Annotated in this window: 52 protein-coding genes, 4 tRNA genes and 5 pseudogenes (2 of these 61 only partly in view); 30 read left to right on the top strand and 31 right to left on the bottom strand. The window is 68.0% G+C overall.

Going from position 1 to position 56,842, the window contains the following annotated elements; all coding sequences use genetic code 11:
* The 3 genes in view from ACQR3U_RS02180 to ACQR3U_RS02190 are tightly spaced (at most 4 nt apart) and all read right to left on the bottom strand, a layout consistent with a single transcriptional unit that may run on beyond the window.
* Positions 1-2,054: the 5' portion of an aerobic carbon-monoxide dehydrogenase large subunit gene (locus ACQR3U_RS02180; protein ID WP_006551114.1), read on the bottom strand. It extends 340 nt beyond the left edge of the window; 2,054 of the gene's 2,394 nt are visible here — the first part of the coding sequence; the start codon lies at positions 2,052-2,054; the stop codon falls past the left edge of the window.
* Positions 2,054-2,539: a (2Fe-2S)-binding protein gene (locus ACQR3U_RS02185; RefSeq protein ID WP_230809576.1), complete on the bottom strand. Its 486-nt coding sequence runs from the start codon at positions 2,537-2,539 to the stop codon at positions 2,054-2,056. Before ACQR3U_RS02185 ends, ACQR3U_RS02180 begins: the two co-directional genes overlap by 1 nt.
* A gap of 4 nt (positions 2,540-2,543) precedes the next feature.
* Positions 2,544-3,428, bottom strand: a complete 885-nt coding sequence (locus ACQR3U_RS02190) for an FAD binding domain-containing protein (RefSeq protein WP_230809577.1) — start codon at positions 3,426-3,428, stop codon at positions 2,544-2,546.
* Between the two features lie 249 nt (positions 3,429-3,677).
* On the opposite strand from ACQR3U_RS02190, the gene ACQR3U_RS02195 reads away from it, so the two are divergent.
* The 3 genes from ACQR3U_RS02195 (at position 3,678) to gdhA (ending at position 6,015) form a co-directional block, all read left to right on the top strand.
* On the top strand, positions 3,678-4,334 hold the full coding sequence (locus ACQR3U_RS02195; RefSeq protein ID WP_006551111.1) for a DedA family protein: 657 nt from the start codon (positions 3,678-3,680) through the stop codon (positions 4,332-4,334).
* Positions 4,335-4,396: 62 nt separating this feature from the next.
* Positions 4,397-4,470, top strand: a tRNA-Arg gene (locus ACQR3U_RS02200).
* Between the two features lie 201 nt (positions 4,471-4,671).
* The gene (gdhA, locus tag ACQR3U_RS02205; protein ID WP_019289021.1) at positions 4,672-6,015 is read left to right on the top strand and encodes an NADP-specific glutamate dehydrogenase; all 1,344 of its coding nucleotides are present in this window, start codon (positions 4,672-4,674) and stop codon (positions 6,013-6,015) included.
* Positions 6,016-6,174: 159 nt separating this feature from the next.
* Here gdhA and selB read toward each other — a convergent pair whose 3' ends face one another.
* The 3 genes from selB to ACQR3U_RS02220 form a co-directional block, all read right to left on the bottom strand.
* A complete protein-coding gene (selB, locus tag ACQR3U_RS02210) occupies positions 6,175-7,917 on the bottom strand; it encodes a selenocysteine-specific translation elongation factor (RefSeq protein ID WP_024100549.1) in 1,743 nt (580 codons plus the stop codon).
* Entirely contained in the window at positions 7,917-9,221 is a 1,305-nt protein-coding gene (gene selA / locus ACQR3U_RS02215; protein WP_071934748.1) for an L-seryl-tRNA(Sec) selenium transferase, read from the bottom strand. The genes selB and selA overlap by 1 nt, the downstream gene beginning before the upstream one ends.
* Before the next feature lie 32 nt (positions 9,222-9,253).
* A tRNA-Sec gene (locus ACQR3U_RS02220) sits at positions 9,254-9,348 on the bottom strand.
* Between the two features lie 58 nt (positions 9,349-9,406).
* Between ACQR3U_RS02220 and selD the strand changes: the two genes are divergently transcribed.
* The 5 genes from selD (at position 9,407) to ACQR3U_RS02245 (ending at position 17,121) form a co-directional block, all read left to right on the top strand.
* On the top strand, positions 9,407-10,429 hold the full coding sequence (gene selD, locus ACQR3U_RS02225; RefSeq protein WP_024100547.1) for a selenide, water dikinase SelD: 1,023 nt from the start codon (positions 9,407-9,409) through the stop codon (positions 10,427-10,429).
* 109 nt (positions 10,430-10,538) lie between these two features.
* Entirely contained in the window at positions 10,539-13,856 is a 3,318-nt protein-coding gene (fdh, locus tag ACQR3U_RS02230) for a formate dehydrogenase (RefSeq protein ID WP_230809578.1), read from the top strand.
* Positions 13,853-14,764, top strand: a complete 912-nt coding sequence (locus ACQR3U_RS02235) for a 4Fe-4S dicluster domain-containing protein (RefSeq protein WP_024100544.1) — start codon at positions 13,853-13,855, stop codon at positions 14,762-14,764. Before fdh ends, ACQR3U_RS02235 begins: the two co-directional genes overlap by 4 nt.
* Complete coding sequence (nrfD, locus tag ACQR3U_RS02240; RefSeq protein ID WP_230809579.1) at positions 14,764-15,783, top strand: NrfD/PsrC family molybdoenzyme membrane anchor subunit; 1,020 nt, start codon at positions 14,764-14,766, stop codon at positions 15,781-15,783. The genes ACQR3U_RS02235 and nrfD overlap by 1 nt, the downstream gene beginning before the upstream one ends.
* Before the next feature lie 33 nt (positions 15,784-15,816).
* The gene (locus ACQR3U_RS02245; protein WP_006554384.1) at positions 15,817-17,121 is read left to right on the top strand and encodes an L-lactate MFS transporter; all 1,305 of its coding nucleotides are present in this window, start codon (positions 15,817-15,819) and stop codon (positions 17,119-17,121) included.
* Between the two features lie 22 nt (positions 17,122-17,143).
* Here ACQR3U_RS02245 and ACQR3U_RS02250 read toward each other — a convergent pair whose 3' ends face one another.
* The 4 genes from ACQR3U_RS02250 to ACQR3U_RS02265 are packed head-to-tail and all read right to left on the bottom strand — an operon-like array spanning position 17,144 to position 20,260.
* Entirely contained in the window at positions 17,144-17,572 is a 429-nt protein-coding gene (locus tag ACQR3U_RS02250) for a hypothetical protein (RefSeq protein ID WP_230809580.1), read from the bottom strand.
* Positions 17,573-17,622: 50 nt separating this feature from the next.
* Positions 17,623-17,865: a hypothetical protein gene (locus ACQR3U_RS02255; RefSeq protein ID WP_006554382.1), complete on the bottom strand. Its 243-nt coding sequence runs from the start codon at positions 17,863-17,865 to the stop codon at positions 17,623-17,625.
* Entirely contained in the window at positions 17,843-19,099 is a 1,257-nt protein-coding gene (locus ACQR3U_RS02260) for a fatty acid desaturase family protein (protein ID WP_033096439.1), read from the bottom strand. Before ACQR3U_RS02260 ends, ACQR3U_RS02255 begins: the two co-directional genes overlap by 23 nt.
* Before the next feature lie 42 nt (positions 19,100-19,141).
* The gene (locus ACQR3U_RS02265) at positions 19,142-20,260 is read right to left on the bottom strand and encodes a ferredoxin reductase (protein WP_112319992.1); all 1,119 of its coding nucleotides are present in this window, start codon (positions 20,258-20,260) and stop codon (positions 19,142-19,144) included.
* Between the two features lie 154 nt (positions 20,261-20,414).
* Here ACQR3U_RS02265 and ACQR3U_RS02270 point away from each other — a divergent pair, with 154 nt between their 5' ends.
* Together ACQR3U_RS02270 and ACQR3U_RS02275 are read left to right on the top strand one after the other, a co-directional pair.
* Entirely contained in the window at positions 20,415-21,068 is a 654-nt protein-coding gene (locus ACQR3U_RS02270; RefSeq protein ID WP_006554379.1) for a TetR family transcriptional regulator, read from the top strand.
* 78 nt (positions 21,069-21,146) lie between these two features.
* Positions 21,147-21,980: an alpha/beta fold hydrolase gene (locus ACQR3U_RS02275; RefSeq protein WP_024100537.1), complete on the top strand. Its 834-nt coding sequence runs from the start codon at positions 21,147-21,149 to the stop codon at positions 21,978-21,980.
* A gap of 39 nt (positions 21,981-22,019) precedes the next feature.
* Here ACQR3U_RS02275 and ACQR3U_RS02280 read toward each other — a convergent pair whose 3' ends face one another.
* The gene (locus ACQR3U_RS02280; RefSeq protein WP_019289009.1) at positions 22,020-22,145 is read right to left on the bottom strand and encodes a hypothetical protein; all 126 of its coding nucleotides are present in this window, start codon (positions 22,143-22,145) and stop codon (positions 22,020-22,022) included.
* Between the two features lie 134 nt (positions 22,146-22,279).
* Positions 22,280-22,360, bottom strand: a pseudogene (locus ACQR3U_RS02285) (TetR/AcrR family transcriptional regulator); the annotation flags it as partial.
* 135 nt (positions 22,361-22,495) lie between these two features.
* Between ACQR3U_RS02285 and ACQR3U_RS02290 the strand changes: the two are divergent.
* Positions 22,496-23,317, top strand: coding sequence for an acyl-CoA thioesterase (locus ACQR3U_RS02290; protein ID WP_230809581.1), 822 nt, complete (start codon positions 22,496-22,498; stop codon positions 23,315-23,317).
* Positions 23,318-23,429: 112 nt separating this feature from the next.
* The gene (locus ACQR3U_RS02295; RefSeq protein WP_372477500.1) at positions 23,430-24,320 is read left to right on the top strand and encodes an SGNH/GDSL hydrolase family protein; all 891 of its coding nucleotides are present in this window, start codon (positions 23,430-23,432) and stop codon (positions 24,318-24,320) included.
* Between the two features lie 6 nt (positions 24,321-24,326).
* Here ACQR3U_RS02295 and ACQR3U_RS02300 read toward each other — a convergent pair whose 3' ends face one another.
* The gene (locus ACQR3U_RS02300; protein WP_019289006.1) at positions 24,327-25,658 is read right to left on the bottom strand and encodes an MFS transporter; all 1,332 of its coding nucleotides are present in this window, start codon (positions 25,656-25,658) and stop codon (positions 24,327-24,329) included.
* 130 nt (positions 25,659-25,788) lie between these two features.
* Between ACQR3U_RS02300 and cmrA the strand changes: the two genes are divergently transcribed.
* Entirely contained in the window at positions 25,789-26,595 is an 807-nt protein-coding gene (gene cmrA / locus ACQR3U_RS02305; RefSeq protein WP_230809583.1) for a mycolate reductase, read from the top strand.
* Between the two features lie 27 nt (positions 26,596-26,622).
* On the opposite strand, the gene ACQR3U_RS02310 is transcribed toward cmrA, so the two are convergent.
* The gene (locus tag ACQR3U_RS02310) at positions 26,623-28,164 is read right to left on the bottom strand and encodes a helicase HerA-like domain-containing protein (RefSeq protein ID WP_019289005.1); all 1,542 of its coding nucleotides are present in this window, start codon (positions 28,162-28,164) and stop codon (positions 26,623-26,625) included.
* Positions 28,165-28,440: 276 nt separating this feature from the next.
* Here ACQR3U_RS02310 and ACQR3U_RS02315 point away from each other — a divergent pair.
* Both ACQR3U_RS02315 and ACQR3U_RS02320 read left to right on the top strand, forming a co-directional pair.
* Positions 28,441-29,326, top strand: a protein-coding gene (locus ACQR3U_RS02315) for an IS5 family transposase (RefSeq protein WP_230809584.1) whose coding sequence is annotated in 2 segments (ribosomal slippage) — positions 28,441-28,775 and positions 28,774-29,326 — 888 coding nt in all. Because the reading frame shifts where the segments join, the coding sequence is not laid out codon by codon here.
* Positions 29,327-29,392: 66 nt separating this feature from the next.
* Positions 29,393-29,713 carry an MFS transporter gene (locus tag ACQR3U_RS02320; protein ID WP_230809585.1) on the top strand — a complete coding sequence of 107 codons (321 nt, stop codon included), beginning with the start codon at positions 29,393-29,395 and terminating at the stop codon, positions 29,711-29,713.
* A 106-nt stretch (positions 29,714-29,819) separates the two neighbouring features.
* Here the strand turns inward: ACQR3U_RS02320 and ACQR3U_RS02325 are convergent, their stop codons facing one another.
* Positions 29,820-30,404 (bottom strand): MarR family winged helix-turn-helix transcriptional regulator, encoded by a 585-nt coding sequence (locus ACQR3U_RS02325; protein WP_230809586.1) that lies wholly within the window; start codon positions 30,402-30,404, stop codon positions 29,820-29,822.
* Positions 30,405-30,509: 105 nt separating this feature from the next.
* Here ACQR3U_RS02325 and ACQR3U_RS02330 point away from each other — a divergent pair, with 105 nt between their 5' ends.
* The 3 genes from ACQR3U_RS02330 to poxB all read left to right on the top strand — a co-directional run bounded on the left by ACQR3U_RS02330 (position 30,510) and on the right by poxB (position 33,257).
* Complete coding sequence (locus tag ACQR3U_RS02330; protein ID WP_230809587.1) at positions 30,510-30,947, top strand: hypothetical protein; 438 nt, start codon at positions 30,510-30,512, stop codon at positions 30,945-30,947.
* A 131-nt stretch (positions 30,948-31,078) separates the two neighbouring features.
* Positions 31,079-31,444: a YchJ family protein gene (locus ACQR3U_RS02335; protein WP_230809588.1), complete on the top strand. Its 366-nt coding sequence runs from the start codon at positions 31,079-31,081 to the stop codon at positions 31,442-31,444.
* 88 nt (positions 31,445-31,532) lie between these two features.
* Complete coding sequence (gene poxB, locus ACQR3U_RS02340) at positions 31,533-33,257, top strand: ubiquinone-dependent pyruvate dehydrogenase (protein ID WP_230809589.1); 1,725 nt, start codon at positions 31,533-31,535, stop codon at positions 33,255-33,257.
* Between the two features lie 6 nt (positions 33,258-33,263).
* Here the strand turns inward: poxB and dcd are convergent, their stop codons facing one another.
* Both dcd and ACQR3U_RS02350 read right to left on the bottom strand, forming a co-directional pair.
* The gene (gene dcd, locus ACQR3U_RS02345; protein ID WP_230809590.1) at positions 33,264-33,857 is read right to left on the bottom strand and encodes a dCTP deaminase; all 594 of its coding nucleotides are present in this window, start codon (positions 33,855-33,857) and stop codon (positions 33,264-33,266) included.
* Between the two features lie 146 nt (positions 33,858-34,003).
* Positions 34,004-34,189 (bottom strand): annotated as a pseudogene (locus ACQR3U_RS02350) (transposase); the annotation flags it as partial.
* Positions 34,190-34,282: 93 nt separating this feature from the next.
* On the opposite strand from ACQR3U_RS02350, the gene ACQR3U_RS02355 reads away from it, so the two are divergent.
* The 4 genes from ACQR3U_RS02355 to ACQR3U_RS02370 all read left to right on the top strand — a co-directional run bounded on the left by ACQR3U_RS02355 (position 34,283) and on the right by ACQR3U_RS02370 (position 37,032).
* Complete coding sequence (locus ACQR3U_RS02355; RefSeq protein WP_019289004.1) at positions 34,283-35,740, top strand: flavin-containing monooxygenase; 1,458 nt, start codon at positions 34,283-34,285, stop codon at positions 35,738-35,740.
* A 72-nt stretch (positions 35,741-35,812) separates the two neighbouring features.
* Positions 35,813-36,412, top strand: a complete 600-nt coding sequence (orn, locus tag ACQR3U_RS02360; protein WP_024100533.1) for an oligoribonuclease — start codon at positions 35,813-35,815, stop codon at positions 36,410-36,412.
* Between the two features lie 86 nt (positions 36,413-36,498).
* A tRNA-His gene (locus ACQR3U_RS02365) sits at positions 36,499-36,574 on the top strand.
* 101 nt (positions 36,575-36,675) lie between these two features.
* Complete coding sequence (locus tag ACQR3U_RS02370; protein WP_230809591.1) at positions 36,676-37,032, top strand: hypothetical protein; 357 nt, start codon at positions 36,676-36,678, stop codon at positions 37,030-37,032.
* A gap of 120 nt (positions 37,033-37,152) precedes the next feature.
* On the opposite strand, the pseudogene ACQR3U_RS02375 reads toward ACQR3U_RS02370, so the two are convergent.
* The 6 genes and pseudogenes from ACQR3U_RS02375 to ACQR3U_RS02400 all read right to left on the bottom strand — a co-directional run.
* A pseudogene (locus ACQR3U_RS02375) lies at positions 37,153-38,247 on the bottom strand (recombinase family protein); the annotation flags it as partial.
* Positions 38,248-38,420: 173 nt separating this feature from the next.
* Positions 38,421-38,627 carry a hypothetical protein gene (locus ACQR3U_RS02380; protein WP_006554368.1) on the bottom strand — a complete coding sequence of 69 codons (207 nt, stop codon included), beginning with the start codon at positions 38,625-38,627 and terminating at the stop codon, positions 38,421-38,423.
* A 3-nt stretch (positions 38,628-38,630) separates the two neighbouring features.
* Positions 38,631-39,209, bottom strand: coding sequence for a hypothetical protein (locus tag ACQR3U_RS02385; protein ID WP_006554367.1), 579 nt, complete (start codon positions 39,207-39,209; stop codon positions 38,631-38,633).
* The gene (locus ACQR3U_RS02390) at positions 39,206-39,643 is read right to left on the bottom strand and encodes a single-stranded DNA-binding protein (RefSeq protein WP_006554366.1); all 438 of its coding nucleotides are present in this window, start codon (positions 39,641-39,643) and stop codon (positions 39,206-39,208) included. The genes ACQR3U_RS02385 and ACQR3U_RS02390 overlap by 4 nt, the downstream gene beginning before the upstream one ends.
* An 82-nt stretch (positions 39,644-39,725) precedes the next feature.
* The gene (locus tag ACQR3U_RS02395) at positions 39,726-40,073 is read right to left on the bottom strand and encodes a hypothetical protein (RefSeq protein WP_230809593.1); all 348 of its coding nucleotides are present in this window, start codon (positions 40,071-40,073) and stop codon (positions 39,726-39,728) included.
* A gap of 379 nt (positions 40,074-40,452) precedes the next feature.
* Positions 40,453-41,004 carry a hypothetical protein gene (locus ACQR3U_RS02400; protein WP_230809594.1) on the bottom strand — a complete coding sequence of 184 codons (552 nt, stop codon included), beginning with the start codon at positions 41,002-41,004 and terminating at the stop codon, positions 40,453-40,455.
* Positions 41,005-41,242: 238 nt separating this feature from the next.
* Between ACQR3U_RS02400 and ACQR3U_RS02405 the strand changes: the two are divergent.
* The 4 genes and pseudogenes from ACQR3U_RS02405 to ACQR3U_RS02420 all read left to right on the top strand — a co-directional run.
* A pseudogene (locus ACQR3U_RS02405) lies at positions 41,243-41,476 on the top strand (transposase); the annotation flags it as partial.
* A 98-nt stretch (positions 41,477-41,574) separates the two neighbouring features.
* Entirely contained in the window at positions 41,575-43,419 is a 1,845-nt protein-coding gene (nhaA, locus tag ACQR3U_RS02410) for a Na+/H+ antiporter NhaA (RefSeq protein ID WP_230809595.1), read from the top strand.
* A 32-nt stretch (positions 43,420-43,451) separates the two neighbouring features.
* Complete coding sequence (locus ACQR3U_RS02415) at positions 43,452-43,883, top strand: MFS transporter (protein WP_372477511.1); 432 nt, start codon at positions 43,452-43,454, stop codon at positions 43,881-43,883.
* 305 nt (positions 43,884-44,188) lie between these two features.
* A pseudogene (locus ACQR3U_RS02420) lies at positions 44,189-45,611 on the top strand (IS3 family transposase).
* Positions 45,612-45,761: 150 nt separating this feature from the next.
* Here ACQR3U_RS02420 and ACQR3U_RS02425 read toward each other — a convergent pair.
* Complete coding sequence (locus ACQR3U_RS02425) at positions 45,762-46,019, bottom strand: DUF488 family protein (protein ID WP_230809596.1); 258 nt, start codon at positions 46,017-46,019, stop codon at positions 45,762-45,764.
* A 47-nt stretch (positions 46,020-46,066) separates the two neighbouring features.
* Between ACQR3U_RS02425 and ACQR3U_RS02430 the strand changes: the two genes are divergently transcribed.
* A complete protein-coding gene (locus ACQR3U_RS02430) occupies positions 46,067-48,733 on the top strand; it encodes an excinuclease ABC subunit UvrA (RefSeq protein WP_094980648.1) in 2,667 nt (888 codons plus the stop codon).
* A 963-nt stretch (positions 48,734-49,696) separates the two neighbouring features.
* Here ACQR3U_RS02430 and ACQR3U_RS02435 read toward each other — a convergent pair.
* From ACQR3U_RS02435 to ACQR3U_RS02445, 3 genes are all read right to left on the bottom strand, one after another.
* Positions 49,697-50,149: an HIT family protein gene (locus ACQR3U_RS02435; protein WP_072740505.1), complete on the bottom strand. Its 453-nt coding sequence runs from the start codon at positions 50,147-50,149 to the stop codon at positions 49,697-49,699.
* A gap of 93 nt (positions 50,150-50,242) precedes the next feature.
* Entirely contained in the window at positions 50,243-51,388 is a 1,146-nt protein-coding gene (locus ACQR3U_RS02440) for a lipase family protein (RefSeq protein WP_230809597.1), read from the bottom strand.
* Positions 51,389-51,405: 17 nt separating this feature from the next.
* Complete coding sequence (locus ACQR3U_RS02445) at positions 51,406-52,626, bottom strand: L,D-transpeptidase (protein WP_183079146.1); 1,221 nt, start codon at positions 52,624-52,626, stop codon at positions 51,406-51,408.
* 257 nt (positions 52,627-52,883) lie between these two features.
* Between ACQR3U_RS02445 and ACQR3U_RS02450 the strand changes: the two genes are divergently transcribed.
* A tRNA-Lys gene (locus ACQR3U_RS02450) sits at positions 52,884-52,956 on the top strand.
* Positions 52,957-53,075: 119 nt separating this feature from the next.
* Here the strand turns inward: ACQR3U_RS02450 and ACQR3U_RS02455 are convergent.
* Positions 53,076-53,300: a DUF3618 domain-containing protein gene (locus ACQR3U_RS02455; protein ID WP_006554762.1), complete on the bottom strand. Its 225-nt coding sequence runs from the start codon at positions 53,298-53,300 to the stop codon at positions 53,076-53,078.
* Positions 53,301-53,389: 89 nt separating this feature from the next.
* Here ACQR3U_RS02455 and bcp point away from each other — a divergent pair, with 89 nt between their 5' ends.
* A complete protein-coding gene (gene bcp / locus ACQR3U_RS02460; RefSeq protein WP_230809598.1) occupies positions 53,390-53,863 on the top strand; it encodes a thioredoxin-dependent thiol peroxidase in 474 nt (157 codons plus the stop codon).
* 24 nt (positions 53,864-53,887) lie between these two features.
* Here bcp and ACQR3U_RS02465 read toward each other — a convergent pair whose 3' ends face one another.
* A complete protein-coding gene (locus ACQR3U_RS02465) occupies positions 53,888-55,258 on the bottom strand; it encodes a dipeptidase (protein ID WP_019289001.1) in 1,371 nt (456 codons plus the stop codon).
* Positions 55,255-55,929, bottom strand: coding sequence for a TetR/AcrR family transcriptional regulator (locus ACQR3U_RS02470; protein ID WP_230809599.1), 675 nt, complete (start codon positions 55,927-55,929; stop codon positions 55,255-55,257). Before ACQR3U_RS02470 ends, ACQR3U_RS02465 begins: the two co-directional genes overlap by 4 nt.
* Before the next feature lie 54 nt (positions 55,930-55,983).
* Between ACQR3U_RS02470 and ACQR3U_RS02475 the strand changes: the two genes are divergently transcribed.
* Complete coding sequence (locus ACQR3U_RS02475) at positions 55,984-56,784, top strand: TetR family transcriptional regulator (protein WP_006554758.1); 801 nt, start codon at positions 55,984-55,986, stop codon at positions 56,782-56,784.
* 10 nt (positions 56,785-56,794) lie between these two features.
* Here the strand turns inward: ACQR3U_RS02475 and acpS are convergent, their stop codons facing one another.
* Positions 56,795-56,842 carry the final stretch of a holo-ACP synthase AcpS gene (acpS, locus tag ACQR3U_RS02480; RefSeq protein ID WP_006554757.1) on the bottom strand. 360 nt of this gene lie beyond the right edge of the window, so the window shows 48 of its 408 coding nt (coding positions 361-408); its start codon lies beyond the right edge, outside the window; its stop codon occupies positions 56,795-56,797.

Consider the following 56,842-nt stretch of genomic DNA (forward strand, 5'->3'; position numbering starts at 1 on the left):
TGCCCTTCGATGATCATCGGGTTGATGCGGGTGCCGCAGTCGTCCACGGCCAGGAACCTGCGGATCTTCACCTCCGCGGTGCCGGGATCGACGTCGACGACACAGAAGTAGGCGCCATAGGGATAGGTGAGGTTCTCGGGGTTGTAGCAGATCTGCGCCTCGAGACCGCCTTCGAGACCTTCGGGCAGATCGCCGGCGCCGTGGGCCCGCATCGCGATGTCCTGGATCGTGACCGCCGCCGACGGGTCGCCCTTGACTCGGAAGGTGCCCTTCTCCCATTCGAGATCGGCGACGGAGACCTCGAGCATGCCCGATGCGATGATCTTCGCCTTGTCGCGCACCTTGCGGGCTACCAGCGCGGCGGCCGCGCCGGACACCGGTGTCGAGCGGCTTCCGTAGGTGCCGAGCCCGAAGGGGGTGTTGTCGGTGTCTCCGTGGACGACGTCGATGTCGTCGGGCGGGATGCCGATCTCCTCCGCGACGATCTGCGCGAAAGTCGTCTCGTGTCCTTGCCCCTGGGACTGCACCGACAATCTCACCACGGCCTTGCCGGTGGGATGGACACGCAGTTCGCAGCCGTCGGCCATGCCGAGACCGAGGATGTCCATGTCCTTGCGCGGACCGGCGCCGACGGCCTCGGTGAAGAACGACATGCCGATACCCATCAGCTCACCCCGTGCGCGGCGTTCGGCCTGCTCGCGGCGCAGCTCGTCGTAGCCGACGATGTCCATGGCCTTGCGCATGGTGGTCTCGTAGTCGCCCGAGTCGTACTTCCAGCCGGTCTTGCTCGTGTAGGGGAACTGATCAGGGCGCAGGAGGTTTTTCAGGCGCAGTTCCGCAGGGTCCATGTCGAGGTCGTAGGCGAGGCAGTCGACGAGCCGTTCGACGAAGTACACGGCCTCGGTGATGCGGAACGAGCAGGCGTAGGCGACGCCGCCGGGTGCCTTGTTGGTGTAGACCGCGGTCATGTGGGAGTAGGCGGCCTCGATGTCGTAACTGCCGGTGAACACACCGAAGAAGCCGGCCGGATATTTCACCGGGGCCGCGGTGGCGTTGAAGGCGCCGTGGTCGGCGAGGACACGGGACCTGATCGCGAGGATGCGACCTTCCTTCGTCGCCGCGATCTCCCCGACCATGATGTAGTCGCGTGCGAAGCCGGTGCTCATGAGGTTCTCGCTGCGGTCCTCCATCCACTTCACCGGATGACCGGTGACCAGCGACGCGACGATCGCTCCGACGTAGCCGGGGTAGATGGGGACCTTATTGCCGAATCCCCCGCCGATGTCGGGTGAGATGACGCGGATCTTGTGCTCGGGCAGACCCGCCACCAGCGCGTACAGCGTGCGATGGGCGTGCGGGGCCTGTGTGGTGGACCAGAGCGTCAGCTTCCCGGAGATCCGGTCGTAATCGGCGACCGCACCGCAGGTCTCCATCGGCGCGGGATGCACGCGTGGATAGACGATCTCCTGCCGGGTGACGACGTCGGCCTTCGCGAAGACCGCGTCGGTGGCCGCGGCATCGCCGGTTTCCCAGTCGAAGCAGTGGTTGTCGGTCTTGCCGTCGAGATCGGTCCGGATCACCGGTGCCTCGGGCGACAGGGCCGTGCGCACGTCGACGACCGGGTCGAGCATCTCGTAGTCGACGTCGATCAGTTCGAGGGCGTCGCGCGCCGAGTAGTGGTCGTCGGCGACGACGAAGGCGACCTCCTGACCGTGGAAGCGCACCTTGTCGGTGGCCAGCACGGCCTGTACGTCGTTCGACAGCGTCGGCATCCAGGCGAGCCCCTTCTCTGCCAGATCGGCGCCCGTGATCACCGCCCGCACCTTCGGGTGCGCGAGGGCGGCGGACGTATCGATGCCGTTGATGCGCGCATGCGCAACCGGCGATCGGAGCACAGCGAGATGCAGCATGCCGGGCAGCCGGACGTCGTCGACGTAGTTGCCGCGGCCCCGCACGAACCGCGGGTCCTCCTTGCGCAGCATCCGGCCGTGTCCGCACGGCTTGCCATCGTTGTCCTGTTCCTCCGGGCGTGTGTCCGGTTCGACCGCGGTCATCACAACACCTCCGTGGGTTGCGCCTTCGAGGAGTGTTCGGCGGCCCACCGGACCGACCGGACGATGGTGGTGTAGCCGGTGCAGCGGCAGATCTGCCCGGAGATCGCCTCGCGGATCGTCGCCTCGTCGGGGTCGGGATCGCGGTCGAGCAGGGACCGCGCGGTGATCATCATTCCCGGGGTGCAGAAGCCGCACTGCAGTCCGTGGCAGCGCACGAAGCCTTCCTGCACGGGGTCGAGGACACCGTCGCGTTCGAGTCCCTCGACGGTGAGCACCTCGTGGCCGGCGGCCATGACCGCCAGCGTGGTGCACGACTTCACCGGCTCGCCGTCCACGGCGACGACACACGTACCGCAGTTGCTCGTGTCGCAACCCCAGTGGGTTCCGGTCAGACCGAGGTAGTCGCGCAGGAAGTGCACGAGCAGCGTCCGGGGTTCGACGTCGGCGGTGACACTCTCGCCGTTGACCGTCATCGAGATCTGCATCGGTTCATACCCTTTCGGTGACGCCGAGACGTTCGGCGGATTGGCGCAGGGCCCGCACCGTCAACTCCGATGCGAGGTGACGCTTGTAGGCGGCGGTGCCGCGCTGATCGGTCTCGGGATCGCATGCCGACGCGGCCGCCGCTCCCGCCTCGCGGAAGAGTTCCTCCGAGGCCGGCGAGCCGCGCAACAGCTCGGACACCCTCGACAGCGCCGCCTCGTCGGCGCGCACCGCCGTCAGCCCGACACGCGCGTCGGTGATGCGTCCGTCGTCCGACATCCACAGCGCGGCGCCCGCGGCGGCCACCGCCCAGTCGCCGGTGCGACGCTCGACCTTCTCGTACGCACTGGCCCCGGTGCCCTTCCTCGGCAGCCGCACCTCGACGAGCAGTTCGTTCGGGGCGACCGCCGTCTCGTAGGGGCCGAGATGGAAGTCGTGGAAATCGAGCTCGCGCACCCCGCCCGGTCCGCGTACGACGCAGGTCGCGCCGAGCACTGCACACACGGTGGACAGATCCTCGGCAGGATCTGCCTGACACAACGACCCACCGAGCGTTCCACGATTGCGGACGACAGGATCGGCGATCACGCGCTCGGCATCGCGGAAGATCGGGAAGACCTCGGCGAGTTCGTCGGATTCGAGAAGCCGGCGGTGCCGGACCAGGGCACCGAGGCGCACGGACCCGGGTTCGAACACGATGTGATCGAGTTCGTCCGCGAGATCGTTGATGTCGATCAAGTACTCCGGATTCGCGAGCCGAAGTTTCATCATCGGCAGCAGACTGTGCCCGCCGGCGACGACCCGGGCCCCCTCTCCGTGCCGGTCGAGCAACTCGACGGCGTGATCCACTCCGGTGGCACGCTCGTACTCGAATGGGCCAGGAACCTGCATGAAGAACTCCCGCCATCAGGTGGCGCGGACCGGTTTCCCCCACCAGCCGCCCACGATTCCCCCTTGGTGCGCTCATAGTAGACCCGACTCGAGATCGATGCGACGAAACGGGCGAATCGGAATCGAATCGTTCCCTTGCGGTCGACGGTGTGTGCCGTAACGCCGCCGTCGTCCGGAGTCCTCGGCGGTGCGAGCGGATAGCGTGGAAGGAGCCGACCGGCGGACCCGACGGGAGCACCACACAGATCCATGGACGTGATCAACGAATTCATCATCGGCCAGGCCGCAGCCCTGTGGGTCTACCCGTTGCTCTTCGCCGTGTGCATCCTCGACGGCTTCTTCCCCCCGGTGCCCAGCGAGACCGTCCTGGTGACCCTGTCGTCCCTCTCCGGCTCGACCGGGCGTCCTTACCTGTGGATCGTCATCGTGCTCGCGGCGCTCGGCGCGATCATCGGTGACAACATCGCGTACGCGATCGGACGGAAGGTCGGTACCGAACGGTTCCGGTGGATGCGCCGCCCGAGGGCACGAGCCGCTTTCGCGTGGGCGCGGCGCGGACTCGACAAGCGCGGCGCCGCAGTGATCCTCACGGCGCGATACATCCCGATCGGCCGGATCGCTGTGAACATGACGGCCGGAGCGACCCGCTACCCGCGGCAGAAGTTCGTGCCGCTCACGATCCTCGGTGGCACGACCTGGGCGCTGTACTCGGCGTTCGTGGGGCGCCTCGTCGGCGGTTGGTTCGAATCGCAGCCGCTGTTCGGCGCCGCGGTCGCCATCTGCGTCGCGGTGGTCCTGGGTGTCGGAATCGACCATCTCATCCAACGGTTCAAGACCGGTCGAGTGGACGTTCCGCGGGGCGAATCGAGCCCCGATGACGAACGGGGCAGCACGCTCGAGCGCTGACCCCGGCGGGTACGAGGGTGTGTGCGGCGACCTCGGGGAGCACCCGCTAAGATTCTGGCCGCGCCTCCGTAGCTCAGCTGGATAGAGCAAGAGCCTTCTAATCTCTAGGTCGCAGGTTCGAGTCCTGCCGGGGGCACCTCGACCGCCGGCGGACCACCCGTCGCGGGGCCGCACATCATACCGGTGAACCGGGCATTTCGCCCGGCAGACAGGCCGTTCGGATCGTGTGTTTCTCATCCCACCTTGCCGCAGGGTTAACACATGCTAAGGGCCACGTCCTATAGTTCTCGTCGTAAATCCCGTGTTACAGAATCCTCACAGAGTCAGGTAGGTGGGCGTGTCGACATCGGACCGCATCGAAGAGATCTACGAGCAGGTCAAGGCCCGCAACGCAGGTGAACCCGAATTCCACCAGGCTGCGGCCGAAGTGTTCGAGTCTCTGCATGTCGTGCTCGAGCGGCACCCCGGATACTTCGAATCCGGTCTGATCGAGCGCCTGTGCGAGCCGGAGCGGCAGATCATCTTCCGCGTGCCGTGGATCGATGATCAGGGTAACGTCCACGTCAACCGTGGCTTCCGCGTGCAGTACAACAGCGTTCTCGGCCCCTATAAGGGCGGGCTGCGCTTCCACCCGAGCGTCAACCTCGGCATCGTCAAGTTCCTCGGCTTCGAGCAGATCTTCAAGAACGCCCTCACCGGCCTGCCCATCGGCGGCGGCAAGGGCGGCTCGGACTTCGACCCCAAGGGTCGCTCCGAGCAGGAGATCATGCGCTTCTGCCAGTCGTTCATGACCGAGCTGCACCGCCACATCGGTGAGTACACCGACGTCCCGGCCGGTGACATCGGCGTCGGCGGCCGCGAGATCGGGTACCTGTTCGGCCAGTACAAGCGCCTCACCAACTCCTACGAGTCCGGCGTCCTTACCGGCAAGGGCCTGACCTGGGGTGGTTCGCAGGTGCGCAAGGAGGCCACCGGTTACGGCGCGGCCTACTTCGTCAACGAGATGGCCAAGACCGCCGGCACCTCGCTCGACGGCCGCACCGCCGTCGTCTCGGGTTCGGGCAACGTCGCGATCTACGCCATCGAGAAGATCCACCAGCTCGGCGGCACCGCGATCGCGTGCTCCGACTCCTCCGGCTACATCGTCGACCGCAAGGGCCTCGACGTCGCTCTCCTCAAGGAGATCAAGGAGGTCCGCCGCGGACGCATCTCCGAGTACGTCGACGAGCGCGGCGACGCCGAGTTCTTCCCCGGCGGCAACATCTGGAACGTGCCGTGCGACGTCGCACTGCCGTGCGCCACGCAGAACGAACTCGACGAGGACTCGGCGAAGACCCTCGTCAACAACGGCGTGAAGATCGTCGCCGAGGGCGCCAACATGCCCACCACCCCGGGCGGCATCAGTGTCTTCCGTGACGCCGGAGTCGCCTTCGCGCCCGGCAAGGCCGCCAACGCCGGTGGTGTGGCGACCTCGGCGCTGGAGATGCAGCAGAACGCCTCGCGCGACTCGTGGCACTTCGACTACACCGACGAGCGTCTCGCCGGGATCATGGCGGACATCCACGGCCGCTGCGTCGAGACCGCCGCCGAGTACGGCAAGCCGGGCGACTACATCCACGGCGCCAACATCGCCGGCTTCGTGAAGGTCGCCGACGCCATGTTCGCACTGGGCGTCATCTGACGCTGTGTTCGCACCGGGCGTCATCTGACGCTGTGTTCGCACCGGGCGTCATCTGACGACTGACTCTTCATGCGAAGTGCGGGTACCGACGAGTTCGGTACCCGCACTTCGCGTTTCGGGTGAAGGGTCGTCCCGCCGGAGAGTGCGGGGACGGCGACTCTAGCGGACGATCTCGCGGCGGTCGTCGGGGAGCCGGCGTGTGCGACCCGCCTTGTCGAGCCGGTCGAGCAACGGCAGGACCACCCGCCGTGTCGTTCCCAGGCGTTCGCGCGCGGCACTGGTCGTGAAGGGCTGGTCCAATTCGCCCAGCAGCTCCACGGCCGTGTCGGCGGCGTCGGGGAGCAGGACGATGCCCGGGCCCGCCCGCCACAACCGTCCGCTGCGTTCGGCCGCGCCGAGGGCCCGGTCGTCGAGGCCGAGCTCGCGTAGGCGATCGGCGGTCGGGGCCGCGAACGGGGCGGCCGACAGGTCGCGGCGCACCTGCTCGACGGCTTTGCGGATCTTCGGCGGTAGACCGTCGGCGCCGGGAGCGATCACCCGCCCCCCGACCACTTCGAGCGGAGGTCGCACCAGCGCCCGGACGAGGTCCGGTGTGGGAAGACGCAGCTGCGACGCCAGCACCGTCAACGGCGCCGCCGGATCCAGTGGATGGGTGCGGGCATGGGCCTGCACGAGTGTGGGCAGCCGGTCGGCGACGGTCTTCGCGAGACCGGGTGCGACGAGCCAAGGCCCGACCGTCAGGTGCTCTCCCCGTGCGAGTGGGATGCCCAACTGTCGCAACCGTTGCCGGTGCAGGAGTCCGCGGCGGGCGAGTTCGTCGGCCAGGTGCGGCGTCCCGTCGGCCCCTGCCAGTTGCAGCGCGCGGCGTGCCGCCGCGCCGCGACGCCGGAATCGGGGTGGATCGGGGTCGAGAACGTCGGCTCGCCAGATCATCCGGCGGCCCGGGTCGCGCAGCAACGCGCGGTCGCCGATCCGCAGGGGCAGCGGGCGGTCGAGGGTGAGCCGGACGAGATCGTCTGCCAGCGGACGGCACCGGACACCGACGTCCGCGGCTCCGATGTGCAGCACCGGAGCGACGGGCGGCCGGTCGTCGCCGCTGATCCGAACGTCGACGACGGTGGTGTGGTGCCACGCGCCGGGCGTGACGAGCACACTGCCCCGTCCCAGATCGTCGACCCGGCCGGTGAGATTGAGGGCGACCCTGGCCACGCCGCTCACCGCGCTCCGGTCGCGACCGAGTGCCTGCACGCTGCGGACCCGCAGCGGCGTGTCCCCCAGCACGAGGGTGTCCCCCACGCGCACCGTGCCCGCGGGAAGGGTTCCGGTGACGACGGTTCCGGATCCACGCACGGTGAACCGGCGGTCCACCCAGAGCCGGACGTCGGCCTGCGGATCGGGGTCCGGAAGCGAGGCGACCATCGTCGTCAGTGCGCTCCGGAGGTCGTCGAGGCCCATCCCGGTGCGCCCGCTCACGGCGACGACGGGCGCCCCCGCCAGACTCGTGCGGGCGACCTCCGCCGCGGCCCGCGCGGCCGCGGGTCCCGGATCGGCGAGATCGGCCCGGGTAACGGCGACGACCGCGTGGCGCACGCGGAGCGCGTCGAGTGCTGCGAGGTGTTCGGCCGCCTGCGGCATCCACGGATCGTCGGCGGCCACCACGAACAGCGCGGCCGGGACCGATCCCACTCCGGAGAGCATCGTCGTCAGGAATCGCTCGTGCCCGGGGACGTCGACGAAGGCGACCTCCCCCACCTCTGGCCAGGACGTCCAGCAGTAGCCGAGCTCGATGGTCAGTCCTCGTCGCCGTTCCTCGGCGAGCCGATCCGGGTTCGCACCGGTGAGCGCCTCGACCAGCGTCGACTTGCCGTGATCGACGTGACCGGCGGTCGCGACGACCTGCATCAGGATCCTTCGCGAGCGGCCACGCGCGTCACGGCGTCGATCAGCTCGCCGTCCTCGGCGGGGTCGACCGCGAGCAGGTCGAGCAGCAACCGGCCGCGTTCGACGCGGCCGACGACGGGGTGCCCACCGAGCCGCAACGGGAGTGCGAGATGTTCGGGCAGGGCGATCGCGACGCTCGGCAGGACGACGTCCGGGGCGCCACCGCCCCCGACGACGCCGTCGGAGTCGACCACCTCGGGTTGGCACTCCGAGGGCAGCGCCACGCAGATCGCCTGTGCGCGGGCGCGGAGATCTTCCGGGCGGGAGGCCAGCGCCGACGCCACGGGTGGCATCGGTCCCGTCAGGGTCGCTTCGAGAGCGGCCAGGGTGAGCTTGTCGACGCGCAGCGCCCGCGCGAACGGGTCGCGCCGTAGGCGTTCCACGAGTTCGGCCCGTCCGAGCAGCAGGCCGGCCTGCGGACCGCCGAGGAGCTTGTCGCCCGAGGCAGTCACCAGGTCGGCGCCGGCACGCAGCGCGGTGGTGGCGTCGGGTTCGTTCGACAGCCGCGGATGCGGCGCGAGCAGACCCGATCCGATGTCGACCACGACGGGCGGTCCGAGTCCGGAGAGTTCCCGGACCGACACCGACGACGTGAAGCCGCTGACGGTGAAGTTCGAGGGATGCACCTTGAGGACGAAGGCGGTGTCGTCGTCGACGGCCGCGGCGTAGTCGCTCAGGCGCACGCGGTTGGTGGTGCCGACCTCACGCAGCGTCGCGCCCACGGATTCCAGCAGTTCCGGGATCCGGAAGCCGTCACCGATCTCGACCAGTTCGCCCCGTGCGATCACGATCGAGCGACCACCGCGTGTGAGCACCCGGGTGACCAGGGCGAGAGCCGCGGCACCGTTGTTGACGACGTGGATGCCGCCGGCGTCGGGTACCTGTTCGGCGAGTGCTTCGAGGGCGCCGCGTCCTCGCCGTCCGCGCCGACCGGTGGCCAGGTCGAGTTCGACGTCGGTGGCGCCCGCCGCGGTGGACACCGCCTCGACCGCCGCTCGGGACAGCGGGGCGCGACCGAGATTGGTGTGCACCACCACGCCGGTCGCGTTGACGACGCGGCGCAGGGTGGTCGCCTGCTGCGGCAGCGACGCGACCGCGACGTCGGCGACGGCATCGGGCCCGATCTCGCCGTCGCGGCACCGTTGCTGGGCCGCGACGACGGTCTGCTTGACCAGTCGGGCGCCGAGCCGGTCGACGGCCTCGCGCAGGCGCGGATCGGCCAGGACCTGGTCGGTGCGGGGAACGTCCCGCCTCGGATCCGGCACGCGCTCCTCATCCCACGGTCGGCGAAAACTTTTGGCGGAGGCGGACGGGAATCGAACCCGCCCAGCCCAGATACTGGGCCACAACGGTTTTGAAGACCGCGACCGTCACCAGACGAGAACCACCTCCGCGCTCACCCTAACCGAAGTCGGGCCCTCGGTTACGACTCGCCCGTATGTTTGGGTTCATGACCGCACACGTCGACTTTCCCGAGGGCGCCATCCGACTCACCCAGTACGCCGCCGGCGGCGGGTGCGCATGCAAGGTTCCGCCGGGTGAACTCGAGCGGGTGCTCGGCGGTCTGCAGGGTGGACGGGCCTCCGGCGAACTGTTGGTGGGTGTGGAGAACGGCGACGACGGAGCCGCGGTCCGGATCGATCCGGCGCCCGACGGGAGCGGCCGGGCCGTCATCGTGACGGCCGACTTCTTCACCCCGGTCGTCGACGACGCCTACGACTGGGGACGGATCGCCGCCACCAACGCCATGTCCGACGTCTACGCGATGGGTGGCACGCCGATCATCGCGGTCAACCTCCTGGGCTGGCCGCGCGAGCTCATCCCGTTCGAACTCGCCGCCGAAGTCATGCGCGGCGGCGCCGACGCGTGCGCCGAGGCGGGTGCCCATCTCGCCGGCGGGCACAGCATCGACGACCGGGAGCCGAAGTACGGACTGGCGGTCACCGGTCTGGGCGATCCGGATCGCCTGCTGCGCAACGACGCTGCCACGCCCGGCCTGCCGCTGACTCTCACCAAGCCGCTCGGTCTCGGCATCCTGAACAACCGTCACAAGGCCACCGGCGAGCGTTTCGAGGAAGCGGTCGCGGTGATGACGACACTCAACCGCGAGGCGGCACAACTTGCGCACGAGGCCGGTGTCCGCGCCGCCACCGACGTCACCGGTTTCGGTCTGCTCGGCCATCTGATGAAGATGATGCGGGCCAGCGGCACGACCGCCGTGATCGACTCCGCGGCCGTGCCGTACGTCGCGGGAGCGCGCGAGTCGCTCGCGGAGGGATTCGTGCCCGGCGGGAGCCGTCGCAATCTCGATTGGGTCCGCGAGCAGGTCGACTCCGAGGTGGACGACGACGAACTACTCCTGCTCGCCGACGCTCAGACGTCCGGCGGTCTCCTGGTCGTCGGGGAGCTCCCCGGCCATCCGGTCATCGGGGAGGTGGTCCCCGCGGGCGAACACGCGATCCGGGTGCGCTGACCCCGACGACCGACGGACATGCCGACACACCTGCACGGGATCCGGATTAACCGGCACGAAGCGCGGGTAGACGGTAACTTCGGAACGAGAGCGCAGGAAAGGAGCACCGATGGCGGAGAAAGACACGTCCCTCCCCTGGCCCGTCCTGCGCCAGTTCCTCGGTAAGGACCTGCTCGGACGCGGCAAGGCCGCACGGTCCCGTCGTACCGAGGAGATCGAACCGCGCACCTCCACCGCCGATCGTGTCGCCCGCAGCGTGTGCCCCTACTGCGCTGTCGGATGCGGACAGAAGATCTTCGTCAAGGACGAAAAGGTCGTCCAGATCGAAGGCGATTCCGACAGCCCCGTGAACCGCGGGCGCTTGTGCCCCAAGGGCTCGGCGAGCAAGAACCTCGTCACCAGCGAGCTGCGAGAGACCCGGGTCCGCTACCGCCGGCCCTACGGCACCGAATGGGAAGACCTCGATCTCGACACGGCCATGGAGATGGTCGTCGACCGCGTGCTGAAGACCCGCCGCGAGACCTGGCAGGAATTCGACGACAAGGGCCACCGTGTCCGGCGCACGATGGGCATCGCCAGCCTCGGCGGTGCCACGCTGGACAACGAGGAGAACTACCTCATCAAGAAGCTGTTCACAGCGATGGGGGCGGTCCAGATCGAGAACCAGGCCCGCATATGACACTCCGCCACCGTCCCCGGTCTGGGGACCAGCTTCGGGCGCGGCGGCGCCACCGGCTACACAGCCGACCTGGCCAACGCTGACTGCATCATCATCCAGGGTTCCAACATGGCCGAAGCCCACCCGGTGGGCTTCCAGTGGGTCGTGGAGGCCCAGAAACGCGGTGCCCGCGTCATCCACATCGACCCGCGCTTCACCCGTACCAGCGCGGTGGCGGACAAGCACGTCCCGATCCGGGTCGGCAGCGACATCGCCTTCCTCGGCGGCATCGTCAACTACATCCTGAGCAACGAGCTGGACTTCCGCGAGTACGTCGTCAACTACACGAACGCCGCGGTGCTCGTCAGCGACAAGTTCGAGGACACCGACGATCTCGACGGGCTCTTCTCGGGCTTCGACCCCGAGAAGCGGACCTACGATCCGACGAGCTGGCAGTACGACGTGGAGGACGAATCCGGCGACCTGCACAGGTCGCAGGCCAACGGCTCCGACGAGCACGCCGAGCATCGGGACACGGCCGCGGGCCTGCAGAACGAGTCGCACGGCATGCAGACGGCGAGCCACCCGAGGCGCGACGAGACCCTACAGCACCCGCGGTGCGTCTACCAGGTGCTCAAGCGGCACTTCGCCCGCTACACCCCCGAGGTGGTCGAGCAGGTGTGCGGCGTCTCGCAGGAGGACTTCCTCGACGTCTGCCGCGCGTGGACCGAGAACTCCGGTCGGGAGCGGACGACGGCGCTCGTCTACAGCGTGGGCTGGACCCAGCACAGTGTCGGTGTGCAGTACATCCGCACCGGCGCGATCCTGCAGCTGCTGCTCGGCAACATGGGCCGCCCCGGCGGAGGCATCATGGCGCTGCGCGGTCATGCCAGCATCCAGGGCTCGACCGACATCCCGACGTTGTTCAACCTGTTGCCCGGCTACCTGCCGATGCCCGACGCGAACAAGCACCACTCGTTCACGGACTGGGTCGACAGCGTGCGCAACCCGGGCAGCAAGGGTTTCTGGTCGAAGGCCGACGCCTACGCGGTGAACCTGCTCAAGGCCTACTGGGGCGACGCGGCGACCGCCGACAACGACTACTGCTTCGACTACATGCCGAAGATCACCGGCGACCACGGCACCTACCGTTCGGTGCTCGACATGATCGATGGAAAGGTCAAGGGCTACTTCCTCCTCGGGCAGAACCCGGCCGTCGGCTCCGCCCACGGGCGCGCGCAGAGGCTCGGGATGGCGAACCTCGACTGGCTCGTGGTGCGCGACCTGTTCGAGATCGAGAGCGCCAACTTCTGGAAGGACTCCCCGGAGATCGAGACCGGTGAGATCGTGACCGAGGAGTGCGCCACCGAAGTGTTCCTCTTCCCGGCGGCCTCCTACGCCGAGAAGGAAGGCACCTTCACGCAGACCCAGCGGATGCTGCAGTGGCGGGAGAAGGCCGTCGAGCCGCCCGAGGACTGCCGCTCGGAACTGTGGTTCTTCTACCACCTCGGCCGCATGATGCGGGAGCGTCTGGCCGAGTCGACCGACGAGCGCGACCGTCCGCTGCTCGACCTGGCATGGGACTACCCCGTGCACGGCGAGTACGACGAGCCGAGTGCCGACGCAGTGCTCATGGAGATCAACGGCTACGACGTCGCGACCCGTCGGCCACTGTCGTCGTTCACCGAGATGAAGAACGACGGCTCCACCCTCGGTGGCTGCTGGATCTACACCGGGGTCTACGCCGACGGCGTCAACCAGGCCAACCGGCGTAAGTCCCGGCACGAGCAGTCGTTCGTGGCTCCCGAGTGGGGCTGGGCGTGGCCGATGAACCGCCGCATCCTGTACAACCGGGCATCCGCCGACCCCGAGGGCAGGCCGTGGAGCGAACGCAAGGCCTACGTGTGGTGGGACGAGGACGCACAGCAGTGGACGGGTGCGGACGTGCCGGACTTCGAGAAGACGAAGCCGCCGAGCTACCGCTCCCCCGACGGCGCCGACGGTGTCGAGGCGCTCGAAGGGATCGATCCGTTCATCATGCAAGGCGACGGCAAGGGTGCCCTCTACGCCCCCCAGGGGCTCGTCGACGGTCCGATGCCGACGCACTACGAACCGGTGGAGTCGCCGTTCCGCAATCCGCTCTACGCGCAGCAGGCCAACCCGACGCGCATGGAGTACCGGCGTGACGACAATCCGATGAACCCCTCACCGCCGGAAGAACACAGCGACGTGTTCCCCTTCGTGTTCACGACGAGTCGTCTCACCGAACACCACACCGCCGGCGGCATGAGCCGCTATCTCGAACATCTCGCCGAACTGCAACCGGAGATGTTCGTGGAGGTCTCCCCCGCCCTAGCGGCCGAACGCGGACTCGAGCACATGGGCTGGTGCCACGTCGTCACCGCCCGCTCTGCGATCGAGGGCCGGGTCCTGGTGACCGAGCGGTTGCGTCCGCTGAAGGTGGAGGGACGGACCGTCCACCAGGTGTGGATGCCCTATCACTGGGGCAGCGGCGGCATGGTGACCGGCGACTCGACCAACGATCTGATCGGAATCACGCTGGACCCCAACGTACTCATCCAGGAGAGCAAGGTCGGCACGTGCGACGTCCGGGCCGGACGTCGTCCGTCCGGAGCGGCATTGCGGGAGTACGTCGAGGGATATGCACGGCGGGCCGGGGTAACCGATGACGTGTACCCACCCATCGTGACGGTCCCGGACGGCGATACGGCCTCGGACGATCCACGTGACCCGGAGGAGGACGAGTGACCGGTCCCAACAGCTTCTTCGGACCGATCGACCCGGCACCCGATGCCGGGTACGAGGATCCGCCGGCTCGCAAGGGCTTCTTCACCGACACCAGTGTGTGCATCGGGTGCAAGGCCTGCGAGGTGGCCTGCAAGGAGTGGAACGACGTCCCCGAGAACGCCTTCGCGATGCTCGGCACCTCGTACGACAACAGTCATTCGCTCAACGCCAATCAGTGGCGGCACGTCGCCTTCATCGAGCGCCCTGCGGAGTCGAAACCGCCGGTCTCGCTGGGGATGCCGACCGTCGGCGCGACCCCGACGGAGCTTCCGGAGGAGGAGAAGCCGGACTTCCGCTGGTTGATGTCCTCGGACGTGTGCAAGCACTGCACCCACGCGGCGTGCCTCGACGTGTGCCCGACCGGGTCGCTGTTCCGCAGCGAGTTCGGCACGGTGGTCGTGCAGGACGACATCTGCAACGGCTGCGGATACTGCGTCGCTGCGTGCCCGTACGGCGTCATCGACCGTCGCAAGGGTCCAGAGGGCGACCCGAAGGTCGGTATCGCCCAGAAGTGCACGCTCTGTTACGACCGGCTCACCGACGGCCAGACCCCGTCCTGCGCGCAGGCGTGCCCCACGGAGTCGATCCAGTACGGCGACGTCGAGGAACTGCGCGCTCGCGCCGAGGAACGACTGGCCGCCCTGCACGAGCGCGGCGTGAGCGAGGCACGACTCTACGGCAACGATCCCGAGGACGGGGTCGGCGGGACCGGCGCCTTCTTCCTGCTCCTCGACGAACCGGAGGTCTACGGCCTGCCGCCGGATCCGGTGGTGACGACCAAGGATCTGCCGGAGATGTGGACCCGCGCCGCAGTGGCAGCGGTCGCGATGCTGGCGGGCGCCGCCGCGTCGTTCCTGAGGAGGCGCTGATGACCCAGGTGCAGCACGGCGGCAGCCCGGGCAACCCCCGCCGGTCCGGAGGTGGTCGCGGCGGCGACCGGGTGATGGTGCCGGAGGCCGACTTCGAGTCCTATTACGGACGCCAGATCGTGAAGCCGGCCCCGTGGGAACACGACATCGCGCTCTATCTGTTCACCGGCGGCGTGGCCGCGGGCAGCTCGCTGCTCGCCGCGGGTGCCGATCTCACGGGGCGGCCCGCCCTGCGTCGCGTCGCCCGATTCGGTTCGCTCACATCGCTGCTCGTCAGTGTCGGTGCGCTGGTTCACGATCTCGGCAAACCGAGCCGCTTCCTCAACATGCTGCGAGTCGCCAAACCGACCTCCCCGATGTCGGTCGGTACGTGGATCCTGTCGCTGCACGGTCCGTTCGCGGGCGTCGCGGCGGCCGCGGAGATCGCCGCGATGCTCCCCGCTCGGTGGAAGCGCGGGCCGGTGCGCCTGCTGCTCGCCCTGGGCCGGCCCGCCGGGATCGTGGGTGCACTGACGGCACCGCCGGTCGCCGCCTATACCGGAGTCCTGTTGTCCGACACCGCAACCCCAGCCTGGCACTCCGCCTTCAAGGAAATCCCCTTCGTGTTCTGTGGGTCGGCAGCGGCCGCATCGGGTGGTCTCGGACTGCTGGGTGCGCCGGTCGCCGAGGCCGGGCCGGCACGCGCCTTCGCCGTCGGCGGTGCGCTCGTCGAACTCGCGACCGAGCAGCAGATGGAGAAGTCGATGGGCCTGTCGGCCGAGACGCTCCACCAGGGCCGCCCCGGGCGACTGATGAGGGCCAGCAAGGCATTGACGGTGGCCGGCGCGCTCGGCGCACTCGCCGGCCGCCGCAATCGCGTGGTATCGGCAGTGTCCGGTGCCGCTCTCATGGCCGGTTCGCTGTGCACGCGACTCGGCGTCTACGAGGCCGGCATCGCGTCGGCGAAGGATCCCAAGTACACCGTCGTTCCCCAGCGTGAACGAGTCGATCGCGGGGAACCCGTTCGTTACCGCAGCTGAGATCCGGCTCGCGGGCAGGACGAGGAAGAACGCATGGACTCCGGCAAGCCTACGCGCGAACCACACGGCGACGCCGCGACGGCTCAGCCTCCGGGCAGCTTCCGCTGGCTCCTCGTGGCCGGGGGTCTGTTGCTGCAGTTCTCGATCGGCGCGGTCTACGCGTGGTCGGTCTTCGGCGGAGCCCTCGAGAGCGCCGACTCCTGGCAACTGAGCACGGTCCGGGCCTCACTGCCGTTCACCGTGACCATCGGCATGATCTTCATCGGCACCTATCTCGGTGGCCGACTGCAGGATCTGAAAGGTCCCCGAGTCGTCGCGTTGATCGGCGGCATCATCTATGCGCTCGGCATCCTCCTCGCCTCCTTCACCGACGGAGCCGAGGACTACTGGCTGCTCATCCTCGGGTACGGCATCATCAGCGGTTTCGGGCTGGGCTTCGCGTACATCGTCCCGATCGCCATGCTGCAGAAGTGGTTCCCCGACAAGACCGGTCTCATCACCGGACTCGCTGTGGGCGGTTTCGGGTTCGGCGCCGTGCTCACCTCGCCGGTCGCGCAGTGGCTCATCGACCGGAATCCGGACGACCCCACGAGCGCCTTCCTGCCTTTGGGTATCGCCTACCTCGTGATGTCGCTGGCCGGTGCGGCACTCTTCCGCAACCCGCCCGAGGGGTACACCGTGCCGGGCTTCGACCCCGTCGGCCGCGACGGCAGCGGAGCGGACCGCGGCAAGGAGTACACCCAGAACGAGGCCCTCCGCACGCCCCAGTGGTACCTCCTGACCGCCATCCTCACCCTGTGCGTGACCGCCGGCATCTCCCTGATCTCGCAGGCGAAGCCGAGTGCGTCCGACATCGCCGGTTTCAGCACCTCCGGCGCGGCGGCACTCGTGGGCGTGCTCGCGATCTTCAACGGCGCCGGCCGGATCGTGTGGGCGGCGATCTCCGACCATATCGGCCGGATGAAGACCTTCACCGCACTGCTCGTGCTGCAGGGCGTGTGCCTGATCGTGCTGCCGCATGCCACCGGCGTGGTGCTGTTCTCGGTCCTGGCCGCGATCATCTATCTCTGCTACGGCGGCGCATTCGGCACCATGCCCGCCACCGCCGGCGACTTCTTCGGGGTCCGCAACGCCGGCGCCATCTACGGCCTGATGCTCATCGGGTGGAGCATCGGCGGCATCATCGGCCCGATCATCGCGTCTACGCTCCTCGGCGACGACAAGGCCTATACCCTCGCCTACACCACCATCGGCATCATCGCGCTCGTATCGGTCGTGCTCACGATGATCACGAAGGTACCCGCGGCACGCCGGGAGTCGGCCTCGGCCCGGTCCTGATCCGGAGCGCCGCCCTGCTCGCTCACACTCGGGGCGCTTCGCGGGTGTGCAACCACGAGACGACCTGCGTGCGGGAGTGCACGCCGAGTGTGTCGAGGATCCGTTCCAGGGCACCGTTCGCCGCGTCGACTGCAGAGCCGAGGCGCCCGAGATGGAAATGGGCGAGCCCCGAGAGCCACAGCGCAGAGGCCTTGTTCCACCGCTCGCCGTGCTGGCCCGCCATCTCGACGACACGAGCACCCGCCTTCAGGGCGTCGTCGCGTCGTCCGTCGTAGGTCTGCGCCATCGCCAGCTGGAACAGGCAGGTCAGCTGGGCGGCGTGGTGGCCGTGCGCACGATGCATCCGGGCCGCACGGAGGTAGAGGCCGATCGCCTCGGCCGTCGCCCCGCAGAACAGTGCGTGCAGAGCGCTCCAGTGCGCGACGAGGTGGCCGGGTCCGTCACCCCGCACCACCTCGAGCGTCCCCGCGCGGTAGGAACTCGATCCGCCCTTCCGATCCGCTACTCCGCGGGAGGGGCCGAGCGACGATCCGACGTCGCCGGCCCTTCTCCGCGTTCCTCGTCGTCGCGCGCGGCGCGGGCGGCCTCGCGCATCTCGATCGCGTCGGTGATCAACTCACCGATCTCGCGGGTGACGTCGCGGACCGCTCCGGTGATGATCCCCGCGATCGCGCCGACGTGGGTGGCCGCCGACTCGGTGACCTCCTGGATCGTGTCCTTGTTACGCTCGAATCTTCCCACCATGTTCGACCCCCTCGATCGTGTCGTCCGCGAGGGTACCCGCATCGTCGAGCGGGCGATCGGTGGAGCGGTGACGTTCGATGATCACCCGCGACTCGGGTTCGGGCGCGAACCAGCCGGGAGGGAGAGCAAGCGTGAAGATCTTCTTCCACACCGACGTCACCTGGGCGGTGAAGCCACCGGTGTTGTACGGAAGTCCGTGCTTCTCGCACAGTTCCCTGACCTTCGGCGCGAGCTCCGGATAGCGGTGCGCCGGCAGGTCGGGGAACAGGTGGTGCTCGATCTGGTGCGACAGGTTGCCCGACATGATGTGGAACAACGGCGACCCGGTGATGTTCGCGCTGCCCAGCATCTGCCGGACGTACCACTCACCACGGGTCTCCTCGGCGGTCTCCTCCTCCGTGAAGGACTGCACGCCGGACGGGAAGTGGCCGCAGAAGATGATCGAGTACGCCCACACGTTGCGCACCAGATTGGCGGTCGCGTTGCCGAGCAGCGTCGGGAAGAACATCGGTCCGCTCAGCAGCGGGAAGGCGATGTAGTCCTTGATCACCTGACGGCGCGCCTTGCGCCACCAGCCTTTCGCGATCGGGATCACGTCGCGCCACGAGCGTTTCCCGGCGACGATCCGGTCGACCTCCGCGTCGTGCATCATCACGCCCCACTCGAACAGCAGCATGAGGGCGGTCGCGTAGACCGGGTTGCCGAGATAGTAGGGATGCCACTTCTGGGCCGGGTCCATGCGCAGGATCCCGTATCCTATGTCGCGGTCCTGGCCGAGGATGTTGGTGTAGGTGTGGTGCACGTAGTTGTGCGAGTGCCGCCACTGGTCCGACGGGCACACCGTGTCCCATTCGAAGACACGGGAATTCAGCGACGGCTCGCGCATCCAGTCGTATTGACCGTGCATGACGTTGTGCCCGATCTCCATGTTGTCGAGGATCTTCGACACGCTCAGCGCCGCGACACCGGCGACCCATGCGGGCGGGAGGAATCCGACGAAGAGCAGACCGCGACCGGCGATCTCGAATCCGCGCTGCGCCCTGATGATCCGGTAGAGATACTCACGGTCCTCGTCACCGAGGGATGCGAGCGTCTGCTCCCGCAGTGCGTCGAGTTCGCGGCCGATCTCCTCGACACTGTCGTGGTCGAGGACGAGCGGTTCGTTCTCGACCGAAGAGCTGCGGTCGGACAGGAAGGGCAGGAAGGGAACGGTGGGTAGGGACAATCCGAACATGATGTCCTCCAATGATTTCGGTGGTGTCGCCGGACGGCCGGTTCAGAGTTCGACGGCGACGTCGCCGACCGGGGCGCTGACACAGATCTGGATGCGGCGGCCCGGTTCCGAATCGACGTCGCCGGTACGCACGTCGCGCGTGCACCCCGACAGCCGGACGGCGGTGCAGCTGTGGCAGATGCCCATGCGGCATCCGTGTTCGGGCGTGAGACCGGCCGCTTCGGCCTGTTCGAGCAGCGTCGACCCGGTGTTCTGGGCAACCACGCCGGATTCGGCGAAGGAGATCTCGCCGCCGGCATCGTCCGTCGACACGACCGGTGGTGCGAGGACGAATTCCTCGGTGTTCACCATCGTCTCGGCTCCCTGTTCGGCGTAGACCGCGCGGATGCCCGCGACCATCTCCGCCGGACCACACACGAAGGTGGGCGTGTCGGCGTACCAGGGTGCGACGGCCGCGAGGTGGCTGCGGTCGAACCGACCCTGCAGCAGCCCGTCGTCGGAGCGGGTGTGCGCGTGGACGATCTCGATGTTGGGTCGGTCGGCAAGAGCGTCGAGTTCGGCGCGGCGCGGAACATGCCCGGGGGTGCGGGTGTAGTAGAGCAGCACCGCGCACCCGTCGTACCCCTCGGCGACGAGACCGGACAGCATCGACAGCACGGGAGTCAGCCCGGAGCCCGCGGCGACGAACAGCAGACGTCGGGGGCGTGGGCTCGGCAGCACGAACTCGCCTGCGGGAGAACCGAGTTCGATGACGTCTCCGACCTGCGCTCGGTCGTGGAGGTGGCGTGAGACGGTACCCTCGGGATGCCTGCCGATGGTGAACCGCAGGTCGGGCCGGCGCTTCGACTCCGCTTCGACGAGCGTCGGCGAGTAGCAGCGCGTATGCCGCACACCGTCGACACGCACCGACACGGTCACGTACTGCCCGGGTAGGGGTCGGCACGGCTGCGCGGGGCGCACCGTGATCGTGAGCGAGTCGGTGGCACTTCGGTCCACATCTGTAATCCGGGCATAGTTCGCCGACGTGACGAGAAGCGGGTCGGCGAGTTCCAGGTAGCGGTCCGGGTGATGCGGGTAGGACAGCACTCCGAGTGCCTCTACCAGCAATTTTCGCAACGAACCCGAGCGCCGGACGGGCGTCGGACGGGCGCGCACGATCATGTCTGTCCGCCTTTCGGTAGACCTCTGCGTGCTCAGTGAACGAATGTGCACTGAAATCAGTGTGACAGCCGGACACACCCGCCTGTCAACCCCGATGTGACTGCTGACACAGATGTACGGACACCGCTGGGAACGTCATGCCTAGACTCAGGGGGTGTCCACCGCTTCCGCACCTCCGCCGACCACACGCGCCGAACGCAAGGAACGCACACGTCAGGCGCTTCTCGACGCCGCCCTCGACCTGTCCGCCGACCGGGGACTCGGCGGGCTGAGTCTGAGGGAGGTGGCCCGTCACGCGGGCATCGTGCCCACCGCGTTCTACCGGCACTTCTCGTCCATGGACGAGCTCGGCGTCACCCTTGCGGCGGACACGATGCGGGTACTTCGGCGCCTGCTGCGCGACGCGCGTCGCACGCCCGGTCCGGCAGGTGCGCGGCAATCGCTCGACGTGCTGGTCCAACAGGTACGGGCACACAAGGCGGCTTTCCGGTTCCTGGCACGCGAACGCCACGGCGGCGTTCCCGAGGTCGCCGCCGCGATCTCCGTCGAACTGCGCCTGCTGACCAGCGAGCTCGCCGCCGACCTGGGCCGCTCCCCGGGCCTCGAGGACTGGGAGTTCGACGATCTCGAGATGGCCGCCGATCTGCTGGTCACCGCGATGCTCGATTTCGTCCTCGACCTGCTCGCCGTCGAACGTCCCGGCAGTGCGCAGGAATCGGAGGTGGTCACGCGCGCGGAGAAACAGATGCGTCTGATCCTGCTGGGCGCGGCGGCGTGGCGGCCGCGACGGACGTCGAACGACCGGTGACGGGTCGGCTCGACGCCGGTTCGTCGAGGTGGCCAGGAAATCCTGTCGCAGACACTCCTCTTCCGTAACGTGGTTCCCATGGCATCGACCGAACCCGCCACCTACGACGACCTGACCTTCGACGTGCGCGTGGCGGGTCCGAGGGACGGCCCACCCGTCGTGCTCCTGCACGGCTTCCCCGAGACATCACGCAGCTGGACGCCGGTGGCGCGCCTGCTCGTCGAGCGCGGTTTCCGCGTGATCGCCCCCGACCAGCGCGGGTACTCCCCCGGTGCCCGGCCGAACGGCGTCGAGCACTACGCGGTGCCGGCGCTCGCCGGTGATGTCCTCGGCCTGCTCGACGAGTTCGGGCTCGATCGCGTCCACCTCGTCGGACACGACTGGGGCGCCGCTGTGGCGTGGTACTTCGCCGCCCACAATCCCGATCGCGTCTCGGCGTTGACCGCGGTCTCGGTCCCCCACCTCGCCGCCTACGGCTGGGCGTTGCGGGAGGACGCCGACCAGCGCGAACGCTCCTCCTACATCGGTCTCTTCCGCGAGGAAGGCAAGGCGGAGACCCTGCTCCTCGCCGATGACGCGCGGCGCCTGCGGGCGATGTTCACCTCCGCAGTCGACCACGACTCGGTCGACCACTACGTCTCCGCCCTGTCCGCGCCGGGCGCTCTCACCGCCGCCCTGAACTGGTATCGCGCCATGACGCGGGATCTCGATTCGACTCCCCCGGTCCGCGTCCCGACGACCTACATCTGGAGCACCGCCGACATCGCGATCGGCCGCGCCGGCGCCGAACGCTGCGGCGAATTCGTCGACGCCGAGTACGACTTCGTGGTCCTGCCCGACGTCTCGCACTGGATTCCGGAGGAAGCGCCGGCCGAGATCGCGAACGCAATCTCGCGGCGACGGAACGGCTGAGAGTCCACCGACCGTGGCTTCCGGCCGCTGCAGCTTCGGTCAGCCCACCACCGGGGCGAGCAGCACCTCGAGTTCGGCGACGACCGCATCGAGCGGAGCCGGACTGCGTTGCGCCGGGGCCGCGACCAGCGCGCCCTCCAGGGCGGCGATGACCAGGCTCGCCAACGACCGGCACGCTCTGCACCGACGCCGGCGGCCGTCAGCGACCGCTCGATCCGGGTGGTTGCCCGGTCCGTCGTCTCTTCGACGAGTTGCGCCTTACCGCCGGGAAAGTGGTGGTAGATCGAGCCGCGCGGCGCCCCGCTGTTCTCGAGCACGTCCCGGAACGACGTGGCCGCGACACTTCGTTCGCTCATCAGCGCGATCGCGCCGGCGATCATCGCCGCGCGCGGTCCGTCCCGCCGTTCTGCAGCGATCACCCGTTCCTCCGGCAGTGGTGGTGGTCCCCCATACTCTGTGTATGTTGTCGTACGGATCCGATCCTGCGCGACACCATCTTCCGAGGAGACCCTGCCATGACCGACGTCTCGGTGACCACTCACGTCTTCGACGCTGCCGTCGACCTGTTCGAGGTCCGGGACGATCGCACCGAAGGGCACACGCACCCCGCCTACGCGAACATGGTCGGCCCGTTCGGCGGTATCACGGCCGCGACTCTCTTCCGCGCGGTCGAACGACACCCGGACGTCCTCGGCATGCCGCTGTCCCTGACGATCAACTACGCCGGCCCCATCGCCGACGGACCGTTCGACATCGCGGTGCGCCCGGTGCGCACGAACCGGACCACCCAGCACTGGTCGATCGAACTGTCGCAGGGCGGCGAGGTCGCCACCACCGCAACGGCCGTCTTCGGTCTCCGTCGCCCCACCTGGTCGTCGACCGAACTGCAGGCGCCGGCCGCCCCGGCACCCGACTCGCTCGAGCCGACACCGCTGCCCGACTTCATCGCGTGGGCACGCAACTACGAGATGCGGTACACCGCAGGAGTCGTTCCCGAGGAGGGCAGCGCGGAGGTCGCCGACTCCACGTCGACGCTGTGGGTCCGCGACGTCCCGTCGCGCCCGCTCGACTTCGCCTCGCTCACCGCGATGTGCGACATCTTCTACCCCCGGGCATTCCTGCGTCTGGGTCGGGTGCTGCCGGCCGGCACGGTCTCGATGACCGTCTACTTCCACGCGGACCCGGAGACCGTTGCCGCGCAATCCGACAGCCCCGTGCTCGCGACCGCACGTGCGAATCGGTTCGAACAGGGCTTCTTCGACCAGAGCGCACAACTGTGGGGTCGCGACGGCGTTCTGCTCGCGACCTCGCACCAGATCGTCTACTTCAAGGCATGAGCGGGACGGTCGGTATTCGATCGACCCGACCGGTCGGCGTTCGGCGCCCGTTCCGGTCACCGGCACACCTGTAGCCTCGGAAACATCCACCCACCGGATTGCGAGGTCCACTGTGACGATGCCGAGACTTCTCCGACGGTCGGGGGTCATCGCCTGCGCCGCAATCGCGTTCACGACCGTGGGCACGGTCGCCTGCGCCGACACGCAGGACATGCCCCCGGCTGCGGACTACGCGTCGTACGTCGCCCTGGGAGACTCGTTCACCTCCGGGCCCGGCATCCCGCCGCAGACCGACGGCGATCCGTGCGGGCGGTCGGCGAGCAACTACCCCACCCTCGTCGCGACCGATCTCGGTATCGAGGACTTCGTCGACGCGTCGTGCGGCGCCGCCACCTCACTCGACTTCGCGATGCCGCAGACCACCTTCCGCGACGCGACGGTGCCACCGCAGTACGACGCGCTGCGCCCCGACACCGAACTCGTCACTGTGGGTATCGGCGGCAACGACATCGGTCTCGTCCAGCTGGCGCTGGGATGCGTCAATCTCTCGGCGCCACCCGATGGCGCGTCGTGCGCGATCACGAACACCCCGGACGGCACCGACCGTGTCGACGCCGCCATCGACGCCTTCGCGCCCGTCTACACCACGGTGATCGACGAGATCCGCCGGCGTTCCCCGGAGGCACGCATCGTGCTCGTCGGCTATCCCACCGGAATCCGCGACGGCGGGTGCTTCCCCGAGCAGCGGATCTGGCCCGACGACGCGACCTACCTGCAGGAGAAGATCGACCGGTTGAACACCGTCATGCGCGAGCAGGCCGAGGCCGCGGACGTGGACTACGTCGATCTGCGCGATTCGAGCCGCGACCACGACGTGTGCGCCGATCCGGAGACCCGGTGGATGGCCGGCCTGCAGCCGGCCGCCGGATCGATCCCGCTGCATCCGAACGCGGCCGGGCACCGCAACGCCGCCGACCAGGTGCTCGCCACGATCACCGACTGAGCCGGTTCACGCCTGCTCCGGCGTCTCGGGAGCCCGCACGGCGAGCAACGACACCAGGCCCGCGCCGAGCACGATCAGCAACCCCACGATCCCCGCTCGGTCGGTGCCGAACCACCACACGAAGAACCCGAACAGCGTCGGTGCCAGAAACGACACCGCACGTCCCGTCGTCGCGTAGAGACCGAACATCTGCCCCTCCCGTCCCGGCGGGGTCAGGCGCGCCAGGAAGGTCCGCGCCGACGACTGGGCCGGACCGACGAACAGACACAGCACCAGACCGAAGATCCAGAACATCGTCGGACCCGACACCACGAGCAGGACGATGCTGGTCGCGATCATCGCGACCAGCGAGCCCACGATGACCGCCTTGGGCCCGACCCGGTCGTCGACGCGTCCGGCCACCAGTGCGCCCACCGCGGAGACGACGTTCGCGGCGACACCGAAGATCAGCACGTCGCCCGCTCCGATCCCGTAGACCGTGACGGCGAGGACCGCCCCGAAGGTGAAGACGCCGGCGAGACCGTCCCGGAACAACGCCGACGCCCCGAGGTACCAGATGGTGCGACGATCCGCCCGCCACAACTCCGTCAGGTCGCGCCACAGCACGCGGTAGGACTCGACGAAACCGGCGCGGCGGGCGACGTCGCCACGCGCGACCGGCTTCTCCGGGACGGCGAGCAGCACGGGCACAGCGAACACCGCGAACCACACGGCCGCGAACAGCGCGACGAGCCGGATGTTGGTGCCGCCCTCGGTGGGGACACCGAGGAAACCGCGGGTGTCGCCGTCGCCGGCGATGAACCCGGTGTAGCACAACAGCAGGAGCACGATGCCACCGAAATAGCCCATCGCCCAACCGAAGCCCGACACCCGTCCGATGTCATCCGGCGTCGACACCTGGCGCAGCATCGAGTTGTACGGGACCTGCGCGAGCTCGGCCATCACGGATGCCACGCCGAGCAGGACCAGCCCGAGCCACAGATAGTGGTAGTCGTCGCGCACGAAGTACATCGCCGCCATCGCCGCGACGGTGACCCCGGTGAGGATGCCCAGCGACCATTTCCGTCGCCCGACTGCGTCGTACCGCTGGCCCGACACCGGCGCGGTCACAGCGATGACGAACCCGGCGATGCCGAGCGACCATCCGAGCCAGGTGCTCGCCGAGATCCCACCCGGCAGGTCGTCGCCGACCGCGTCGGTGAGATAGACGGAGAATACGAACGTCAGGATCACGGCGTTGAACGCGGCGGAACCCCAGTCCCACAGACCCCACGAGACGACCTGACGACGTGTCGTGGCCTCCCCGGCCCCGCTCGCCGTGTCCGTGAACGCATTCATGCCCCGGAGCCTAGGCTTCCGGAGCTGCGGTGGCATGGAACGACTCCGTCGCGCGGCACCGAACGACTCGGCCCCATGGCCGGGGCGGGCCCGGTCGCCGCTCCCGAGCCTGCCGCTACGCTGACCCACTGTGACTCTGCCGAATCCCCATCCCGATGCCCGTGCCGTCGTCACCGGAGCGTCCTCCGGCATCGGCGAGGCCCTCGCAACCGAACTCGCCACCCGCGGCCATTCGCTGATCCTGGTCGCCCGTCGCGGAGAGGTGATGGAGGTCCTCGCCGAGACCCTGCGCGCGAAGCACGGCGTGACCGTCGAGGTGCGCGCCTGCGATCTGTCGGACCGCGACGCACGGACACCACTCGCCGACGAACTCGGACGTAGGCGCATCAGCATCCTGTGCAACAACGCCGGTATCGCCACCTTCGGCGCGGTCGCCGAGCTCGACGCGGCCTACGAGCGGGCACAGGTCGAGCTCAACGCCGTCGCCGTCCACGACCTCACCCTCGCGGTGCTGCCGCAGATGGTCGAGCGGAACTCCGGCGCGATCCTCATGGTGGGTTCGGCCGCAGGCAACATGCCGATCCCGAACAACGCCACCTACGCCGCGACGAAGGCGTTCGTCAACACCTTCTCCGAGTCCCTGCGCGGTGAGCTCAAGGGCACCGACGTGCATGTCACGCTGCTCGCCCCCGGCCCGGTGCGCACCGAGGAACCCGACCCGGCCGAGGCGTCGATCGTCGACAAGCTGGTCCCGGACTTCCTGTGGATCTCGAGCGAACACACCGCGAAGGTGTCGCTCGACGCGCTCGCCGCGAACCGGATGCGCATCGTGCCCGGTGTGATCAGCAAGGCCATGTCGGCTGCCGGTCAGTTCTCGCCGCGGTCCATCTCGGCCCCGATCGCCGGCGCGTTCTACAAGAAGCTCGGCGGCAGCTGACGGGCCACCGCCCAACGAATCGTTCCTTCACCGCCTTCGGCGGCGTCCTGTGCCGAATAGGCTCCGGCCGATCTCGCGGCCGGCTGCGGACGCCGCCGAGCGGATGAAGCTGCGCACGGCTGCGCTGCCGAGCACCTGCTCCACGACCGACGCCCCGGCATCGTCCGGCGCCTGCGACGGCATGTCCGGGATCGGTTCGATGTCGGTGGCCCCGACCACCGATGCGGTGAGCTTCTCGTAGGCCGATTCCCGGTCGATGGTGCGGCCGTACTTCCCGTAGAGCGGGTTCGCTTGCGCCGACGCACGCATCGCGCTCTCCCCCACTGTGCCCATCAGCGAGCGCGGCGGTCGCAGACGCGTCCAGGCGACGGGCGTGGGCGTGCCCAGTTCGGACAGGACCGTCACGATCGCCTCCCCGGTCGCCAGACCGGTCAGAGCGTCGGCGAGATCGTAGGCGTCGGTCTTCGGGAAGGTACGCACCACCTTCGCGAGCGCGGCCTCGTCCTCGGGGGTGAAGGCGCGCAACGCGTGCTGGATCCGCGCTCCCAGTTGTGAGAGCACGCTCCGGGAGATATCGGTGGGCGACTGCGTACAGAAGACCACACCGACGCCCTTGGACCGGATGAGCTTCACGGTCTGTTCGATCTGCTGCAGGAACGCCTTCGACGCATCGGTGAAGAGCAGATGCGCCTCGTCGAAGAAGAACACGAGCCGCGGTGTGTCGACGTCGCCGACCTCCGGTAGCGACTGGAACAGGTCGGCGAGCAACCACATCAGGAATGTCGAGAACAGCGCGGGTCGAGTGGCCTCGTCGCCGAACTCGAACAGGTTGATCGTGCCCTGACCGTCGATCACCCGCAGCAGGTCCTCGACCTCCAGTTCGGGTTCGCCGAAGAATCCGTCCCCACCCGCGTTCTCGAGGTTGACGACCGCGCGGAGGATGACGCCGGCGGTCGCGGGCGACACGGCACCGAGATCGTCGAGTGCACCGCGCCCTTCGTCGCTCGTCAGGTGGCGGATCACCTGCCGCAGGTCGGCGAGATCGAGCAGCGGCAGGCCGTTGCGGTCGGCCCAGTGGAAGATCAACCCGAGAGTGGACTCCTGAATGGCGTTGAGCCCCAGCACCTTCGAGAGCAGGATCGGCCCGAACGAGGTGACGGTGGCGCGGACGGGGATACCGACCCCGTCGGTACCGAGCGAGTAGAAGGCCACAGGGTGCCCCGTGGGCGTCCAGTCCTCGTCGCCGGTGTCGCCCGCGCGGTTGAGCACCGCATCGTCGGGCTCGCCGGCGGCCGACAGGCCCGACAGATCGGACTTCACGTCGGCCATCACCACCGGCACCCCCGCCGCCGACAGTTGTTCGGCCATGACCTGCAGCGTCTTGGTCTTGCCCGTGCCGGTCGCACCGGCGACCAGCGCGTGACGATTCAGAGTGGCGAGCGGGATGCGCACCGGCGCGTCGGGATCGGCGACGCCGTCGAGCACGACGGTGCCCAGTTCCAGCGCCTCGCCGATCACCTCGTACCCGGCCGCGATGGTCGCGGCGGTGATCTCCGGCTTGTCGGTCATGCTCGCCCCCTCCGGCCTCGACCTCGCCCACTGCGACGGTACCGGGCCGTCGAACCCACGGAAGAACCATTCTTATCGGATGCCGGAATTGTCGCATTACAGTGATTCCGATCACAACCGCAGCGGCACGGTTTCCCAGCTAGTACACCGCGTTGACCTGCACTTTCTCTACGAGAATCCGTTCCGTCGACAACGTGAGGATCGTTCGCAAAAACAACGACGTGTGCTAGGGCGTGTCTCATAAAGGTTGAGTGGTCTGGCTGAAACTCTGAAGGGGTGTCGCGTTTCCAGCTCCTCTCGGATGATCAGTGGGCGTTGATCGCGCCGTTCCTCCCGTCCCGGACGGGCCGCCAGGGTCGCCCGTTCTCGGACGCGCGGATGATCGTGGAGGGCATCATCTATCGGTATCGGTGCGGGATCGCGTGGCGCGATCTGCCGCGGGAGTTCGGCCCCTGGCAGACGGTGTGGCGATGGCATCGCAACCTCGCCGGCGACGGCACCTGGGACCGGATCCATCAGAGACTGCTCGCTGCGGCAGACCAGGACGGGAAGATCGGCTGGACGGTATCGGTGGACTCCACGATTGCTCGTGCGCATCAGCACGCGACCAACCTCACGCGCCTCACAGGGGGCTGGATCGAATTACACGAATCCGGCCGTCGAGCCGCCTGATCACGCGATCGGACGCTCCCGCGGCGGACTGTCGACGAAGATCCACCAGCTCGTCGACGACCACGGCCTCCCCCTGGTGATCGCGGTCGCACCCGGCCAGTCTGGCGACGCGCCCGCGTTGCTGCCGCTGTTGTCCAGGCTTCGGGTCGCGCGGCCGGTCGGGCGTCCGCGCACGCGCCCGGACGCGGTCCGTGGCGACAAGGCGTATTCCTCACGAGCGATCCGCAGTCACTTGCGCGACCGCGGCATCCGCGCCGTGATCCCGCAACCGCGCGACCAGCAGGCGCACCGGAAACGACGCGGGTCGCGCGGAGGGCGACCGCCTGGATTCGACGCGGTCGACTACAAGGGACGTAACGTCGTGGAGCGGCGCTTCTGCGACGTCAAGCAATGGCGGGGGCTGGCGACCCGCTACGACAAGCTCGCGGTTGTCTTCCGCGCCGCGGTGGTGCTCAACGCGGTGATCGCCTGGAGCCAACGATGTTTATGAGACACGCCCGGTCCGCTCGACGACCGCTTCGGCGCCAAGCGCGTCATCATCGCGGCGCTCGGATCCATGACGGTCGCAGGCCTGGCCGTGTTCTTCCTCGTGGATCTGGGGCCGGTGGTGTTCTGGATCGGCGGCCTCGCGCTCTGCGCGTTCGTGGGGCCGGCGCAGGCCGCGTCGCGCTCGTTCCTCGCGCGCGTGACGCCCGCGGGGCGCGAGGGCGAGATCTTCGGCCTCTACGCGACGACGGGCCGCGCCTCGAGCTGGATGGCCGCGGGCGCGTGGACGGTCGTCGTCGCCGCCTTCGGATCGACCTACGGCATCCTCGCGATCGTCGGCGTCATCCTCGTCGGCCTGCTGCTGCTCCTGCCGGTCAAGCAGCTGCGCTGACCCGGGGCCTTCTTCCCGCGAGACAGCATTCGCGCGCCGAGACAGCGTCGTCACGCCGCTGTCTCGGCGCGCAGTTGCTGTCTCGCTTAACCAGGGCGGGGCCGGATCAGCGGCCGGGGCGGGGCCAGGCGTCGGCGAGGCGGGTGAGCAGGTCGGCGAGCTGGGCGCGCTCCGCCGGGGTGAAGCCCCCGAGGGCCTGCTGCACGGCGTCGGCGCGGGCACCGCGGGCCTCGGCGACGGCGTGCGCGCCGTGCTCGGTGAGGGCGATGAGGGTGCGGCGCGCGTCGCGGGGGTCGGCCTCGCGGCGGGCCAGGCCCAGGTGCACGGCGGTCTGGATGACGCGGCTCGCGCGCGGCTGATCGATGTGCAGCCGGTCGGCAAGGTCGCCGACCGAGAGCGGCGTGCCCGCGTCCGAGAGCGCCTCGAGCATGCGCACGCGCGTGGCCGAGCGGCCGAGGCCCCCGGGACCGGGACCCTCGGGGCGCGTGCCGCGGCGGCGGGCGAGCTCCTCGCGCAGGTCGCCCAGGTCGTCGGGCGTCACGGCGCCCCACGACATCGGGCCGCGCCGGCGCCCGTGCCCGTGCGGCCCGTGCGACGCACCGTCGGGGCCGGGGCGGCCGGCGACGGGACGCAGCCCACGCAGGCGCGCGAGCGCGGCGGCGATCTGGTCAGCGGGATCGGGCGCAGTCACGTCTCCACGATACATGCCACTTGACATGCACTTGAGACGCATGTCATAGTGCATACATATGCTACGTGGCATGAAACTCCCAACCCGATCCCGGAAGGATCTGCCATGAGCACCCACGACACGCACACCCCCGACCACCCCGACCGTCCGCTGGCCTTCTGGCTCAAGGCGGTCGATCGCCTCGTCTCGCGCGAGATCGACGCCGCCTTCGCCGACGAGCCCATCGACCGCCGGCACTGGCGCATCCTGAACCGCATCGACGGATCGGCGCGCGTTCCGGCGATCGACGACCACCCCGAGCTCTTCGCGCACCTGGCGGGGCTGGGCTGGATCGCCCTCGACGACGGCGGCTGGTCCCTCACCGGGGCCGGCCGAGCCGCCAAAGAGCACCTCGCCGAGAAGGTCGCCGCCGTCCGCGCCCGCGTCGCCACGACCAGGGCCACGGCCACGGCGGCCGGCGCCCGCACCCGCGCTGGGGCCGCCACCTCGGCGCACCCGACGCGCCCGACGCACCGGAGCACCCCTTTCGGCGCGGACGGATGATGGCGCACCGCGCCTTCGAGCGCGGCTTCCTCGCCGGCTTCGACCGCGGCCGCGCCGCCTGACGCGCGAGCCCGCACCGCCGGCGATGCCCCGGACCCTCCCGGCCCGGGGCATCGCCGTACGCTGGATCGGTGAGCTTCGCGCGCGCCTGCCCCTGCGGATCCGGCGATCCCTACCCGTCCTGCTGCGGGGCGCTGCACACCGGGGCTCGGCATGCGCAGACGCCCGAGCAGCTCATGCGCTCGCGGTACAGCGCCTTCGCCGTGGGTGACGCCGACTACCTGCTGCGCACGTGGCACCCGCGCACGCGCCCGGCCGCGCTCGACCTCGACGACGGCACGGAATGGACGGGGCTCGAGGTCCACGAAGCCGCGGGCGACGAGGTGCTCTTCACCGCCCGCTATCGCACACCGCACGGCACGGGCGCGATGACCGAGCGCAGCCGCTTCGCGCAGCGCGGCGGGCGCTGGGTCTACGTCGACGGCGACACCGCCTGACGCTCGACCCCGCGCCGCCAAACCGCCCCGCGCCACCCGATCCGCCCGGGAGTATCCTCGAAGCAGGCCGACCAGGGGGGGTTTCCGCATGACCACCGTCGCAGAGAACATCGTCGCCAGCCTCCGCGCCAACGGCGTGGAGCGCGTGTACGGCATCCCGGGCGATTCGCTCAACGGATTCACCGACGCGCTGCGCCGGGACGGCACGATCCGGTGGATGCATGTGCGCCACGAGGAGTCAGCGGCCTTCGCCGCCGCCGCCGAGGCGGCGCTGACGGGCGAACTGGCCGTCGTGGCCGGATCGTGCGGGCCCGGCAACCTGCACCTCATCAACGGTCTCTTCGACGCCCACCGCTCGCGCGTGCCGGTGCTCGCGATCGCGGCGCACATCCCGACGTCCGAGATCGGCACGAACTACTTCCAGGAGACGCACCCGCAGGAGCTGTTCCGCGAGTGCAGCTCGTACGTGGAGTACGTGGCCGACCCCGCCCAGATGCCGCGCGTGCTCGAGATCGCGATGCGCACGGCGGTCGAGGAGCAGGGCGTCGCGGTCGTCGTGATCCCCGGCGACGTCGCCCTCGCCGACGCCGTGTCGAACCGCACCTCCGTCATCCGGCGCGCGAACCCCACCGTCGTCCCGAGCGACGCCGAGCTCGATCGGGCCGCCGAGCTGCTCAACGCCGCCAAGCGCGTGACGATCCTCGCCGGCGCCGGCGCGGCGGGCAGCCACGACGAGGTCATCGCGCTCGCCGATCGCCTGAACGCGCCGATCGTGCACGCCCTGCGCGGCAAGGAGCACATCGAGTACGACAACCCCTTCGACGTGGGCATGACGGGCCTGCTCGGCTTCGCCTCGGGCTATCGCGCCATGGACGCCTCCGACGCCGTGCTCATGCTCGGCACCGACTTCCCGTACCCGCAGTTCTATCCGGATCACGCGAAGACGATCCAGGTCGACATCCGCGGCTCGCAGTTGGGCCGGCGCCACCCACTCGACCTCGGCCTCGTGGGCGATGTGGGCGCGACCGCCGCCGCGCTCGTGCCGCGCCTGAACGAGGGGCGCGATCGCTCGCACCTCGACGACGCGCGCGAGCACTACCTGCGCACGCGGGCCAAGCTCGACGAACTGGCCGTGCCGCGGCGCGGATCCGAGCCGATCCATCCGCAATACCTCACGCGGCTGATCGACGAGGCCGCCGCGGACGACGCCGTCTTCACCGCCGACGTGGGGTCGCCCACCGTGTGGGCGGCCCGCTACCTCACGATGAACGGCCGGCGGCGCCTCATCGGATCGTTCAGCCACGGGTCGATGGCCAACGCGCTGATGCACGGCATCGGCGCGCAGACGGCGGCGCCGGGTCGCCAGGTGGTCGCGCTCGCGGGCGACGGCGGGCTCGCGATGATGCTGGGCGAGCTCATCACACTCACACAGAACGAGCTGCCGGTGAAGACGGTCGTCTACAACAACGCGTCGCTCAACTTCGTCGAGCTCGAGATGAAGGCGGCGGGCTTCGTCACCTACGGCACCGGGCTGAGCAACCCCAACTTCGCCGACGTGGCCGCGGCGCTCGGCATCCGAGGCATCCGCGTGGAGCGCTCGGACGAGCTGCCGGATGCCGTGGCCGAGTTCCTCGCCCACGACGGCCCCGCCGTGCTCGACGTCGTCACCGAGCGCCAGGAGCTGTCGATGCCGCCGAACGTCACGGCCAAGCAGGTGGGCGGCTTCGCCCTGTACGCGCTGCGCACCGTGATGTCGGGGCGCGGGGACGAGCTGCTCGACCTCGCGCGGGCGAACTGGCGCCAGCTGCTCTGACGCGCCTCAGTCGTGGGCGCCGAGCGAGACGTCGGTGCGGTGGAACGACTGGAACGACCGCGACGCGGTAGGGCCGCGCTGGCCCTGGTAGCGGTTCCCGTACGCGCCGGAGCCGTAGGGGTTCTCGGCGGGCGAGGTGAGGCGGAAGAAGCAGAGCTGCCCGATCTTCATGCCGGGCCAGAGCTTGATGGGCAGGGTCGCGACGTTCGACAGCTCGAGCGTGACGTGCCCGGAGAAGCCCGGATCGATGAAGCCGGCGGTCGAGTGCGTCAGCAGGCCCAGGCGGCCGAGCGACGACTTGCCCTCCAGCCGCGCCGCGATGTCGTCGGGCAGGGTGACGGTCTCGAAGGTCGAGCCGAGGACGAACTCCCCCGGGTGCAGCACGAACGGCTCGTCCGCCGCGACCTCCACGAGGCGCGTGAGGTCGGGCTGGTCCTCGGCCGGATCGATGAACGGGTACTTGTGGTTGTCGAAGAGCCGGAAGAAGCGGTCGATCCACACATCCACGCTCGACGGCTGGACCATCCCCAGGTCCAGCGGGTCGAGCCCGATCCGCCCCGACTCGAGTTCGGCCTTGATGTCGCGATCCGAGAGCAGCACGCCCCCAGCCTATGGCGTCGCGTTGCCCCATGCCGCCGTGAGTACCGCACAGGTCCACGCCTGCCCCACTCAGATCCGCCCCTCCGGGCGCCAGTGGTCGGACGCACGCGCTTCACTGGATACAGGCGGCCGCACGACCGGCACACCGTCTGCCAGGGGCCGAACTCCCGCGGCAGATCGCGCCACGCGATCCCGCACCGATACCGATAGATGATGCCCTCCACGATCATCCGCGCGTCCGAGAACGGGCGACCCTGGCGGCCCGTCCGGGACGGGAGGAACGGCGCGATCAACGCCCACTGATCATCCGAGAGGAGCTGGAAACGCGACACCCCTTCAGAGTTTCAGCCGGACCACGCAACCTTTATGAGACACGCCCTAGCAACGAACTACGCGACATATTCCACGAACACAGGAGAAACACATTGACGCCCAAGATCGCCATTCTCGGAGCAGGTCCCAGTGGACTCGCACAGCTGCGCGCTTTCGAAGCAGCCCGAAAGGCCGGTCTGGAGCAGATCCCCGACATCGTCTGCTACGAGAAGCAGCCCGACTGGGGAGGAATGTGGAACTACACCTGGCGCACGGGACTCGACGAGCACGGTGAGCCCGTCCACGGGAGCATGTACCGCTACCTGTGGTCCAACGGCCCGAAGGAATGCCTCGAGTTCGCCGACTACTCCTTCGAGGAGCACTTCGGACGCCCCATCCCGTCGTACCCGCCGCGCGCCGTCCTGCTCGACTACATCATGGGTCGCGTCGAGAAGAGCGACGTGCGCAAGTACATCCGGTTCAACACTGCGGTGCGGTGGGTCGAGTGGTCCGACGAGACGCAGAAATTCACCGTGACGGTGATGAACCACGACCGGGGCGCGCTGGAGTCCGACGAGTTCGACCACGTCGTCGTCGCCACCGGACACTTCTCCACCCCGCAGGTCCCCCACTTCGACGGTCTCGACCGGTTCCCGGGACGTGTGCTGCACGCCCACGACTTCCGCGACGCCCGCGAGTTCACCGGCAAGCGACTGCTGCTCGTCGGCAGCAGCTACTCGGCCGAGGACATCGGAACGCAATGCATCAAGTACGGCGCCGAACAGGTCACCTTCAGCTACCGCAGCGCACCGATGGGTCACCACTGGCCCGAGCAGTTCTCCGAGGTGCCGTTGCTCACCCATGTCGACGGCAAGGTCGCCCACTTCCGTGACGGCAGCACCCGCGTGGTCGACGCCATCGTGCTGTGCACGGGGTACAAACACCACTACCCGTTCCTGCCCGACGAACTCGCACTGCGCACCGACAACCGGCTCTACCCGCGCGACATCTACAAGGGCATCTTCTTCCAGCGCAACCCGAAGCTGATGTACCTCGGCGCACAGGACCAGTACTTCACGTTCAACATGTTCGACGCCCAAGCCTGGTACGCACGCGACTTCATGCTCGGCCGCGTCGACCTGCCCGACCTCGACACCCGCGAGCAGGACATCGACCACTGGCGGGCACGCGAGGAGAAGCTGTCGTCGCCGGTGGAGGAAATCGACTTCCAGGCCGCGTACATCCGCGATCTCGTCGACCGCACCGACTACCCCGAGTTCCACGTCGAACGCCAGGGGGAGGTGTTCAAGCAGTGGAAACAGGACAAGAAGCGCGACATCATGGGCTACCGCAACAACAGCTACCCCTCGACGCTCACCGGCACCGTCGCTCCGCCGCTGCCGGCACCGTGGATGGAGATCCTCGACGACTCCCCCGAGTCCTTCCTTCGGCACGACTTCACCGCCCCGGAAGTGAGCACAGTGGGCCGGACCCTCGACCGGCAGTACACCCCGGCGGCACGTCGTTCCACCCGTCCGGCGGCGCCGCGCACGGCCTCCGTGAAGGCGTGAGGGTGCCCGTTTCCTACCGGACCGTCGACGCCGCGCCTCATGGGTGCGGCGTCGGTGGATAGTCTGTCTGTCGTGCAGGACAAACTGGTATGGATCGACTGTGAGATGACGGGGCTGCGTCTCGGCAGCGACAAACTGATCGAGATCGCGGCTCTGGTCACCGACAGTGATCTCAACGTGCTCGGCGAGGGCGTGGACATCGTGATCCACGCCGATGACGACGCCCTCGCCGACATGCCGGAAGTCGTGCAGCAGATGCACGAGCGGTCCGGCCTCACCGAAGAGGTGCGCCGCTCGACGGTCAGCCTCGCCGAAGCGGAGAAGCAGGTCCTCGCGTACATCCGGGAGCACGTTACCGAGGCGGGCACGGCGCCGCTGGCCGGCAACTCCATCGCGACCGACCGCGCGTTCATCACCCGCGACATGCCCGAGCTCGACAACTACCTGCACTACCGCATGGTGGACGTCAGCTCGATCAAGGAGCTGTGCCGGCGCTGGTATCCGCGCATCTACTTCGGTCAGCCGGAGAAGGGCCTGTCGCACCGGGCACTAGCGGACATCAAGGAGTCGATCCGCGAACTGCGCTACTACCGGCGCACGGCCTTCGTGGCGCCTCCCGGCCCCACTCCGGCCGATCTTGCAGCCGTCGTGAAGGACCTGGGACCGGCCTGACCAGCCGATTCGTCTTTTTCGTCTTCGTCAGGCTAGTATCTGTACCGCAGGCGCAAGCCACCGAAAGGTTGCCAGCGAATGCAATGGTGAGTGTAGTTCAGTTGGTAGAGCACCAGGTTGTGATCCTGGCTGTCGCGGGTTCGAGTCCCGTCACTCACCCCAAACGGGTCAGGTGTGAACTTGCGACCAAGGGTCCGCCCTTGGTCGCAAGTTCGCCCCTGGCCCGTCTTCTTTGCCTCGGCGGCCCAGCTCAGGGCGTCGGCATGGAGGCCGGACAGGCTCAGCCCGTCATACGGGTTGCGGTAGCCGACGCGCACGTCGTTGTCCTCGTCGATGTAGATCGCCTTGAACAGCGCTTGCTTGCACAGGCGGCGGTTCGGGTCGTCGGCGTGCTCGTAGAGGTCCGCGGCGTTGGACAGCAGCTTCAGCGAGTCATCGAGGTTCGCCCGCGCATCAGCGTAGTGGCCGTGGTGCGTGGTGATCCGGTGCTCGATGGTCTCCAGCGACGCGGTGATCCGGTCCTGCTCGCGCTTGAGGAGGTCGAGCGGGATCGCTCCGGCGTAGTGGGCTTGGAGCAGCTTCTGCTGCTCGCCTTCGAGCTGGGTTCTCCGGGACGCTAGGTCGGCGAGCTCGGCGGCTCCTTCCGCCATCATCTCGTCGAACCGGGCATGAATCATCGCCGAGATCGCCTCGATCGTTTCCGGGTCGATCTGCACCTTGGCGTAGAAGCGCTCGATGAGCCGTTCGACCTGCTCGATCAGCATCGCTTGCCGGGTGCAGTCGCCTCGTCCTGCATGCCGGCTCGCGCACACGAAGTACGGGTAGATCGTGCCCTGACTGCTCTTGGCGTTGCACACCAGTAGCCGCGAGCCGCACTGCCCACAGAACACCGTCCCTTTCAGGTAGTGCTCGTGCACTTGGGTGGCATCGGCTGCCGAGCGGTGCGTGCCGAGCACGGTCTGCACCTGATCCCACACCTCGTTGGGGACGATCGCTTCATGCGCTCCCGCGTACGTCACTCCCTGGTAGCGGACGCTGCCCTTGTAGTACGGGTTCGTCAGCATCCGATGCACCGACGACTTCCCGATGGGCCGAGAAGGCCGCCGCGGCGACGCTGCCGTCGTGAGCTCGCGCGCCACCAGCTCATGGTGGAGCTGGCTGGTCGTCCAGCCACCGGATGCGAACACCTGGAACGCCCACCGGACCAGTCGGGCTCGTTCCTCGTCGATCTCGACGGTGCGTACCTCCCGCCCGAAGTCGTCGCGCACGCCGACGTTGCGGTAGCCGATCGGCGCCTTCGTCACTGTGCCGCCCTGCGCGGCCTTCTGCGACAAGCCTTTGACGACCTCAGTGGCGAGGTTGCGGGAGTAGAACTCGGCAATCGAGGACATGATGCCGTGCAGCAGCATCCCCGATGGAGTCTCGTCGATGTTCTCCGTCGCAGACACGAGCGTGACGCCGGCGTCCTTGAGTGCGAGGTGGATGGTCACGTCGTCGGCGCGGTTGCGGGCGAGCCGGTCGACCTTGTGGACGATGCAGTAGTTCGTCTTGTGCTTCACGACGTACTGAATCATCCGCATCAGTTCGGGCCGGTCGGCCTTCCGCGCGGACTCGCCAGCGTCGACGAACTCCTCGATGATCGTTGCGCCGAGCTGGTCGGCCTTGCGCTGGTTCGCCTCGCGCTGCGCCGGGATCGAGAAGCCCTCCGCCTGGCCACCCTTCTCCGCCTGCTTCTTCGTGGAGACCCGCAGGTACGAGACGGCGAACGATCCGGGGAACGGGGTTGGCGCTACGAGGCTGTCTATCGCGGTGCGGTCCGCGTCGATGATCGTCATGGCTCTTCTCCACAGTCACTGGTCCTGCCGACGCGGACTTGTGAGAGCGGATGTTGATCGTGAGAAGAGCCCGAAGGCTGTAGGACTAGGCCGAATCGGCCACGTTTACTTTGCCCCGCCGAGGCGAAGCGCTAGGACCACAACATCCGCCATCCGCGACGGATGCCTACATTCTACGACGACGCGCTCGTCGCGGCACGAGGGCGCTTCGGTCGCGTCGCATCTCCCGAGCGGCACGAGCCCGATTGCTGGAGTGCCAGGCGGATCAGCAGCTCGCAGAGCTTGTCCAGGTCGGGCGGTTCGTGGAACTCGGCGCGGATTGTCAGCTCGCGCTCGCTCTGCTGACGCTGCCCGGTCTTCCGTTCATAGCGGCGCGCCACGACTCACACCTCGCCGGTCTCCGGGTCGACGCCCGCGAAGAAGGCATCCTCTGCCTCCTGGCGCGCGTCCACCATGTCGATCACGAACCGAACGAAGTCCTCATCGCGATCCGTGATCGGTGAGTCCTCGATGGGTTGCGCGGGGTCTTCACCGGGCCAGCTCGTCTGGCGAGTCGGGCGGTCCCTTTCGAGCCGAGTGCCGCACGCCGCCACCCAGTCGCGAAGGCGGGCGCGGCTATCGGCGAAGTCGCGGTGCCAGCCGAGCGGTGCGGACCCGTTCTGCTCCGGGTCGTACGCGCACAGCCAGTGCAGGTGTAGCGCCGACAGCTCCCAGAGGAGTTCGGGGTGGCGGTGCCCGTACGGCGGTACGACGCTTGCGGGAAGTCCGTAGGTGTGGCGGAGCCAGTCCACCCAGCGGTTCAGTTCGAGCAACTCGGCTTCGAGATCGTTGGCGGTCAGCAGGTTCCAGTTGACCGGGTGCGGCGGCTCGGGCACGTCGAATCGAGGTGATGCCGGGCCTGCCTCGGGCGGCGTGTCGTCGTGCTCTGGGAAGAACTGATCGGTCATGGCGAAGTCGCTCACATTCCGATGGCGGTCGCGTTGGACGGCGCAGCCTGCTGCGGAGCGGCGAAAGCCGTTGCGTCCCGGCCGGAAGTGCGTTCGCTGCGGTCCACCTCGTAGCGGGTTCGGGCCAGGTCGTGACCGATGCGCGTTGCGATGAACTCCTCGCCTTCGTACCGCTGGCCGCCTCGCTCGTAGGAGTAGTCGCGCACCCGTCCGTCGGCGATGATGTTGTCGCCCTTGGCGAGCCGCTCGGCTCCCTGCTCAGCAGCACCGCGATACGCGATGAGATCGTGGAAGGTCGTCTCGAACTGCGTGAAGGTGTTATCGGGCTCCTTGCGGTAGTGCTCGATCCCGACCTTCATGTACAGACGCGCGTCACCGCGCTCGGTGTAACTGAGCTGCGGGTCCGAGGCGACGAAACCGGAAATGGACTGGTGGGTGCGAATGGCCATGATGGCGTCCTCCTGGACTCGGGCGACCAGCCGTGCGTGGCCGCTGTGTCAGGCAGGTGCGCTTCCGCGCCCAGGTCCGCGCTCAGGAGGCGGGACGGCGACGCAGCAGTGCTTCGAGTTCGTAGCGGTCCCTGCCGAGTTGCGCGGCATCGGCCCGGGTCGGCCAGGCGCGCAGATCGGTGACGATGGGCGGCGCGGAGCGCAGCATCGTGATGCCGGTGCGAAGGGTCGCGGTGAGGTTGTCGGGCCTCGTGCTGGTCGTGACGACCGCGCCGGGTGCGTCGAGGATCGCGTTGATGACGACGTGCAGGCCCTTGCCTGAGCGGGGTGGGCCGATCAGCAGGATCGAGTCTTCGACCGATGCCCAGACCTTCGTGCTACGGCTGGCACCCAGGAGGTACCCGACATCCTGCGGGGCTGGTGACTCCACGGAGGGTCGCAGGGTGGCCGCGCGGTTAAGCAGTGCCTTCGCGGATGCTGCGGCCTTTGACCTCGTGGCTGGTCGCGATCCCCGCGAGTCGGCGCGGGTCGGTCTCTGTCTTCCGCGTGTACCGACGCAGAACGATCCACACCCAGACGATCCCTGCGGCGAGCCCACCCAGAAGCGCCGCGCTGACAAGCCAGTAAACGACCGGGTTGAGCCCGTCGGCACCGAGCGCGGTCGCCGGCTTCGGGCTGCGGTGTGCCGGTGAGGAACGCGGCGACGCTACCGGCGGCGCGGAGAACAAGAGCGATCCCGAACATGCCGATCAAGCCAATGAGGGCGGCGTTGGTGAGTTCGTCGCCCATGCCACTGGCTTGCCGCTGGTTCATGGCAGCCGCCGCACCGCGCGCGTGCCCGAGATACGCCCCAGCAGGATCACCTCGTGTGTGCTTGCGTCGGACAGGACGTCGAGGTCGATGATTGCGCGGGCTTCGCCGGTTCCGGTGGCGTCGGTGTGGGAGACGATCGCCGCGACGGCGACATCCTCTCCGGGCACGAACCCATCGGCGGTGACCTCAGCCAAGCGCGGCACCCGTCGGGCGTGGCGACTCCGACGAGTCTCCGGCACAGGGGTCTCGGACGAGGCCACTGCCCGTCGTGGCTTCCGGGTGCGGAGGATGTCGGTGAAGACGCTGCCGTCGCTCTCGCGCACCTCGACCCGAACCGCGATCGTGCGGTCCTGGGTGATGGCACCCATGAGCGACCCGAACGTCGCCCGCGTCCACGCGCTCACCTCCGGTGACGGGAACGGTGTTCCATCGACCGTCGCGGTGAGCGTGCCGTCTTCGGCGACGGTGACGAGGACGTGCGGCAGCTCGACGGGAGCCGTGGCATCTTCGTCGGTTGGGGTGGATCGGCGTGGGCTGGTGAGGTTCATCGGTGGCCTCCTGCTGCGCGGCTGCTGGTGTCGAACAGGGCGAGCTCCGCCGGGTGGAGTTGGTGCTGGCAGACGAAGCTCCTGGCCTTGATCCGCCACAGGCCTTGGCCGACGCCGAGGTTCGGCAAGAGTTGCTGCTCAGTACCGGTTAGGCCGAGCGTGGTCGCGGTCGGCCCGAGCTGGTCGGACTCCTGCCGGTACACGATCCGGGTCTCGGCATTCGCAAGCAGCGAGTTGGCTAGCGCTCAAGGAGATCGGCAAACTCGGGCGGACACTGAAACGACGAGCCACCGACGTGCTCGCCTACTTCGACCGGCCCGGCACTTCGAACAGCCCGACCGAGGCGATCAACGGCCGCCTCGAGCACCTCCGCGGCTCCGCCCTCGGCTTCCGCAACCTCACCAACTACATCGCCCGATCGCTCCTCGAAACCGGAGGATTCAGACCACTGCTACACCCTCAAATGCGATGAGCCCCATAACCCGCTTCGTCTCCATTCGGCCTTGCGCGCTGCACGGTCGACAAGTCTCGCCGCCGGGCGCTGACCTTGGGGTCCGATATGCTTCCCGCATGTCGAGTGGGCAGATGGAACGGCGCATTAGTTGGCGAACGATTCGCACGGAGTCGGGTTCGGCTTTGCTCTTGGTCGTCGTCGCAGCGGTCGCCTTGCTCTGGGCGAACTCGCCACTCTCCGAGGCCTATTTCGGGCTGTGGGATGTCGAGATCGGGTTCGATGTCGGCGTGTTCGGACTGCACATGAACCTGCACCACTGGATCAACGACGGCCTCATGGTGGTTTTCTTCTTCGTCGTTGGCCTCGAGGTGCGACAGGAGTTCGCGCATGGGACGCTCCGAGACGCCAGCCGCGCGCGTCTCGCGTTGATCGCTGGCGTCGCTGGCGTGGCACTGCCCGCAGTTTTCTACATCCTGATCGTGGCCGCCGCGGGCGGCGACGGGCTCGGTGGATGGGGCGCGGTGGTCGGTACCGACACCGCGTTCCTGTTGGGTGCCCTCGCGCTCGTCGGTCCGAAACTCTCCGGCCAGTTGCGGGTGTTCCTACTCACCCTCACCGTCGTCGATGACTTCTTCGCCGTCTCCATCATCGGCATTGTCTACAGCGACGAGATCCGGCTCGTTCCGCTGCTGATCGCAGTTGCCTGCCTCGCCGGGTTGTGGCTTCTGGGTCGTTCGCGGCAATGGAGCGGCACACCGTACGTGCTGATTGTCATTGTGCTCTGGTTCGCGACCGTTGATTCCGGAGTCCACGCCTCCCTCGCGGGCATGGTCGCAGGACTCCTTATCCCCGCCTACCCGACTCGTCGGCAACAGGTGGTCGCGGCTCGTCAGCTGTTCCGCGACTTCTGGCAGTCGCCGAGCGCGGGATCGGCCCGCGCAGTCGATCGAGGCTTGGCGCGAGGTATCTCGGTAAATGAACGCATGCACGAGGTCTTGCGCATGCCGACCGCGCTCGTCATCGTCCCGATCTTCGCGCTCGCGAACGCTGGCGTCGACCTGCGCGGCGGCCTGCTCGTCGATTCCTTCCAGTCCTCCGTGACGTGGGGAGTCATCGTGGGTCTCGTGCTCGGCAAACTTCTCGGCATCGGTCTCGCCACCTTCGTCGCTGTGAAGCTTGGAGCCGGTCGGCTACCCGAGGGTGTCGGGATGGGCAGCGTGTTTGGCGGCGCGGCGCTTTCGGGGATCGGGTTCACCGTGTCGCTCCTGGTGATCGGCCTCGCGTTCGGCTCGACGTCCGACCTGGGTCGGCAAGCGACCGTCGGCGTGTTGGTCGCGATGGTGCTCGCTACCGCGCTTGGTTGGCTGATTTTCCGGGTTGCTGCGAAACGCTGGGGAGAGGAGACGGCAGATCTGCCGATGGTGCTCACACCACCCGTTGATCCTGAAGTCGACCACATCCGCGGACCAGAGGACGCCCAGCTCACGCTCGTCGAGTACATCGACTTCGAATGCCCCTATTGCGCGCACGCAACGGGTTCCTGGGAGGACCTTCGCAGCCGGTTCGGGGACGATCTCCGGTATGTCGTTCGCCATCTGCCACATCACCCTCACGGCCCCATAGCCGCACGAGCGTCGGAGGCGGCATCGAATCAGGGGATGTTCTGGCCGTGGCTGGACTTCGTCTTCACGCGGCAAGATGCGCTCGAGCGCGAAGATCTGATCCGCTACGCCGAAGAGCTGGGCCTGGATGTCGCCCAGTTCACGGCTGACCTCGATAGTGCCGCCGTACGTGCCCGTGTGGAGCGGGATCTCGAAAGCGCCGATGCAAGCGGGGCGCACGCCACCCCGACGTTCTTCGTAGACGGCCGACGGTTGCTGGGTAACTACGACGCTCGAACGCTCACCTCAGCCCTCGAAGCCAGCCGCCGAGGCACACGAACCCAGGAAGTGCGCTCCTGAGTCGTCAGACGTCGCGGGGCGCGTCGATACACCTGCCCGAGCGAACAAGAACACCCGATGGCAGGGCGCTCGTCGCCCTCGACAGCGCTGGCGCGGGAATGTACCTCCCCGTTGCGGCACTCTTCCTCATCCAAGTTCGCGGATTCTCGGTTACGGACGCGGGCCTCGCATTGGGCATCGGGGCAGGCGTCGGACTGCTGTTCCCCGTGCTCGCCGGGACGCTGGTCGACCGAGTTGGCCCTCGCAGGGTGATCGGCACCGGACAGTTGCTCCGAGCCATCGCGATGCTCGTCTACCTACTCGTACCCGGTTGGCCCGGGGCGATTGCCGGGAGCGCGATCTGCGCCGCCGGGATGCAGCTGCACTACGGATCGCTATACGCCTTCCTGACAGCATTGCGTCCCAGCGACGGGTCTCACGATGCGCAGTTCGCTCGCGTTGAGATGGTGCGTTCGGCTGGCTAGGTGCTGGCGCGCTCCTCGGTGCCGTGCTGCTGGCCTGGGACCCCGCCATGTTGCCTTGGCTGCTGGCGGTCAAACTCGTCACGTCGACGATGGCAGCCATACTTGTGTTCACGATGCGGATGCCGCCGCACACGCCATCTCGCTCGGTGAAGGCTACGTCCGCCGCACCGGGAGTGCTACGGAACCCCTGCGTGTCAGGGTGAGTTGAGTCCAGCGCTTCACAGCAACCCCGCCTGCAGGGCGAGATACGGATCAACTCCTCGATGACGATTTCCAGCCTGGCCGTGGCCGGGGACAATGCCCGCATGGACTCTTCGCATCCCCGATCGGATGGCCCGCGCCGATGCCGCGCTTTTTCACCGGCGGACAAGCTCGCGTATCTGGCCGCGTACGAGCAGGCCTGCGAGCGAAGCGAGGGCGGCGCCTACTTGCGCCGGGAGGGTTTGTACTCGTCCCTGATCAGTGAGTGGCGCAAGCAACGCGACGCCGGTGTCCTCGACGACAAGCCGGCCGACGCGAAGGTCGGGAAGCTGACCGCCGAGCAGGCCGAGATCGCCCGCCTGCGGCGTGAACTCGACCGCACCAACAAGCGTCTCGCGACGACCGAGGTGGCCCTCGAGATCATGGGAAAAGCGCACGCGCTCTTGGAACAGATCTACGAGAGCGCGGACACCGACGAGCCGCGCAAGAAGCGTTGATGGCCGCCCACCACACTCTCACCGCAGCCGGTGTCAGCACCAGGGCCGCAACAACATTGACGTCGGTTGTGCGGTCGACGGCCGTCCGTGACAAGACCCGGGCCGCGGCCCCGGCGCGGGATACGGCGCCCCCGCGGCGGGTGCCGGCGAACAAGCTCACTCCCGAAGAACGCGCCGCTGTGCTCAGCACGCTCGACTGCGACCGGTTCGTCGACCAGGCCCCGCTCGAGGTCTACGCGCAACTCCTCGACGAGGGCACCTACCTGTTTTCGGTGTCGACGATGTACCGGGTCCTGCGGGAGAACACGCAGGTCAGCGACCGCCGGCGGCAGGCCCGGCTCCCGCCAAGGCGTGTCCGGAGTTGGTGGCCGACGCGCCGCGGCAGGTCTACACCTGGGACATCACCAAGTTGCCCGGCCCGACCAAGGGCGTCTACTTCGACGCCTACGTGATGGTCGACATCTACTCCCGCTACATCGTCGGAGTACACGTCCAGACCCGCGAATCCGGTTTGCTCGCGGTGGAATTCATGACCGAAATCTTTGCCGTGCACGGTATCCCGAACGTCGTGCATGCGGACCGGGGGACGTCGATGACCAGCAAACCCGTCGCTGCCCTGCTCGCCGATCTCGAGGTGACCCGCTCACACTCGCGCCCGAAGGTCTCCAACGACAACCCGTACTCCGAATCGCTGTTCAAGACCCTCGAGTACGGGCCGGCGTTCCCGGAGCGCTTCGGGTCGATCCACCACGCCCGACAGTTCATGGAAACGTTTGTCACCTGGTACAACCACGATCACCGGCACAGCGGAATCGGTCTGCACACCCCCGCAGACGTTCACTTCGGGCTCGCTGCCCAGAAGGCCGCGGAGCGCTCCATCGTCCTCGCTGAGGCTCGTCGCGCCCATCCCGAACGATTCGGAGCCACGGACCGAGGGCCGAAGATCCTGGACCTGCCCACCGAGGCGTGGATCAACCAGCCCGCCGTCATCGACGGCACCGAACCTGCGGCAGATCAGGCGGCCGCGTAACACCCGTTGGACTCAATCACCTTGACAAGTTCCGGCTTCCGTGGCTACGTCGCGCGCTGCCGTCCCGTGTGCTCGATCTCGCTCCCGACGAGACTGAAGCCGGAGCCTAACCCGTCCGCATCCGACGGGTGAGGACGACGCCACCACCTGTTACAAGAGATGCTGGTAGTCACGTAGCGCTTGCTCTGTCGGGGTGAGGAGCAACTCCTGCCGATAATGCATGTCGCAAATCTCACTGAGGAAGAACTCGAGGTCGTCTCGCTTCGCGAATCCTGCGAGCTGCGAACGGTTCCGCAGCCGTATGTCAACAAGAGCCGTCGCGCCGCTGTCGGAGAGCAGACCGAAGAACTCGCGCGTCTTCTTCTTCGCGAACCCGATGGTAAACAGCCGCATCGTCTTGCCTCCCACGGTCGATGAACCTGCTTACCACGAGACCCGCTTGGTACAGTTCCGAAATGGATCACCTTTCCTCAGTGTCCACCCACGTCCAGCCCGATGTCCGGGTGCGTGGTGCCCGCGAACACAACCTCAAGGACGTCGATCTCACGGTTCCGCGTGACGCGATGGTTGTGTTCACGGGCGTGTCCGGATCCGGGAAGTCCTCCTTGGCTTTCGGCACGTTGTACGCGGAGTCGCAGCGGCGCTACTTGGAGTCAGTTGCCCCGTACGCGCGGCGACTGATCGACCAGGCGGGTGTCCCCGACGTCGACTCCATCACCGGGATGCCGCCCGCAGTCGCCTTGCAGCAGCAGCGCGGAGGGCGCAGCGCGCGCTCCTCTGTAGGCAGCATTACCACGCTGTCGAGTGTGGTTCGGATGCTCTATTCGCGAGCCGGTGAATACCCAGACGGTCAGCCGATGCTCTACGCCGAGGACTTCTCCGCGAACACCGTGCAGGGCGCGTGCCCCGAGTGCCACGGCATCGGCAGAGTGTACGCGGTGACCGAGGAGCGGATGGTGCCCGATCCCTCACTCACCATCCGGGAGCACGCCATCGCATCGTGGCCGACCGCCTGGCACGGCCACCAGTTGCGGGACGTGCTCGTCGCGCTCGGCTACGACGTCGACGTACCGTGGAAGGATCTGCCGAAGAAGGATCGGGACTGGATCCTCTATACCGACGAGACCCCCTTCGTTCCCGTCCACTCTCGACTCACACTCGCCGAGGCGCGCCGGGCAATCCGAGCAGGAATCGAACCGAGCTACTCGGGCACCTTCGTCGGCGCGCGGCGGTACGTGCTCGACACTTTCGCGAACACGAAGAGCGCGTCGATGAAGCGCCGCGTAGCCCAGTTCATGAGCGCGGCGGTCTGCCCGGTGTGCCATGGGAAGCGGCTCAAACCCGAAGCACTGACGGTGACGTTCGAAGGACTCGATATCGCGGACTTCTCAGCCTTGCCACTGCGTGAATTGGCTGAGCTCCTCGAGTCCGTCGTCGCCGAGTCTGACCGCGAGGGCGAGACCTCCGGCGCCGTGGTAGACGTCGCGACTAGACGTGAAGCCGTCGAGCAGCGCGTTGCTGCTGGCGGCTCCGCGCACTCCGCTGCGCCGGATGTCCGTCGCACACCGAATCAGTCTGTCGAGAAGCGCGCCGCGGCAGCCCGCCTGGGCGCAGAATTGCTGGACCGCCTGCGCCCCATCATCGATCTCGGACTCGGTTACCTCTCGCTAGGTCGCACTACGCCGACACTGTCCGGAGGGGAGCTACAACGACTTCGACTCGCCACGCAGCTCACGTCGGAACTGTTCGGTGTTGTCTACGTTCTCGACGAACCGTCAGCCGGTCTCCATCCGCACGACGTCACCGCGCTGCTGGGTATCCTCGACGGGCTGAAGCAGCGCGGCAACAGCCTCTTCGTCGTGGAGCATTCCGTCGACGTCATGCGGCACGCGGACTGGCTGGTCGACATCGGCCCCGGAGCCGGGGAACGCGGCGGGCGCGTGATCTACAGCGGACCCACGGACGGGCTCGCGGAGGTCGACGAGTCGGTGACGCGCGGATACATCTTCGGGGGCAGCGGCCTTCCACCGCACCAGCCCCGTGCCGCCCACGACTGGTTGCAGCTGGAGCACGTCACCCGCAACAACCTGCGGGACGTATCTGTGGCGCTACCGCTCGGAACGCTCACGGCTGTCACTGGCGTGTCAGGGTCGGGGAAGTCCAGCCTTGTCAGTCAAGTCCTGCCTGCCCTCATCGGCGCCAGGCAAGGAGACGCCCCTCGCGTCGAGGAGGAAAGCGCTGAGGCCGACGCCCTGCTCCTCACTGACGAGTCCGATGAACTCGGAGGGTCGGTCGAGGGCGATCTCACGACCGTCCGGCGTGTGGTGAGCATCGACCAGAAACCCATCGGCCGCACGCCCCGCTCCAACGTCGCGACCTACACAGGACTCTTCGATCATGTGCGGCGCCGGTTCGCCGAGACGCTGGAAGCTCGGACACGCGGATACAAGCCCGGTCGGTTCTCCTTCAATGTCGCAGGCGGCCGTTGCCCGACCTGTGAGGGTGAAGGCTCCGTGATGGTCGAGCTGCTCTTCCTGCCCTCGGTCTACACCGTGTGTCCCGACTGCCATGGCACCCGCTATCAATCGAGCACCCTGGAGATCACCTGGCGAGGGCGCAACATCGCGGAAATCCTCGCGATGAGCGTCGAAGAGGCTCACGAGTTCTTCGCCGGCGAGTACGACGTGATGCGCTCCCTCACCTCGCTGGTCGATGTCGGGCTCGGTTATCTGCGCTTGGGACAGCCGGCCACAGAGCTCTCCGGTGGGGAGGCGCAGCGTGTGAAGCTGGCCACCGAACTGCAACGAGCGCAGCGCGGCGACACTCTGTACGTGCTCGATGAGCCGACCTCCGGATTGCACTGTGCCGACGCAGACCGTCTAGTTACCCACCTTCAGACTCTCGTCGATGCGGGCAACACGGTCGTGATGGTGGAACTCGACATGCGAGTGGTCGGCGCAGCCGACTACGTCATCGATCTCGGGCCGGGAGCCGGTGACAACGGCGGCACAGTGGTCGCGTCCGGAACGCCAGCAGAGGTCGCCGCGTCGAGAAACAGCGCTTCAGCACCGTATCTCGCCGCCGCCCTCGCCGAGGCCGCGACGCTGACGTCAGGGGCATAACCTTCTCCCTCGAGCATGATGCTCAGCAGGCGCAAGCTGTCGACGAACTCCCGAGGCGCCTCGACGGTGGGGACATGCGCGGCAGATGGCGCGACGACGACTTCGGTGCCGAGCCGACTGGTCATCTCTACCTGCACGTCGAACGGCCACGCTTAGTCGTCGGCAGCGCGCCCAACCCAGAAGGGCACTCCGATCGACGCCACCTCGCCGACCCGGTCGGGGGCCTATCGTCCCGCACCGCGTCCGTTGAGTTCGGACAGCTGCATCGGCAGACGGGCCATAATCGCTATCGCCTGAGATCAGTGCTCGAACCCCCGATTGCTGCACCTGGTCGATACGTGCGGCGAGCTCCTTCGCGTCTGGCACGCTGAGGTGGTCGCGCCAGACCTGCGCGTCCACGGGGCTCAGCCCCACCACCGCCCCGTCACGCTCAGCGAGCCAAAGCGTCTCGACTGCTCCCAGCCTGGACAGGATGCGACCTGTCACCGGGTCATTGGGCTCGACCAGCATGGACAGCACCATCCTCGCGGTGCGCTCGTCGCTCGCGACATCACTCAAGCTGGCCATCGTTGGTTCCTCTCGGCGTTTCACTTACCGACGAGGTACACGGTCGGCCCCGGTTGGGCCGCAGCTAGGAGAGGACTGCGCGGATAAAGATGCCAACTCCCATCAGCAAGAGCGCGCCGTAGAAGGGCAGAATCGACCACGAAGACCAAACGCTCGAGGTCGGTACCCATCGGCCAACAACAGTGTTGACTCGCTCACGCCATCCCGCCGACGCCGGTATCGGATCGTCAGCTTCGGATGGGTCGAGTGAGAACTGCGGGACGGCCCGCGTGCCCCGTGCAACTGTGTCGTACAGGCGCCGATAGGCGCGTTCTTGTCGCAAGTAGTTGGCGTCGAGGAACATGAAGAGCACGACCGCGGCGAGTCCGAGCAGAGCTACCGCCCGGGAGTGCTGGATCAGCGCGAACCCATAGGTGGCCGTCGCAACTGGCAGCAGCCACCCCTTCGCGCTTGATGACGCAGCGGACATGCGAGTGACGACTGCCTGGATGAAGTCGAGGTGCTTCCGCCGATCTTCTTCAGAGGGTGCGCTCGACGTGCTCTACTGTTGCTCGCCTTCCGACACTCGACTCTCAGCGCTTCCCACGCGTCGTCCTTCTCCTTCTCGCTGTAGTTGCTTTCGGGCGGCCAGATGTGTCCGATGGGGTCGCCTTCCCAGCGAGGCACAAGATAAATGTGCAAATGGAAGACGGTCTGGCTCGCCGCACTGCCGTTGGACTGGATGACATTGAGCCCGTCCGGATTGACTGCACGTTTGACCGCTGCGGCGAGCCGGGTTGTTGCGTCAGCGAGCTGTTCCGCAGTGCTTCGGTCAAGCGTCCAGATGTCGGGAACGTGGATGCGAGGCACCCCGAAGAGAACCCCCGATCGGATTTCCGATCGGGGGTTTTCTCGTTCCCGGAAGAATCCTCACGCACAGCGGTTCCTCACGCGCAGGCCGGTCTATTCGAACGAGCGCGTCACGAAAGCGTCGACGTCGGCCCGGGAGCGCTCCACCGTCGTGTAGTGCCCGGCCATATAGACGCGGTAGTCGACGTCCGCCCCTGCGACCTTCATATCGGCGGCGAGCGCCGCGGACAGCGGCAACGGGACCATCACGTCGTGGATGCCGTGCGCGAGGAAGACCGGCCGGTCGTAGCCGTCCACCGGGGCGGCGAGATAATCGGCCAGCAGCGACGGCATCGGACCGTCGGCCAGCGGGCGCGCGAGCAGATCCCCGACCTGGATGTCGCGCACCGACTCCTCGAGATCGTCGTAGCAGAGCTCTTCGGCGCGATCGACGACCTCACGGCCGATCGGGGTCAGGTAGCCCTCGACGTCGGCCTCGGGGTAGGCGTCGCGCAGCCCAGCGAAGATGTACCCGCTGAAGCTGACGAGGCCCCACAGTCCAGGATCGGGGAAGCCCGGGACGCCGATCGTGAAGGCCCGTTCGAGGTTCGCCGGAGCACCCGTCGCGACCGTTCCGCGGAAGTCGAGTTCGGGAGCGCGGGAGGTCGCGATCGCAGCGGTGTGCAGCGCCGCGTGTCCTCCCTGCGACTGCCCCATCACGATCCAGCGCTCCGACAGCGGCGCCCCACCGTCGCGGGCGGCCCGGACGATGTCGACGATGCTGTTCGCGGCGCTGGGGCCGTCGAGATAACGGTGGAGACCCTCGGAGCCCAGACCCGGGAAGTCGGCCGAGACGACCGCGTACCCGGAATCGAGCCAGTGTTGCAGATAGGTCCGCTCGAGATCGGAACGCGGCGTGCGGGTCGTGAGCGCGCAGTCGTCGCCCACACCGGTCGTGCCGTGTGCCCACGCGATGACGGGCCAGCCACCCTCGGGGGCATCCCCCCCGGGCAGGAACAACGCGCCCGTGGCGACGGTCGGCTCCCCCGACCGCCACTCGGTGGCGTACTCGAGCTTGATGGCCGTCGCGGCACCGGGCACCGACAGTTCGTCGGGCAGCGGCAGCTGCGAGACCACCGAACCCGGTGCCGGAGCGGACGACGAGGCGACCGGCGAGGCCGCCGCCCCTGCCGGTGTCAGCGCCGCGAGCAGCACGGCACCGCAAAAGGCAGCGCTCCACCATCTCCCCCGAACGGCCATCGATCCCCCTTCACCCGTCACGCCGCAGCGTTGCCGGCTTTCCATGTCGACCACGGGATGTTCCAGTCACCGAGTCCGTCCGTTCCGGGGAGAGTGCCGCCCACGGTGTTGCGGACCACGACGATGTCGCCGCGCTTGGTGTTGTCGAAGATCCACTTGGCGTTGGCGGGGCTGAGGTTCAGGCAGCCGTGACTGACGTTGCGCACACCCTGGTCGCCGAGCGACCACGGGGCGGAGTGGAAGAAGATGCCGCTGTAGGACATCCGCGTCGCCCACTCGACCGGCGTGCGGTAACCCTGCGCCGAGTCGGAGGGGACGCCGTAGGTGGACGAGTCCATGATCATGGACTCGAACCGGTCGCCGATGATGTAGACGCCGTTGGGCGTGGGCGTGGAGTCCTTGCCGAAGGAGGTCGGCATCGCGATGACGTCGACGCCGTTGCGCGTGACAGTGACCTGCTTGGTCGCGTCGTCCGCCGTGATGACCACCGCATCGCCGATAGTGAAGGACGAGTGGACGTCGGACTGACCGAAGAGGCCGTCGCCGAGATCCTTGCCGTAGACGTTCACATCGACGGTGATGGCGGTGCCGGGCACCCAGTAGTTCTCCGGCCGCCACCGCACCTCGCGGTTGTTGACCCAGTAGAAGGCGCCCTCGACGGGCGGGTTCGTGGTGACGGTGATGGCCGCCTCGGCCGCGAGCCGATCCGGGATGTTCTCGTCGAACTGCACGGCGATCGGCTGGCCGATACCCACGATCGAACCCTCACCGGGCAACACGTAGGGCTGGGTGAGATTGGCCGGCGACGAGGTGGTGAAGGCCGCCGTCGACGTGGTCGCGCCGCCGAGTCCGTACGCGACGGTCTCGAGCGTGTAGGAGCGGTTGTAGCCGAGCGGTGCGGTGTTCACCCAGGTGAGTCCGTCGTCGGCGAGTTCGCCCTGCACCGGCTCCCCTGCAGGGTTGAGCAGGGTCACCGAGTCGAGCTTGCCGTTGACCACCGAGACCGTCACCGGGTCGATCGGCGAGAAGCCGACCGATCCGTCGGCGACACTCGACGACACCGTCGGCTTGATCAGCGCCGCCACGGGATTGGAATCGATGGGCACTTCTTCGGCGCCCGTTCCCGAACCGCCGGCGCATCCCGTGACGAACGCAACAACGCCGACGACGACCACTCCGAGGATTCCCCGTACCCGACGACCCCGGGGGTTCCCCGCACTCGACTCCGTCACTTCCATACTCCGATCCCGCCTCCCCCAAGGCACCGAAAACGCACGTCACAACACCGAACACGATGATGCCAGCTTCTCTTGCGGCCGACCCGACGCGACTCCCCCGTACGTCGGTAACGTTCGAATGACAATCGCTCCGACCGTCCGATCCGTTACCTCCACAACCTTACAGAAACATTCTGACCAGCCGATTTGGCGCGTCGCGCGACGGTGTGTAATGTTCTTCTCGTTGCTGGGACGGCATCCCGGGAATACATCGTCAAGCGCCATTAGCTCAATTGGCAGAGCAGCTGACTCTTAATCAGCGGGTTCGGGGTTCGAGTCCCTGATGGCGCACAACACGAAGGCCGGACACCGGAAACGGTGTCCGGCCTTCGTCGTTCGCGGCGGTTCGGCCCCGGAACGAGGAACACCCACGCCGGGTCGGCGTGGGTGTTCCTGTGTGCAGCCGGGGATCAGCGCAGGATTCTGCGCAGTACCAGCAATCCGACGACCGTGCCGGCCGCGATCGCCGCGTACTTCTTCACCTGCGGCTGGTTCACCTTCGCGAGGATGGTCTGCTTCGTGCTTGCCACCAGATTCTTCGGGTTGGCGCGGACGCTCAGTTCGTCGAGTGTGCTCGCGAGCTGATTGCGGGCCTTCTCGATCTCCCGCTCGATGTCCTCGGTGTCCCTAGCCACGTGTCCTCCAGAAGGTCGCTGCAGTGTGCTGCGACCACGGTAATGGACGCGCGCCGGGAATGGCTGCACGGTCCACTACTGTCGCCTCCATGACCGAGAACAACAGACTCGCCCCCGGTGATCCCGCACCCGATTTCACCCTTCCCGATGCCGACGGCAACGAGGTGTCGCTGTCGGATTATCGCGGACGCAAGGTCATCGTGTACTTCTACCCCGCCGCGAGCACCCCGGGATGCACGAAGCAGGCGTGCGACTTCCGCGACAGTCTCGCCGAGCTGAACGAGGCGGGCCTCGAGGTGATCGGCATCTCGCCCGACAAGCCTGCCAAGCTCGCGAAGTTCCGCGACGCCGAACAGCTGACCTTCCCGCTGCTGTCGGATCCCGAGAAGATCACCCTCCAGGCATGGGGTGCCTTCGGCGAGAAGAAGATGTACGGCAAGACCGTCACCGGCGTCATCCGCTCGACCTTCCTCGTCGACGAGGACGGGAAGATCGAGGTCGCGCAGTACAACGTCCGCGCGACCGGGCACGTGGCGAAGCTGCGCCGCGACCTGTCCGTCTGACGCCCGGGTGCCCGGCCGGCAGCGTTACCGCGGCGCCAGCGAGGTCAGCAGCAGCGCCTCGGCTACGGCGAGAGTCTCGATCTCGGTGGGGTCGACGCTCTCGTTCGGCGCGTGGATGACGCAGCGCGGTTCCTCGACGCCGATCAGGGCGATCTCGGCCCGCGGCACGGCGCGGTGCAGCGCGGTGCACAGCGGGATCGATCCGCCCTGCCCGGCGGTCCCGACCTCCCGGCCGTAGGCGGCCTCGAGCGCCGCGCGCAGTGCGGCGTAACCCGGACCGTCCGTCGCCGCCCGGAAGGGTTCGCCGAGGACGTCGCGGTCGATGCGCAGATGCGCTCCCCACGGCACGTGGGCCTCGAGATGGGCAACGAGCGCGTCCTGGGCGGTGCGGGCGTCGATGCCGGGCGGCACGCGCAGGTTCAGGCGTGCGGACGCGCGTGGCACGACCGCGGCGGCCGATCCGACCATCGGCGGAGCATCGATCCCGAGGACGGTCAGTGCCGGTCGCGCCCACACCGCGTCGGCGACGGTTCCGGAGGTGGGGAGCGAGACACCGTCGAGCACGCCCGCGTCGGCGCGGAAACGGTCTTCGGGATAGGGCACACCGTCCCAGGTCGCGGTGCAGTCCAGTCCGTCGACGACGGTGTTGCCGTGCTCGTCGCGCAGGGTGCCGAGCAGATGGATCAGCGCGGCCAGCGCGTCGGGGGCCGCTCCCCCGTACATCCCGGAGTGGATCTCGCCCTTCAGCGTCTCGATGTGGACGTCGACGTTCGCGATGCCCCGCAGCGTCGTGGTGAGGGTGGGCCGGCCCACCTCGGCGTTGCCGCTGTCGCCGATGACGATGAGATCGGCGTCGAACATCTCGGGTCGTTCGGCGACGAGGTGGTCGAGGCCGGCGCCGCCCATCTCCTCCGAGCCCTCGACGACGATGCGGACACCGACGGGCAGTGGGCCGTCCGCACACAGCGCCCGCAGTGCGAGCAGGTGCATAACGACGTTGCCCTTGCAGTCGGCGGCGCCGCGGCCGTACCAGCGGCCGTCCCGTTCGGTGAGCGTGAAGGGCTCGCTGCGCCAGAGTGATTCGTCGCCGGGCGGCTGAACGTCGTAGTGGCTGTAGAGCAGAACCGTCGGGGCGCCGTCGGGGGCGGGCGTATGTCCGAGTACGGCGAGCGAGCCGTCGGCGGTTTCGATCGTCTCGACGCTCTCGATTCCCGCCTCGGTGAAGGCATCCCGCACCCAGTTCGCTGCACCGACGCATTCCTCCACCGGGAACTGGCGCGGATCCGCGACGGAACGGAACGCGACGAGCCGCGCGAGATCGTCGCGCGCAGCCGGCATCGCCTCCCGGATCCGCTCGCGGATGCGCTGCGTCGCGTCGGTGTCTGTCGCTGTCATGATCCGTCCTCCGCACGTCGGATGAGTACGTCGATTCCGTCCAGCAATCGTTCGAGACCGAAACGGAAGTCCTGCTCGTGCCATACTGCCTCGTCGTCGGCGTCGCTCCCGTCGGGGTCGAACGCGCCGCCCTCGACCGCCGCCAGCACCGAGGGGTACTTCTCGGGATCGAGGATGCGCCGCAGCATCGCCAGGGTGTCGGACGGGTCGTCCGCGACATCGGTTCCGAGTTCCCACGAGAAGCGTGCGCGACCGATGGCGTAGAGCGAGATCATCATCACCACCTGCACCTTCGCAGGTTCGTCGAGTGGGGTGGCGGACAGCGCGCCGAGTCCCGCGTCGAGCCAGAGCAGGTTGTTGGGATAGTACGGCGCCGTGCGGATCGGGTACTGCGTCAGCCACTTGTGCGCGCGCAGACTCCGGTACTCGGCCATCGCCCATGCCTCGAGCCGTTCCCGCCAGTCGCCTCCGACCGGTAGCTCGGGGGGCGACCCGATGGCGCGGTCCCACGCGAGTTCGACGAGCTGGTCCTTGTTGCTCACGTAGCGGTACAGCGACATGGTGGTGAAACCCAGTTGCTTGGCCACCCGGCTCATCGAGAGCGCTTCGAGCCCTTCGGCGCCCGCCACCTCGATCGCCGCACTGACCTGTGGCTGCCCGGTTTGTGACACTCTGACTCACAACAAGTATTCGGGAAAGCACGGACGTCCGGCTAGCCTGGGCGCGTGGAGTCAGCAACGAACGGCCGCCGCGCCCCGCGCCGGATCGATCCGGCGCTCGAGGTTCAGGCCGAGCCCCAGGAGCTCGTGCCGCGTCGGCGGCCCACCCAGGAACGGAGCCGCCGCAAGTTCGACGCCCTGTTGGCCGCCTCGCGTGAACTGCTCACCGAGGTCGGCTTCGAGTCGTTCACCTGTGAGGAGGTCGCGTCCCGCGCCGACGTCCCCATCGGCACGCTCTACCAGTTCTTCGCCAACAAGTACGTGATCGTGTGCGAGCTCAACCGGCAGGACCTCGTCGGCGTCCAGAGCGAACTCGCCCAGTTCAACGGCAAGATCCCGTCCGTCGACTGGTTGCGCTTCCTCAACAGCTTCGTCGACCACCTCGCCGGACTGTGGACCACCGATCCGTCCCGCCGCGAGGTGTGGCTCGCGATGCAGTCCACCCCGTCCACCCGGGCCACCGGCGCCATCCACGAACGCGAGTTCGCCGAGCAGGTCGCGCGGATGCTGGCACCGCTCACCCCGGACACCCCGCGACCGCGCCGGAAGCTCATGGCCGAGGTGCTCGTCCACATCGTGTACTCGATGCTCAACTTCTCGGTGCAGGACGACCAGACCCACGCCGACGCCGTCGTCGAACTCAAGCGCATCATGGTCGCCTACCTGCAGATCGCCGAACAGGACTCACGCGCTCAGGCCAAGCGACGCCAACGCCGCGAGGAACGCGAGGAATCCGCACGCGGACAGGCCGGCCGGCAGGACACCGAAACGGATCAGGCCGAGGAAGCCAGCGCTCCCTCGGCCTGAGTCCCCACATCTACGTACGCCGGCCGTCGACCTCGTCGAGAACGACGAACGCGCCGGC

The sequence above is a fragment of the Rhodococcus sp. IEGM1339 genome, from assembly GCF_050321925.1.
GTDB classification, from domain to species: domain Bacteria; phylum Actinomycetota; class Actinomycetes; order Mycobacteriales; family Mycobacteriaceae; genus Rhodococcus; species Rhodococcus pyridinivorans.

Coding starts and splice junctions, on each gene's coding strand:
- ACQR3U_RS02185 (WP_230809576.1), bottom strand. CDS start 2,539: ATGCAGATCTCGATGACGGTCAACGGCGAGAGTGTCACCGCCGACGTC.
- ACQR3U_RS02190 (WP_230809577.1), bottom strand. CDS start 3,428: ATGCAGGTTCCTGGCCCATTCGAGTACGAGCGTGCCACCGGAGTGGAT.
- ACQR3U_RS02195 (WP_006551111.1), top strand. CDS start 3,678: ATGGACGTGATCAACGAATTCATCATCGGCCAGGCCGCAGCCCTGTGG.
- selB (WP_024100549.1), bottom strand. CDS start 7,917: ATGCAGGTCGTCGCGACCGCCGGTCACGTCGATCACGGCAAGTCGACG.
- selD (WP_024100547.1), top strand. CDS start 9,407: ATGACCGCACACGTCGACTTTCCCGAGGGCGCCATCCGACTCACCCAG.
- nrfD (WP_230809579.1), top strand. CDS start 14,764: ATGACCCAGGTGCAGCACGGCGGCAGCCCGGGCAACCCCCGCCGGTCC.
- ACQR3U_RS02245 (WP_006554384.1), top strand. CDS start 15,817: ATGGACTCCGGCAAGCCTACGCGCGAACCACACGGCGACGCCGCGACG.
- ACQR3U_RS02255 (WP_006554382.1), bottom strand. CDS start 17,865: ATGGTGGGAAGATTCGAGCGTAACAAGGACACGATCCAGGAGGTCACC.
- ACQR3U_RS02260 (WP_033096439.1), bottom strand. CDS start 19,099: ATGTTCGGATTGTCCCTACCCACCGTTCCCTTCCTGCCCTTCCTGTCC.
- ACQR3U_RS02265 (WP_112319992.1), bottom strand. CDS start 20,260: ATGATCGTGCGCGCCCGTCCGACGCCCGTCCGGCGCTCGGGTTCGTTG.
- ACQR3U_RS02275 (WP_024100537.1), top strand. CDS start 21,147: ATGGCATCGACCGAACCCGCCACCTACGACGACCTGACCTTCGACGTG.
- ACQR3U_RS02290 (WP_230809581.1), top strand. CDS start 22,496: ATGACCGACGTCTCGGTGACCACTCACGTCTTCGACGCTGCCGTCGAC.
- ACQR3U_RS02300 (WP_019289006.1), bottom strand. CDS start 25,658: ATGAATGCGTTCACGGACACGGCGAGCGGGGCCGGGGAGGCCACGACA.
- ACQR3U_RS02310 (WP_019289005.1), bottom strand. CDS start 28,164: ATGACCGACAAGCCGGAGATCACCGCCGCGACCATCGCGGCCGGGTAC.
- ACQR3U_RS02320 (WP_230809585.1), top strand. CDS start 29,393: ATGACGGTCGCAGGCCTGGCCGTGTTCTTCCTCGTGGATCTGGGGCCG.
- ACQR3U_RS02330 (WP_230809587.1), top strand. CDS start 30,510: ATGAGCACCCACGACACGCACACCCCCGACCACCCCGACCGTCCGCTG.
- poxB (WP_230809589.1), top strand. CDS start 31,533: ATGACCACCGTCGCAGAGAACATCGTCGCCAGCCTCCGCGCCAACGGC.
- ACQR3U_RS02370 (WP_230809591.1), top strand. CDS start 36,676: ATGGAGGCCGGACAGGCTCAGCCCGTCATACGGGTTGCGGTAGCCGAC.
- ACQR3U_RS02390 (WP_006554366.1), bottom strand. CDS start 39,643: ATGGCCATTCGCACCCACCAGTCCATTTCCGGTTTCGTCGCCTCGGAC.
- ACQR3U_RS02400 (WP_230809594.1), bottom strand. CDS start 41,004: ATGAACCTCACCAGCCCACGCCGATCCACCCCAACCGACGAAGATGCC.
- nhaA (WP_230809595.1), top strand. CDS start 41,575: ATGTCGAGTGGGCAGATGGAACGGCGCATTAGTTGGCGAACGATTCGC.
- ACQR3U_RS02430 (WP_094980648.1), top strand. CDS start 46,067: ATGGATCACCTTTCCTCAGTGTCCACCCACGTCCAGCCCGATGTCCGG.
- ACQR3U_RS02440 (WP_230809597.1), bottom strand. CDS start 51,388: ATGGCCGTTCGGGGGAGATGGTGGAGCGCTGCCTTTTGCGGTGCCGTG.
- ACQR3U_RS02445 (WP_183079146.1), bottom strand. CDS start 52,626: ATGGAAGTGACGGAGTCGAGTGCGGGGAACCCCCGGGGTCGTCGGGTA.
- bcp (WP_230809598.1), top strand. CDS start 53,390: ATGACCGAGAACAACAGACTCGCCCCCGGTGATCCCGCACCCGATTTC.
- ACQR3U_RS02465 (WP_019289001.1), bottom strand. CDS start 55,258: ATGACAGCGACAGACACCGACGCGACGCAGCGCATCCGCGAGCGGATC.